The organism is Kaistella chaponensis, from assembly GCF_900156725.1.
In the GTDB taxonomy this organism is placed as follows: Bacteria; Bacteroidota; Bacteroidia; order Flavobacteriales; family Weeksellaceae; genus Kaistella; species Kaistella chaponensis.
Genome location: NZ_FTOI01000006.1, coordinates 57,672 through 115,342 on the forward strand (window position 1 = coordinate 57,672; position 57,671 = coordinate 115,342).

Annotated in this window: 42 protein-coding genes and 3 tRNA genes (2 of these 45 cut by a window edge); 18 read left to right on the plus strand and 27 right to left on the minus strand. The window is 35.5% G+C overall.

The features are described from left to right. On the plus strand, positions 1–831 hold the 3' portion of the coding sequence (locus BW932_RS07685) for a PDZ domain-containing protein (RefSeq protein ID WP_076386914.1). The gene continues 504 nt to the left of window position 1, outside the view; 831 of the gene's 1,335 nt are visible here — the last part of the coding sequence; its start codon lies beyond the left edge, outside the window; its stop codon occupies positions 829–831. Then, positions 800–1,348 carry a hypothetical protein gene (locus BW932_RS07690; protein ID WP_245820685.1) on the plus strand — a complete coding sequence of 183 codons (549 nt, stop codon included), beginning with the start codon at positions 800–802 and terminating at the stop codon, positions 1,346–1,348. The genes BW932_RS07685 and BW932_RS07690 overlap by 32 nt, the downstream gene beginning before the upstream one ends. Here the strand turns inward: BW932_RS07690 and BW932_RS07695 are convergent. The 4 genes from BW932_RS07695 to glgB form a co-directional block, all read right to left on the minus strand. Then, a complete protein-coding gene (locus tag BW932_RS07695; RefSeq protein ID WP_076386916.1) occupies positions 1,345–2,319 on the minus strand; it encodes a L,D-transpeptidase in 975 nt (324 codons plus the stop codon). The genes BW932_RS07690 and BW932_RS07695 overlap by 4 nt on opposite strands. Positions 2,320–2,572: 253 nt before the next feature. Continuing rightward, on the minus strand, positions 2,573–3,565 hold the full coding sequence (locus BW932_RS07700) for an EamA family transporter (protein WP_076386917.1): 993 nt from the start codon (positions 3,563–3,565) through the stop codon (positions 2,573–2,575). Between the two features lie 291 nt (positions 3,566–3,856). Then, a complete protein-coding gene (locus tag BW932_RS07705) occupies positions 3,857–5,263 on the minus strand; it encodes a glycogen synthase (protein ID WP_076386918.1) in 1,407 nt (468 codons plus the stop codon). Positions 5,264–5,329: 66 nt separating this feature from the next. Beyond that, complete coding sequence (glgB, locus tag BW932_RS07710; RefSeq protein WP_084566475.1) at positions 5,330–7,453, minus strand: 1,4-alpha-glucan branching protein GlgB; 2,124 nt, start codon at positions 7,451–7,453, stop codon at positions 5,330–5,332. A gap of 244 nt (positions 7,454–7,697) precedes the next feature. Here glgB and BW932_RS07715 point away from each other — a divergent pair, with 244 nt between their 5' ends. Then, the gene (locus BW932_RS07715; protein WP_076386919.1) at positions 7,698–8,834 is read left to right on the plus strand and encodes an alpha/beta hydrolase; all 1,137 of its coding nucleotides are present in this window, start codon (positions 7,698–7,700) and stop codon (positions 8,832–8,834) included. A gap of 249 nt (positions 8,835–9,083) precedes the next feature. Here BW932_RS07715 and BW932_RS07720 read toward each other — a convergent pair whose 3' ends face one another. Further along, positions 9,084–9,560: a hypothetical protein gene (locus BW932_RS07720; protein ID WP_076386920.1), complete on the minus strand. Its 477-nt coding sequence runs from the start codon at positions 9,558–9,560 to the stop codon at positions 9,084–9,086. A gap of 8 nt (positions 9,561–9,568) precedes the next feature. Then, a complete protein-coding gene (locus BW932_RS07725; protein WP_076386921.1) occupies positions 9,569–9,967 on the minus strand; it encodes a hypothetical protein in 399 nt (132 codons plus the stop codon). A 223-nt stretch (positions 9,968–10,190) separates the two neighbouring features. Between BW932_RS07725 and BW932_RS07730 the strand changes: the two genes are divergently transcribed. From BW932_RS07730 to BW932_RS07740, 3 genes are all read left to right on the plus strand, one after another. Continuing rightward, complete coding sequence (locus tag BW932_RS07730; RefSeq protein ID WP_076387020.1) at positions 10,191–12,332, plus strand: S46 family peptidase; 2,142 nt, start codon at positions 10,191–10,193, stop codon at positions 12,330–12,332. A 71-nt stretch (positions 12,333–12,403) separates the two neighbouring features. Next, positions 12,404–13,408: a polysaccharide deacetylase family protein gene (locus BW932_RS07735; protein WP_143745528.1), complete on the plus strand. Its 1,005-nt coding sequence runs from the start codon at positions 12,404–12,406 to the stop codon at positions 13,406–13,408. Then, entirely contained in the window at positions 13,405–14,481 is a 1,077-nt protein-coding gene (locus BW932_RS07740) for a GNAT family N-acetyltransferase (RefSeq protein WP_076386922.1), read from the plus strand. The genes BW932_RS07735 and BW932_RS07740 overlap by 4 nt, the downstream gene beginning before the upstream one ends. 174 nt (positions 14,482–14,655) lie before the next feature. Here BW932_RS07740 and BW932_RS07745 read toward each other — a convergent pair whose 3' ends face one another. The 4 genes from BW932_RS07745 to BW932_RS07760 form a co-directional block, all read right to left on the minus strand. After that, positions 14,656–16,095 (minus strand): hypothetical protein, encoded by a 1,440-nt coding sequence (locus BW932_RS07745; protein WP_076386923.1) that lies wholly within the window; start codon positions 16,093–16,095, stop codon positions 14,656–14,658. Positions 16,096–16,214: 119 nt separating this feature from the next. Next, positions 16,215–19,103 carry a M16 family metallopeptidase gene (locus tag BW932_RS07750; RefSeq protein WP_143745529.1) on the minus strand — a complete coding sequence of 963 codons (2,889 nt, stop codon included), beginning with the start codon at positions 19,101–19,103 and terminating at the stop codon, positions 16,215–16,217. Between the two features lie 43 nt (positions 19,104–19,146). Continuing rightward, positions 19,147–20,547 carry an aspartate ammonia-lyase gene (aspA, locus tag BW932_RS07755; protein WP_076386924.1) on the minus strand — a complete coding sequence of 467 codons (1,401 nt, stop codon included), beginning with the start codon at positions 20,545–20,547 and terminating at the stop codon, positions 19,147–19,149. Positions 20,548–20,707: 160 nt separating this feature from the next. Then, positions 20,708–21,724 carry an N-acetylmuramoyl-L-alanine amidase gene (locus tag BW932_RS07760; RefSeq protein ID WP_076386925.1) on the minus strand — a complete coding sequence of 339 codons (1,017 nt, stop codon included), beginning with the start codon at positions 21,722–21,724 and terminating at the stop codon, positions 20,708–20,710. A 133-nt stretch (positions 21,725–21,857) separates the two neighbouring features. Between BW932_RS07760 and BW932_RS07765 the strand changes: the two genes are divergently transcribed. From BW932_RS07765 to BW932_RS07780, 4 genes are all read left to right on the plus strand, one after another. Continuing rightward, positions 21,858–21,944: transfer RNA gene (locus tag BW932_RS07765), tRNA-Ser, on the plus strand. Between the two features lie 22 nt (positions 21,945–21,966). Further along, positions 21,967–22,041: transfer RNA gene (locus tag BW932_RS07770), tRNA-Pro, on the plus strand. An 80-nt stretch (positions 22,042–22,121) separates the two neighbouring features. Further along, positions 22,122–22,195, plus strand: a tRNA-Arg gene (locus BW932_RS07775). A 138-nt stretch (positions 22,196–22,333) separates the two neighbouring features. Further along, on the plus strand, positions 22,334–23,032 hold the full coding sequence (locus tag BW932_RS07780) for an ATP-binding cassette domain-containing protein (RefSeq protein ID WP_076386926.1): 699 nt from the start codon (positions 22,334–22,336) through the stop codon (positions 23,030–23,032). Positions 23,033–23,083: 51 nt separating this feature from the next. Here the strand turns inward: BW932_RS07780 and BW932_RS07785 are convergent, their stop codons facing one another. Beyond that, positions 23,084–23,470 carry an orotate phosphoribosyltransferase gene (locus BW932_RS07785; protein ID WP_076386927.1) on the minus strand — a complete coding sequence of 129 codons (387 nt, stop codon included), beginning with the start codon at positions 23,468–23,470 and terminating at the stop codon, positions 23,084–23,086. 33 nt (positions 23,471–23,503) lie between these two features. Between BW932_RS07785 and BW932_RS07790 the strand changes: the two genes are divergently transcribed. Further along, positions 23,504–24,109: an NUDIX hydrolase gene (locus tag BW932_RS07790; RefSeq protein ID WP_076386928.1), complete on the plus strand. Its 606-nt coding sequence runs from the start codon at positions 23,504–23,506 to the stop codon at positions 24,107–24,109. On the opposite strand, the gene BW932_RS07795 is transcribed toward BW932_RS07790, so the two are convergent. Both BW932_RS07795 and gldJ read right to left on the minus strand, forming a co-directional pair. After that, the gene (locus tag BW932_RS07795) at positions 24,106–25,380 is read right to left on the minus strand and encodes a UDP-N-acetylmuramoyl-tripeptide--D-alanyl-D-alanine ligase (RefSeq protein WP_076386929.1); all 1,275 of its coding nucleotides are present in this window, start codon (positions 25,378–25,380) and stop codon (positions 24,106–24,108) included. The two genes, BW932_RS07790 and BW932_RS07795, sit on opposite strands and share 4 nt — an antisense overlap. A 61-nt stretch (positions 25,381–25,441) precedes the next feature. After that, positions 25,442–27,049 carry a gliding motility lipoprotein GldJ gene (gene gldJ / locus BW932_RS07800; protein ID WP_076386930.1) on the minus strand — a complete coding sequence of 536 codons (1,608 nt, stop codon included), beginning with the start codon at positions 27,047–27,049 and terminating at the stop codon, positions 25,442–25,444. Positions 27,050–27,211: 162 nt separating this feature from the next. On the opposite strand from gldJ, the gene porU reads away from it, so the two are divergent. From porU to BW932_RS07820, 3 genes are all read left to right on the plus strand, one after another. Beyond that, a complete protein-coding gene (gene porU / locus BW932_RS07805) occupies positions 27,212–31,126 on the plus strand; it encodes a type IX secretion system sortase PorU (protein WP_076386931.1) in 3,915 nt (1,304 codons plus the stop codon). 26 nt (positions 31,127–31,152) lie between these two features. Further along, positions 31,153–32,277 carry a type IX secretion system outer membrane channel protein PorV gene (gene porV, locus BW932_RS07810; protein ID WP_076387023.1) on the plus strand — a complete coding sequence of 375 codons (1,125 nt, stop codon included), beginning with the start codon at positions 31,153–31,155 and terminating at the stop codon, positions 32,275–32,277. A 550-nt stretch (positions 32,278–32,827) separates the two neighbouring features. Next, positions 32,828–35,089, plus strand: coding sequence for an FUSC family protein (locus BW932_RS07820; protein ID WP_076386933.1), 2,262 nt, complete (start codon positions 32,828–32,830; stop codon positions 35,087–35,089). Here BW932_RS07820 and BW932_RS07825 read toward each other — a convergent pair. Then, a complete protein-coding gene (locus BW932_RS07825; protein WP_076386934.1) occupies positions 35,065–35,676 on the minus strand; it encodes a 4'-phosphopantetheinyl transferase family protein in 612 nt (203 codons plus the stop codon). The two genes, BW932_RS07820 and BW932_RS07825, sit on opposite strands and share 25 nt — an antisense overlap. 142 nt (positions 35,677–35,818) lie before the next feature. Here BW932_RS07825 and ahcY point away from each other — a divergent pair, with 142 nt between their 5' ends. Further along, entirely contained in the window at positions 35,819–37,132 is a 1,314-nt protein-coding gene (gene ahcY / locus BW932_RS07830; RefSeq protein ID WP_076386935.1) for an adenosylhomocysteinase, read from the plus strand. Between the two features lie 59 nt (positions 37,133–37,191). Here the strand turns inward: ahcY and BW932_RS07835 are convergent, their stop codons facing one another. Continuing rightward, the gene (locus BW932_RS07835) at positions 37,192–38,787 is read right to left on the minus strand and encodes a tetratricopeptide repeat protein (protein WP_159436423.1); all 1,596 of its coding nucleotides are present in this window, start codon (positions 38,785–38,787) and stop codon (positions 37,192–37,194) included. Positions 38,788–39,559: 772 nt separating this feature from the next. Between BW932_RS07835 and BW932_RS07840 the strand changes: the two genes are divergently transcribed. Beyond that, positions 39,560–40,006, plus strand: a complete 447-nt coding sequence (locus BW932_RS07840) for a hemerythrin domain-containing protein (RefSeq protein WP_076386937.1) — start codon at positions 39,560–39,562, stop codon at positions 40,004–40,006. Between the two features lie 53 nt (positions 40,007–40,059). Here BW932_RS07840 and BW932_RS07845 read toward each other — a convergent pair whose 3' ends face one another. Continuing rightward, positions 40,060–41,412 carry a DEAD/DEAH box helicase gene (locus BW932_RS07845; RefSeq protein ID WP_076386938.1) on the minus strand — a complete coding sequence of 451 codons (1,353 nt, stop codon included), beginning with the start codon at positions 41,410–41,412 and terminating at the stop codon, positions 40,060–40,062. A gap of 282 nt (positions 41,413–41,694) precedes the next feature. On the opposite strand from BW932_RS07845, the gene BW932_RS07850 reads away from it, so the two are divergent. After that, the gene (locus BW932_RS07850) at positions 41,695–43,845 is read left to right on the plus strand and encodes an outer membrane beta-barrel family protein (RefSeq protein ID WP_076386939.1); all 2,151 of its coding nucleotides are present in this window, start codon (positions 41,695–41,697) and stop codon (positions 43,843–43,845) included. A 61-nt stretch (positions 43,846–43,906) separates the two neighbouring features. Here the strand turns inward: BW932_RS07850 and guaA are convergent, their stop codons facing one another. The 5 genes from guaA to purM all read right to left on the minus strand — a co-directional run bounded on the left by guaA (position 43,907) and on the right by purM (position 50,378). After that, complete coding sequence (gene guaA / locus BW932_RS07855; RefSeq protein ID WP_076387024.1) at positions 43,907–45,436, minus strand: glutamine-hydrolyzing GMP synthase; 1,530 nt, start codon at positions 45,434–45,436, stop codon at positions 43,907–43,909. Between the two features lie 283 nt (positions 45,437–45,719). Continuing rightward, the gene (purD, locus tag BW932_RS07860; RefSeq protein ID WP_076386940.1) at positions 45,720–46,958 is read right to left on the minus strand and encodes a phosphoribosylamine--glycine ligase; all 1,239 of its coding nucleotides are present in this window, start codon (positions 46,956–46,958) and stop codon (positions 45,720–45,722) included. Positions 46,959–47,058: 100 nt separating this feature from the next. Next, complete coding sequence (gene purH, locus BW932_RS07865; RefSeq protein ID WP_076386941.1) at positions 47,059–48,576, minus strand: bifunctional phosphoribosylaminoimidazolecarboxamide formyltransferase/IMP cyclohydrolase; 1,518 nt, start codon at positions 48,574–48,576, stop codon at positions 47,059–47,061. A gap of 178 nt (positions 48,577–48,754) precedes the next feature. Next, positions 48,755–49,321 carry a phosphoribosylglycinamide formyltransferase gene (gene purN, locus BW932_RS07870; protein WP_076386942.1) on the minus strand — a complete coding sequence of 189 codons (567 nt, stop codon included), beginning with the start codon at positions 49,319–49,321 and terminating at the stop codon, positions 48,755–48,757. A 67-nt stretch (positions 49,322–49,388) separates the two neighbouring features. Next, positions 49,389–50,378, minus strand: coding sequence for a phosphoribosylformylglycinamidine cyclo-ligase (gene purM / locus BW932_RS07875; RefSeq protein WP_076386943.1), 990 nt, complete (start codon positions 50,376–50,378; stop codon positions 49,389–49,391). 320 nt (positions 50,379–50,698) lie between these two features. Between purM and BW932_RS07885 the strand changes: the two genes are divergently transcribed. Then, positions 50,699–51,610, plus strand: a complete 912-nt coding sequence (locus tag BW932_RS07885; protein ID WP_076386945.1) for a DUF808 family protein — start codon at positions 50,699–50,701, stop codon at positions 51,608–51,610. Between the two features lie 109 nt (positions 51,611–51,719). On the opposite strand, the gene BW932_RS07890 is transcribed toward BW932_RS07885, so the two are convergent. The 6 genes from BW932_RS07890 to BW932_RS07915 all read right to left on the minus strand — a co-directional run. Then, a complete protein-coding gene (locus BW932_RS07890) occupies positions 51,720–52,433 on the minus strand; it encodes a pirin family protein (protein WP_076386946.1) in 714 nt (237 codons plus the stop codon). A gap of 154 nt (positions 52,434–52,587) precedes the next feature. Then, complete coding sequence (locus BW932_RS07895; RefSeq protein ID WP_076386947.1) at positions 52,588–53,973, minus strand: MFS transporter; 1,386 nt, start codon at positions 53,971–53,973, stop codon at positions 52,588–52,590. A gap of 93 nt (positions 53,974–54,066) precedes the next feature. After that, positions 54,067–54,591: a nuclear transport factor 2 family protein gene (locus BW932_RS07900; protein WP_076387025.1), complete on the minus strand. Its 525-nt coding sequence runs from the start codon at positions 54,589–54,591 to the stop codon at positions 54,067–54,069. Positions 54,592–54,652: 61 nt separating this feature from the next. After that, on the minus strand, positions 54,653–56,512 hold the full coding sequence (locus BW932_RS07905) for a glycoside hydrolase family 13 protein (RefSeq protein WP_076386948.1): 1,860 nt from the start codon (positions 56,510–56,512) through the stop codon (positions 54,653–54,655). Between the two features lie 37 nt (positions 56,513–56,549). Continuing rightward, positions 56,550–57,155 (minus strand): hypothetical protein, encoded by a 606-nt coding sequence (locus BW932_RS07910; RefSeq protein ID WP_076386949.1) that lies wholly within the window; start codon positions 57,153–57,155, stop codon positions 56,550–56,552. Positions 57,156–57,214: 59 nt separating this feature from the next. Next, positions 57,215–57,671 carry the 3' end of a glycoside hydrolase family 97 protein gene (locus BW932_RS07915; RefSeq protein WP_076386950.1) on the minus strand. The gene runs 1,700 nt beyond the window's last position, so 457 of the gene's 2,157 nt are visible here — the last part of the coding sequence; its start codon lies off the right edge, out of view — the gene reads right to left on this strand; the stop codon is at positions 57,215–57,217.

Sequence of the window (57,671 nt, forward strand, 5' to 3'; positions counted from 1 at the left end):
AAAAGAAGCATTGAACTGCCTATTTCTATCGAAGGAAACAAACCTTATTTGATGACAGGAGTTGAAATGACGAAAACAAAAGTAGAATCTAAAATGCTTTTGGATCTTGGAAATAGCGATGCAATCTGGCTTTTCCCTAAATTAATTGATGATTTTGTGTACAACCGACCCAATATTGATGATTATTTAGGACAGGGATTTAATGGTGATATCTTCGGCAAAAGAAGTAGAATACACCGCCTCTATTTAGGGAATTTTGTGTTTGAAAAACCACTGACTGCAATGCCAGATGAATATTCGATTCAAAATTTACGAATCGTTCCGAATCGAAAAGGTTCTATCGGCAGTGATATTTTGCGAAGATTTTCGGTCATTTTTGATTATCCGAACCACAAAATTTATTTGCGTAAAAACATTAATTTCGATGATCCTTTTATATTCAACAAAAGCGGTTTGGATATTCAACATGATGGATTGACGTGGGAAAAAGATCTGGTTACTATAGAAACTGCCCGAAAAGATAAAAGCAATGAGGGCGAAGTTGGATATGAAGCCAAAGAAAGTTTCAAGTATAATTTTGTATTAAAACCCAAATATTCTGTTGCAGGTTGCCGCAAAGATTCGCCCTGTTTTATTGCCGGTATCAGAAAAGAGGATAAAATCATCAGAATCAATAGAAAGAAAGTGGGCGATTACACTTTGCAGAAAATTAATAATCTACTGAAGGAAGAAGACGGTACCAAAATCACTTTCGACATAGAGCGTAACAACCAAAAAATGTCCTTCGAAATCAAACTAAGTGACCCAATTCCTTACCAAGATGCAAATTGAAGAAACCATTTTAGACAGCATTCGTTCCCGACCACGATTTAAAATTTTCACCGATATTCCTCGGGAAGTCTATACCTTGCATTTAAAGAAATTTCTGGCAGAAAAGGAGATGAATTACTCGGGAACCATTCACAGCGAGGAAGCAATCATTCGTGTGAAAAGTGAGGGAAATTATTTCTGGAAACCGTGTTTAGCCTTGCGAACAGAGGTTGATCGTGAAGAAAATAAAACGATAATCAGGGGAATTTTCGGCCCAACTTCCGCAGTTTGGACTTTTTTCATGTTCTTGAACTTTATTTTCGGGATTTCATGGATGCTCCTTATCACGATTTGGTTTGTAGAAAAACAGATTAAAAGCAACGATTTTCCGTGGGCACTTTCCGCCTCGTTTGTCGTTTTGGCATTATTGGCAATGACTTTTATTGCCGCAAGATTCGGACAAATAAAAGCTAGAAAAGAAATGCAGAAACTTCGGGAATTTGCCGAAGAATCTATTAGAAGCTTTGAAAATACCTAAGCTGCAGGTTTTTCAACTGCGGGAATAGAAGCTTTCTCGGATCGAACTGCATCGGTATTTTCTTGTTCTTCTAAAATCTTCTCGAGATCAGGTTTGATGATTTCATTTAATTCATCCACCGAAATATCATTGGATTTTGGATCTTGAATTAAATTTTTCCAGGGCTTTTTTGCGCCCCATTTGTAATCCCCAAAAATAATCACGGGAGTTCCATGTGCTTTTACTGTTGCACCGCCTTTGTTCAAAACCCACTGATCTGCCCAGTTGTAAAGATATTTCGCATCTTCTAGCAATAGCCTTAAACAAGAGTGTGAAGCAGGATATCCTGGCAAATCATATTGATGCCATCCGATTCCTAAATTATTATGAATATTGAAATTAAAGGGTAATTTCCAATTTTTGTCAACCGTAGAAATTGCGAGTTCTTTCTTCCAGTTCGCAAAGGTTAATCCACGTTTCGTTTGGGCTTTTTTCGAACCCATACTTGTAGGACCCCATTTCACCAAATTTCCGTTTTCATACAATGCATAAGCTTGAATTGGATAGGAAAATAAAACAATTTTATGCACCTCTTTCAATATTTCTAAATGATTCGGAAAAGGCGAATAAGACATTAATGTTGCATCAATTTTATCGGGAATTGCAAGCGTATCGGCACGCCATTTATTTTTTAAATCTAAGCGGTTCAAAGCTAAAATTGAGTATTGCTCATCTTTAGAAAACTCTTCGTTGAAAGCTGCCATCGCCGAATCTTTCTTCTCTTTTGGAAAAATAAACGCAGCATATTTTACTACTGGTTTTTCAACTTCTACTTTTTTCAGGGTGTCTTTTTTGGCATTGGATATAGCATTATTTTGCGGTAAAGACTGACCAGCGATCACCTCATCTTTTTTACACTGTACTAAAAGTAAAATTGTAGCAAAAGCAAAAAAGAGATCAAAAAAAGGAGTTTTTTTCTTCGTAGAGAACATATTAATTTATTTCGTGTAGTGTTTGCAAGTATAGTACCACGTACAAATATAGTCAGGTGATTTCAATAAATCGCTTCGAAATGCAAATTTGGTGAACTGCAATAATTTTTAGAAGATCATTTTTTGCTCAGTTGCGAAATTTTTGGGCCTTACTAAAAAGTTTAAATGAATGCTTCATTAAAATAACAAATGAAAAACCTTTAATTTCATCGTTATAATAAGTTGCAGAAAGAGAGAAAATCCTTGTCTTTACTTACTTTTTCACGCTAATAAATTCAGGGACTAATTTGTTTTTTCTGGAGGGTAAATTCATGAGAACAATTGCGAAAAGAATTAAAATTATTCCTACCCATTGAATTACAATCACTTCTTCACCCAATAAGACAAAAGCCATGGTTACTGAAACTGGTAATTCCAGCGATGAAATAATGCTTCCTAATCCTAAACCTGTTTTTGGAAACCCCAAGTTAAACAATATGGGTGGAATGATGGTTCCGAACAAAGCAAGAACAAAACCGTAGGTATAGAAAATAGAAAAGTCGAACGGTTTAATGTGTTCTGTATTATCGGTAAAATTCAAATAAAGTGATTTCAAAAAGTCAAAATGCAACGGACCGATCTGTGCGAAAAAGAGAAATACAAAAACAATTATTGCTCCGCCAGAAAGCATAATTAAACTTTTTCTGAGCACCGGAATGTGAGTTGCCAAAGTATTCGAAGTAAACATCGTCGCTGTAAAAGATGCTGCAGCCATTAATCCCCAAAATACACCGTGCCAATCTAAAGTCACGTCTAAATTAATGAGGTTTGTTGCGAGAAATGTTCCTGCTAAAACAATACTAGTAGCAATGATCTTCTTCAAATTTGGAAATTTTCTCGAAATAAAGCTTTCTACAACTACGCTGAACCAAACCGATTGCATTAATAAAACGATGGCGATGGAAACGTTAATATACTGCACACTGAGATAATAAAATAAACTGGTACAACCTAAGGAAGTTCCTGCAAGCATCAATATTCTGACCTCTTTTGCAGTAGGTTTTGCCAGATTTTTCTTTGCTGTTTTGGTCTGAATTCCATTCAAAATTAATAAACCCAACAATCCCAAAACAAATTGTGCGGTGGTCACTTCTGAGGTAGTAAAACCATCGCGGTACGATAATTTAACAAAAGTTGCCAACATCCCAAAAATACTTGCGCCCATTGCAACAAATAAAACTCCTTTAAAAATACTCTTCTTCTCCATTCTTTTTTTCAGCCTGCAAACTTACGGTTTTTATACCTTCTAGAATTACAGGATCGCAGAAAAATGGATGTTTAGCTAATATTATTAGATTTCAGAAGAAAAATGATTTGAATTGTTCTTCTTCAAAAAAGAAGGTAAATGATAATTCCCAGAACTAAAACTCCAATTGTAGGAAGGTTCAGTTACTAGAATTTTATATTCTTCAAATTATGGAGCGTGGTGATGAACAATTGATCTTGATGGTTAAATCTTTTAAATAAAATTGATCAAAAAGCAATCACCGAAGTCACCTTATTTTCGATAAAGCTCTAAGTAGATGTGAGCAGATTTATCCCAAGAGAAATCGAAATCCATATTTGATTGTATCAAATTTTTCATCAAATCATGGTCATGATAAATATGCATTGCTCTATGCATCGCATTCACCGCATCTTCTGCAGTTGCATCTCCGAAATTTATTCCACTTCCACCTGTAGAAATATCTTCGACTGTATCTCGCAAACCACCGATATATCTTACAATAGGTACCGTTCCGTACCGCATTGCGTACATTTGGTTGAGTCCACAAGGTTCTACGCGAGACGGCATTAATAAGAAATCTGATGAAGCATAAATTTTGTGCGAAAGATATTCTTTATAACCCAAATCTAGCGCGAAATTAGAGTAGGTTCCACTTAATTCTTTGAGTTCATTTTCTATTTGTTTTTCACCTGAACCTAAAATCATTACATTCAGTCTACCTTGCGTTTGTTGAATGCTTTTCTCAACAATTTTCGGCAGCAAATCGGCGCCTTTTTCCCCAGCAAATCTTCCGATAAAACTAAATAGCGGAAGATCGGGATTCAAACCATATTCTTCACACAACGCTTTTTTATTTTTCCATTTCCCCTCGGAAGCGTCTTTTTTACTAAAATTAAAATCTAAAAAAGCATCGGTTGCAGGATCCCAAACTTCGGTATCAATTCCATTGATGATTCCATAAGCTTTGCCATTTTCTTGTTGAACAAGACTTTCTAACCCTCGGAAATTCTGAAAAAGTTCTTGCATATAACCGCCAGAAACCGCGTTGAAAGCGTGGCAACATTTGATCATCGTCGCCAATGGATTGATGTAGCCATTCCAATCGAGCAAACCATAATTTTCCCCATAAAACCACGGCATATAATTCGCCATATCCCAACGCATTTGTCCTTGATATTCGCCGTTATGAATCGTACCAATGGTTTTCACGCCTTTCAGAAAATTAAATTCTGGGCAATTTTCAATCATAAAAGGAACCAAACCGGTGTGATAATCGTGGCAATGCAAAATATCCGGACGAATTTTCATCGCAGAAAGCCAATGCAAAACGCCATGTTGAAAAGCCAGAAATTGTTGACTTTCGTCCCAATAACCGTACGGATTATCGCGATCTAAAAGTCCTGGAATTTTCACCAAATACAAATCAAAACCTAAAGTCTGACTTCTTTCTTTCATCACTTGAACCTGAAAAGTGTGCACACTTTGATGAATCCAACCATCAAAAACAATTTCGAAACTATGGTCATGAACGAAAGGTTTGTTGTACCACGGCATAATTACACTGGCTTCAATGCCTTCAATTTTATTCAGATATTTGGGTAAAGCTCCTACCACATCGGCTAAACCACCGACTTTTGCAACAGGATAACATTCCATGGAAAGGTTAAAAATCTTCATACGTTACTATTCTAGGTTTCAAAATCGATCCTCAAAAAGAGGGTTATTTTTAAAAATTCGTGCGTTTTATTTTTTCTTGGTACTCTTTTTTAAATCGGGTGCCGCTTCTGTAATCGCTTTTTTCAGGCGCGAAACTTTTGGTTTAGGATTTTCAACATTAATTTCTTTTGGAGAAGTTTTAGGTTGAACTTTCTTGTTTACCTCTGAAATTTCTTTGTTTTCAAGTTTCGGGGCAGATTTTGGTTTTGAAATTTTGGAAGCAGTACTTTTTTTCTTCGATTTCACAACTGCTTTCTGTTTCAAAACAACTCCCGAAAGAGCCGGTAAATTTAAAATAATCGCATTTGGACGGAACATCCACTCGTCGTCTTCTTCATCAACGATTTCAGCTTTTACGCCACTTCCACCATATTTTTCGTCGTCGGAATTGAGAATAACTTCCCAATTGGTTCCTTCATTGACTCCAATTTTATACTCGAAAACTCTGGGTGTTAAATTGAGCACAATCATCAAAACATCGTCTTCGCTGCTCCCTTTTCTCAAATAAATAAAGATCGAATTGTCACTGTCATTCGCTTCAACCCATTCAAATCCGGTTCTTTTAAATTGGTTTTCGTACAGTGAAGTTTGGGTTCTGTACAGCGTATTTAAATCTTTAACAAAATTCTGCAATCCTTTGTGGATCGGATATTCTAACAAATGCCAATCGAGAGAAACTTTAAAATTCCACTCATTGGTTTGTGCAAATTCATCGCCCATAAAAAGCAGTTTTGCTCCTGGATGCGTGAACATATACGTATACAAAGCGCGAAGATTGGCGAATTTCTGCCACTCATCTCCCGGCATTTTATAAATTAAACTCGATTTTCCGTGTACCACCTCATCATGGGAAAGAGGCATCATATAATTTTCATTATAAACGTACATGGAAGCAAAAGTGATTTTGTTGTGCAAGTATTTTCGACCGATAGGATCTTCTTTAAAATATTTCAACGTATCGTGCATCCAACCCATCATCCATTTCATTCCGAAACCGATTCCACCATCGTGAACGGGTTTTGTGAGCATGGGAAAGTCTGAACTTTCTTCTGCAATGGTCATAATATCTGGAAATTCTTTATAAACGGCGGTGTTGAATTCCTGTAAAAATAATTTTGCTTCTAAATTCACATTTCCGCCTTCAATATTCGGTTCCCATTCTCCTTCGTTTCTGGAATAATCTAAATGCAGCATCGAAGTTACGGCATCAACTCGCAATCCATCTGCATGATAACGATCGAGCCAAAACATGGCGTTAGAAATTAAAAAAGACTTCACTTCTGGTCTTCCATAATTAAAAATATAGGATTTCCAATCGGGATGAAAACCTTTTCGCGGATCTTCGTGTTCGTAAAGAAAAGTTCCATCAAAATAATGCAAACCATTTGCATCACCCGGAAAATGAGAAGGAACCCAATCGAGAATTACGCCGATATTATTTTGGTGAAGCTCATTAATCAAAAACATTAAATCCTGAGGTGAACCAAAACGAGAAGTTGCGGCAAAAAATCCGGTTACTTGATAACCCCAACTTGGATCATACGGATATTCCATGACCGGCATAAATTCTACGTGCGTAAAATTCATTTCTTTCAAATAAGGAACGAGTCTTTCGGCGATTTCGCGGTAATTAAAAAATCTTTCAGGATCATCAACACCTCTCATCCAAGACGCTAAATGCATTTCATATACAGAAATTGGCGCATCTAATGAATTGCTTTTCCAGCGTTCAGCCAGCCAATTTTCGTCGCTCCATTCGTACCAAGTTGTTGAAATTACGGAACTTGCCTGAACATTTTGTTCCCAACTGAGTGCAAAAGGATCGCCTTTTTCGAGAAGAATATCTTTGTTGGATCGAATTCCGTATTTGTAAATATCTCCCCACTTTAAGTGGGGAATAAAGCCTTCCCAAATTCCGGAACTGTCCCATCTTGGGAATAAATGGTGCGTTTCTGGGTTCCAATTATTAAAATCCCCGATGACGCTTACTTTTTTTGCAAAAGGCGCCCAAACTGCAAAATAAACTCCTTTTTCACCATTGACTTCCGCGTTGTGAGAACCAAATTTATCGTATAATTTATAGTGTTTTCCTTCTCGGAATAGATAGATATCGTGATCAGTAAATAAGGAATGTGGAAGTACTTTTTCCATGGTTTACAATTTAAAGGATTTAGGAAATTGAGCAATACTCGAAATCCCAAATATTACCCTTCAAATATATTTAAAATAAAGCTAAAAAAGGCGCAGAAAATCATTAATGATTTAATTATTGCTCCTCGAATCATAATTTAGAATCATTGAAGTAAAGAAAAAATGAAATTGCACTTCTTGAAACTGCGCTATTTGCAAATTAAAATTCCTACTTTTAAACCCTCAAAAAACAGCAAAACAAGAAATGAACTTTACGATAACATCAGATGAAGATGACGAAAGACCTGTCTATATCACCGGGAATTTTAACAAATGGAATCCAAGAGATTTAGCCTTTGAACTTAAACTTCTCGCTAAAAACACTTATTCTATTGATATCTCCGAGGAAGATCTTCCGGAAACAATCGAGTATAAATATACACGAGGCGGTTGGGAAAATGTAGAAATTGACCGTTTCGGAAACATCACACCCAATAGAAGAGCTCAGAATTCGGAAACCGAAACAAATGATCAAGTTGAAAGATGGCGTGTTAATTGGGGACCTTTCAAAAAAGAATTCTACCCGATTGTTGAGATCATTTCTGATAAATTTTTTATTCCACAACTCAATAAGACCAGAAAAATTTGGGCGCTTCTCCCCTACAATTATAATAAAACCGATAAAACCTATCCTGTCCTTTATCTTCAGGATGCGCAAAATCTTTTTAATGAAGGTTCGGCTTTTGGCAATTGGGAAATTGATCAAAAATTGTCGATTCTTGCAGAATATGGAAGAGGTGATGTGATCATTATTGCCATAGAAAATGGAAGTGAAGACCGAATTAAAGAATACGTTCTAGACCACAATTCGATTACCGAAAATGCAGAAGGAAAAAAATACCTCCGCTTTCTTGCAGACACTTTGAAGCCTTATGTAGATTCTGTTTACCGTACAAAACCCGAACGGGAATTTACAGGAATCGGCGGCAGTTCTTTAGGTGGTCTTATTAGTATTTATAGTGGTTTTCTGTATCCTGAAGTCTATTCGAAATTAATGATTTTCTCGCCTTCACTTTGGATCAATCCCGAAAATAATTTTCCCCAAATGAACTTTAAAAATCCTTATGATATTAAAGTGTACATGTATGGAGGAGAAATGGAAGGTTCACAAATGACAGAAAGAATTGGCCTTTTCGAAAAAACAATGGAAGGTTGGGAAGATTCTCATTCCCTGCAGTTTGAATTTAAAGTCAGCATCAATCCCGATGGAAAACACCAAGAATTCTTTTGGTCACAGGAATTTCCGAGAGCCGTAGAATGGTTGTTTTATGATACTCAAGAAGATCCGAAAGAATTGGCAGCGAAAGCGGAAATGATCCGAAATGAAACAAGTGAAATGTGATTCTCAGTAGAGAAAAGAGTAAAGAAAATAGATAAAAGAGAAAAGAGAATAGAGAAAAGATAAAAGACTAACAATCAGTCGTCTGAAATTCTAAAACATATTGTTTAATATTTGTTAGGACTCATCTAAAATGTAGGTCAAATATTTTTCTCGCAGATTGAGCAATTTTTTTTGAATATAAATCTGGGAGGAAAAAAGTGATAAAAACATTCGGCGACAGTAAATTGTCGCCGAATGCTTTTTAAAATTTTAAGCTTTGTCTTTTTCAGAATTTGCAATTTTCACCGCAATTTCATACACATTTCCGCGCATCAGAAATTTGATTCTTTCTCTCGTGGTAACGGTATTTACTTCTCCGTCTTTGATAATAATAATTCGATCTCCAGCTGCAATATTTTGATCAGATAGCCAATCTTCTGGTAAAACATCGTTTTCTTTTTGCTTCATATCTTCCAAAATAACTTCCGCCATTTCCTGAAATTTAGGATCATCAGAATACAAAACTTCATATTCCGGCGCTAATCCTACTCGAAAAGTTTTTCTTGAAGCCATTAAGTTTCCATCAGAATTTAATGCGGGATTATCTGCTCCATCGGTAAACCCCACTTCGAGCAACTCTCCGTTATTTTCTGTGGCGTAATTGACGGCATCTTGATATTCTTCAAAATTGGTGACAATCGTGTAATTTTCAAATTCATACATTTGAAGTCTGTCTGTGTTTTTCATAATTTTTCTTATTTATTATTGATTTGTTCCTTTAGTTCTTCGTCTTTTAATTGGGCCTCAATTTTTTCTACTTTTAAACTTTGGCGCAACAAAGCAAAAAGACTCATGTAAATATTTGCTATAAAAACCAACGCAAAAAGAGAAATCAGATAACCGCGCCAATCATCAAACAAAAGTTTATACTTTGTAATTACCAAGAATATCGCTGTGATGTAGTGACTAAAACAATATTCACAGGTAAAAAGATAAAAAAATTTCCGCTCCAACAACTTTTTACCTTTCTGTGATTTTTCAACACAATACATTCTCGGTTCTTTGAAGATTTCTTCATGAGTTACCGTCCACGCAATACATGCAATCGGAATTGCAAGCACGAAAAGCCAAGAAATTTGTTGCGTAATTTCCATCAATCCATTTATCTTAAAAACACTCAAAAACTGTACCTCAATAGAATAAATCTTGAAATGATAATAAACTCGCTTCAAGTTCTGCAGATTCTACACCTTTAAATAAGACTTTAGAAAAGAAAAAAACACAGTAGAAAACTCAATGAAAATAGTGGCAACCTTTAAAAATACAGCACTGAATCTGTTTGCAAAAATTTCCTTATTTTTAGGGCAAATTTTAAAAATGAAAAGAAAACATATTTTTCTCTCAGCAGTATTATTTCCGGCGGTAATGGCTTTTGCGCAACAGAATGGCGGAATGTGGATTCCGACGGAACTCAATGAAAAAGAAATGAAAGATTTAGGAATGAAAATTTCTGCAAAACAGATTTTCGATCTTTCAAAACCGAGTATTAAAGATGCTGTTGTTCAGTTTAATGGTGGTTGCACGGCGGAAATTATTTCGCCACAAGGTTTGCTTCTTACCAATCATCATTGTGGTTACGGACAAATTCAAAAACATTCGAGCGTTGAATATGACTATTTGAGTGATGGTTTTTGGGCAAAAGATATGAATGGCGAACTTCCAAATCCGGGTGTTACGGTTGATTTTATTGCAGATATTAAAGAAGTTACAGCGCAAGTTTTAGCTGGAACCCAAAATCTAGATTCTAAAGCTTCAGAGGACCTCATCAAAAAAAATATCGAAAGCGTAAAAGCTGGTTTTAAATTAGAATCTTGGCAAAAACTAATGATTAAACCGATGTATTATGGCAATAAATATTATGCGTATTTGATAGAAACTTACAAAGATATTCGTTTGGTTGGAGCACCGCCACAAAGTATCGGAAAATTCGGTTCAGATACAGACAATTGGGTTTGGCCAAGACACACCGGAGATTTTTCGATGTTTAGAATTTATGCAGACAAAGACAATAAACCTGCAGAATATTCGAAAGACAATATTCCCTATAAACCCAAATATTTCTTGCCTGTTTCCATTAAAGACAAGCAGGAAAATGATTTCACATTCGTATTCGGATTTCCGGGCAGAACCACAGAATATTTACCTGCAATTGCGGTAGAAAAAATAATGACGGAAACGGATCCAGCGATGATCGCAGTTCGTGAAGTGGCCTTGAAAACTTTAGATGAAAAAATGCGTTCCGACGATGCAACCAGAATTAAATATGCTTCAAAATACGCTTCTGTCGCCAATTACTGGAAAAAATGGATCGGAGAAGTTGAAGGTTTGAAAAAATCTGACGCGATGGGAAAAAAGAAAGCGTATGAGCAGACTTTGATCTCGAAAAATCCGCAGATCAAAACCACCATCGATGAATTGAATCGACTTTATACAGAGCAATCGACTTTTAGTTTAAATAAAGCCTTTTATTCAGAAACCGTTCGAAATGCAGAAACCCTTTCTCTCGCAAATAATTTCTACAATTATATGCAAGCAGCAGAATCTGGGAAAATGGATGCGAAAGCTTTAGAAAGTTTTAAATCTCGATTATCAGGTGTTTATAGAGATTATGATGGAGAACTGGATGCAAAAGTAACCGCGAAATTGCTCGCTTTATACACGAACAAATCTGATGCAAAATTTTTACCTGCAGGTTTCGATCAATATAAAAATGAAGCGCAAAATCTTTCTTCCATCGAAAATCTTTCGAAAAACTCTGTAATTACAGGTCGTGGTTCCATCAATGGTGCGACCACTTATTCTGATATTAACAAAGTTTTTGAAGATCAAAATGCTTTAATTCAAAATTTAAAGAATGATCCTTTGATGAAATTATTTATGAATTTTAGAGAATCGTATATGAAAACCACCGATTCTCAGTTCACAGATTATCAAAATAAGATCGATATTCTTCAGAAAAAGTACATGGCGCAACAAATGGAAACAGATAAAAACCGCACTTTTTTCCCCGATGCGAATTCCACACTACGCGTTACTTATGGAAAAATTAAAGGTTCTAATCCAAGAGATGCCGTGACTTATGGTTACCAAACGCATATCGCAGGAATTATGGAAAAATATATTCCCGGAGATTATGAATTTGATGTTCCCAAGAAGTTAGTTCAGCTTTATAATACGAAAGATTACAGTATTTATAAAGATAAAACGGGCGATGTTCCTGTAAATTTCACCGCAACAAATCACACAACCGGTGGGAATTCTGGAAGTCCAACCTTAGATGCATACGGAAATTTAATTGGCCTCAACTTCGACAGACAATGGGAAGGAACGATGAGTGACATCTATTTTGATTCGCGTTTTAGCCGAAATATAATGGTTGACACGAAGTATATTCTTTTCATTATCGACAAATATGCAGATGCAAAATGGTTGATCAATGAGATGAAAGTGGTGAAATAACCAATCTTCCCCAAAAATAAATAGTTCAAAATCCCGTGAAAATATTCATGGGATTTTTCTTAAATTTGAATATGTCTATCAAAGAAAAGATCATCAAGTTCGCAACGAAATTTCAGTCAGATGATATTGCAAAATCTTATCCTTTGGATTACTGTGTTCCCGTTTATCATGCGGTTTCTAATTATCATTTGCCTCATCTTAAACACATTATCAATTACAAAAGCGAGCAGGAATTTGAGCAAGATCTAGATCAATTATCGCAACATTTTCAGTTTGTGAATTGGGATGAATTTAAAGAGTTCATCAACGGAAATTTCAAACCTAAAAAGAAAATTGCCTTACTTACTTTTGATGATGGTTTGTCGGAATTTCATGATGTTGTAGTCCCAATCTTAGAACGAAAAGGCATTTATGCCATCAATTTTATCAATCCAAAATTCATCGGTAATACCGATTTAATGTACCGTTGCAAAGCGAGCATTCTAATGGAACGAGTGCTGAAAAGCGATGAAAGAGAGTTGCATGTTTTTCAAGATGTTTTACCTAATGATAACTTTAAAAAATTGCTGATTGGTAAACTGAACAAAATAAAATATGAAGAGCGGAACAAATTAGATTTATTAGAAAAAAGTTTCAAAGGAGGTTATCGCGATTATCTTATTGATTATCAACCTTACATGACTCTTGATCAACTGAAAAGCGTTACTGCAAAAGGTTTTGGTATTTCTAGTCACGGTTTTGACCATCCACTTTATCATGAGCTGACTTTGGAAGAGCAAATGAAAAATTCTATTCAATCTCATTATTTTTTAAAGAAGTTTCATTTCATCGAAGAAAGTTTCGCATTTCCTTTTACCGATTTCGGCGTAAAACGTGAATTTTTTGAGGAAATTTTCTCTATCAATGATCTATTTTGTAGTTTTGGTTCTGCCGGATTAAAAGTAGATAGTTTTGCAAAAAATATACAGCGAATCCCGATGGAAAAAGGGAAAGATGCGAATCAAATTTTGAAAGAAGAAATCGCCTATTTCAATTTAAAAAAAATAGTAAACAAAAATACCATTCAAAGGAAATGATTACTCTGAAATGCTTCAACAAGAAAGATTTAGAAGAATTGGTGCGTTCCGAGGAATACAAATCCTACGATTTTTTGCCCATTACTATGCATCGCGCTTTGTCTCAAATCAAAAATCCCCACGCTTCGGAACATGATATTTTGCTCACTTTAGCTTTTGAGGATCATCGACTTGCAGGATATCTCGGAACTTTTCCCGACGAATTACGGATCGGAAATCAGCCTTTGAAATACGCCTGGTTAAGTACTTTATTTGTGAATGAAAATTTTCGGGGAAAAAGAATTGCACAGCAGCTTTTGGAAAAAGTTTTTGAGCAATACGATGAAAAAATTGCCATTACCGAATTTACAAAAGAAGCTGAATCGCTGTACGCAAAAACGAAAAAATTTGATTATATCGCTCCAAAGATAGGTAAGCGATTTTATTTTCGAACCGATTTTGAGACCCTTGTTCCGCATAAAAAACCGCAGTTTTCTAGTCTAAAACCCGCGTTCAGAGTTACCGATTTTTTAGTGAATACTTCCCTTTCATTTCAGGCGAAATTTGCCCGGAAGAGAAATACAAATTACACCATTTCTACAAACATTGATGAGGAAAGCGAAAAATTTTTGGAGCAGTTTCCTCTACATCGGAATGCAGAAATCCTGCGCTGGATTATGCAAAATCCTTGGATTTTAGAAGGAAATGAGCCAGAAAAAGACTACCAATTCTCCTCCTTTTCCAAAGAATTCAAGTATTATTGGGTCAAGATTTTTGATGAAAATAAAAGGGTAAAAACAGTTGCGCTGTTGCAGACAAGAAATTTGCATCTAAAAATTCCGTATTTATTTGCTGTTGATCATCTCGATGATTTTACGCATTTCTTAGAACAATTTATTAATGAAAAGAACATTAAAACGCTCATTTCTTATCATGATAATTTGAACGAAAAATTGAGTTCAAAAGCATTTCCGAAACTTTATCAGAAACAAGCAGAAAGAAGATATCTTTTTCATAAAGAACTGGTGAAAGGTTTGCCAGAAGATTACGACCCCAATTTTCAAGATGGCGACGGAGATCCTGTTTTTACATAAAAAAAACCCTGGTCATGCTCCCAGAGTTTTCGTTGTTATGAAAAATACAAACTCTATCCACAAAAAACAGCATGTTTTGCATGGTAAAGGTGAGTAAATTTATTATTTGAAACAAGGGTTAAAACACCCTTTTTTTCTAAAAACCAGCAATTTAGAATCGATAAAATTTAGTTGCTAATCGCAGTTGCAGTTTGCTCTTCGGTGTCTTTTCATTTCGTTATCCCAGAACGGATAGATTTTCAAAGCGAGATAAAAATCACCTGAATGCAACTTTTTCTGATTAAAAAATAACGGCAAAACGTTCGAACTTCCCACAATTAAAGGTCCAATTCTAAAATATCCACCGAACTGAAAATTTTGGTACTCATACAAAGAAACCGATGCACCATAACCTACAACAGGTTTTTGAACGGTGTAGGAAGTTGAAAAAATATTGCTTCTTTTCAAAGAATTTTCGAAAACTGGAATCCGTTGAATCCAATCGGCATTGATATATTGCTGTTCACCAACATTTTTACTTGCATTCAAATGAATACTTGTTGGCAATCCCATCTGAAAATCATTGCCTTGAAAAGAGGCGTTTTCATTGCCATAAATTTCTTTGCTTAAAAGCTGAAAATATTGCGTTGGACTTTTAAATTTGGTGTTTTCTAGGTTAGGATTATTCACCACTTTTAAATTATTCCCTGCAAACAAATGCTTTTCACCTTCATAATTTACTTTTCCAAAGTCTAAAATATGTGCGCTCGCTTTAAAATAATAATCATCAGAATTTTCGATCGGATCAACTACTGCAATTCCAAAATCGATACCGAAACCTTTCCCTTTTTGCTTGTATTCGTAGCGTTTTGTATCAAAATTATAATTGGTTGCAAGATTGACTTCTATATTATAATTAGAGGCATAAATCGTTTTCGTGTCAATTCCATTGGTGATTTCCGAGGTTCGATGCAACTCGATGGGTGAAGTACTGTTTACCTGCAGTGCATCAAAACCGATTTCATATTTAAGATTCGCTCCTACAATCCATTGGTATTCTGAATAAGGAAAAATTTCTGTAGCTAGATTTAGACCAAGTTCGGCCCAGTTCATGAAGTTGATTTGCAGTGGTTTTAATGAATAAAACTCCGGTTCTACGAATCCTTGATTCCCATATTTTAGGTAATTGTCGATTTTAATTGCAGAGGTCTGTGTTCGCAATCTTGAAAATAAACCTACCGTAAAATATTTTTGTTTGATCGCAATTTTTTTACTGAAAGAAGGGCCTAAAATATCGGAACTAAAATGGTAATTGGCAAAATCTGTATTGTAAAAATCTACCACATTTGCAGTGTTTTCACCATTGATGTTTTTTATTTTGTTGCGGGATCTTGTGGGTGTATTTCGAAGTCCCAACAAGCTTAGCTGTGAGATATAAACATAATCATTCTGCAAAAAAACATCTTCTGCAACTACATTTATATCCCAAGGATTTGGGTTAAGAAAAGTGAGAGTGGGTGAAACTAATGCACCATTAATTCCGCTGTATTGATCATTGGTAAAAGGTAAATTTTCCTGACCCAATAAAATTGAAGAAATAGAAATTGCAAAAATTATGATATAATATTTTGACAAGAAAAACGTATTTATTTAATACGCAAAAATAATACAAAATAATTTCTCAAACGATATAAAATAAAAAAAAGATGAAGTCAAAATTCATCTTTTATTAAATATGGTTATTAATACTACTTTTAATATCCGAAGATTTCTGTTAAAGTTAACTCCTGAAAATCGCCCATTTTCTTTAGCGTTTCTACTTCAATATTCTCCTTCTTTCCGATGATTGCAGTATTGTACTTCAAAGGTTTCAATTCGGTATTATAAAAATCTGTCAAATCAGCCAAAGTTAGTTTTTCAATATTCGCATAAATATCTTTTCTAAGGTCGTAATCGATTCCTAATTTTTTTAAATTTAAATGATTAAAGAAAATATTGGTTCGGTTAACTCTTGCAGCTGCAATTTGCTTAAGCACTGCATTTTTAGCATTAAGAAATTGAGCCGGAACTTGCGGTAAATCGCCCATTAAATCATCCATCGCATCCACTGCCTGTGATAATTTATTCGCTTGAGTTCCTACATAAGTGGTGACATAATCCGGATGATTTAGCTCACTATTCGCAGCGTAGGAAACATTGGCAGAGTACGCCAAACTCTTACTTTCCCGAATTTCCTGAAAAACAATTGACGATAATCCGCGGCCAAAATATTCATTAAATACATTTATTTTCCCAAAGTTTTCTAGGTTCACATTGGTTCCTCTTGCAACTTTACTCATTTCAACCTGAACCATATCATAATTGGTAAAAAATACGTTCCCTTCCATTGCTGGTTCTGGATAATTTTTTTTCGGCGGGACAGGTACAATCTCTTCTTCTATAAAGGGTTGTACATATTCTTCGAAGCGCGTAAAATTGTTTCCATAAAAGAAAATTTCATAAGGCATAAAGAGCAAATCTTTGATTTTTTGCGTCATTTCTTCCGAATGAATTTCGTTCAGTCTGTCTTCAGTGATGATATCAGTAAATCGCGATTCTTTGCCGAATTTCGCATAACTCGAAAGTGCTGCCATAATTCTGCCTTTGTCTTTTTTTGCGACTTCTCTGCTTTCTAAAATAGTGTTGATATTTTGATGATAGATCTGTTGATCGGGTTTTGCGTTTTGCATCCAGTCTTTCAATAGTGCGATTCCTTTTGGTAAATTTTCTTCCAAACCGGTTAAGGAAATGATCAGTTGATCTGGAGTGGTGCGAAAATCATTAGAAATACCCCATTTAAAAAACTCTTCGTTGAGTTCTTTACCTGTAAATTCGGAGGTTCCTAAATATTGCAAAACCTGAGTAGCCAAACCGAGTTCTTTGTCATGATCGCTCCCGAAAGGAAAAATAAAGTAAACCTGTGCAACATCGTTGTATTTATTTGCTACAAAACTTGATTTTTTACCTTTAATTTTCTCTGTTTTGATGGCTTTCGAATAATCGATGAAATCAGGTGCGATGTCCGTAGATTTTTCTTTTATTATTTCCTTTAAAAACGATGACTGCGAGTCTTTATTTATTTTAATGGGAGTAATTGCTGGGTTTTCTACACGAACTAATTTTTCATTGCTTCCCTTTTCTTTTTTTACGACGACATAATTATCTTTGAAAAAATCATTCGCAAATTGTATTAAATCTTCTTTTGTAATTTTCTCGTATTCACTGATTTCGTTCAGTTCTTCCTCCCAACTTTGATCATTGATAAAAACCCCATAAAGTGTTGTCGCCAAACCATCTGCGGTTTCGAAAATTTTCATTCGCTGGATTTTCATATCGTTAATGACCGCTTGAATGAGCCATGCGGGAAAATCACCTTTTTTTACCAATTCGATTTGATCGAGCAACAATTGTTTTGCCTCTTCTAAAGTTTGCTCATTTTTCGGTACAACGACCATAGAAAAAGAACCATAATTTTTGAAAGGCGACGAGTAAGCCATCGCTCGCAAAGCTTTCTGGCTTTTATTGATATTAAGATCGATTAATCCTGATTCACCTGCATTAGATAAAATTTGGGCAATCATTTCAGCAAGTCTGGCTTCGTGCGTTCCGTAGGAATCGGTTCTCCAAGCTATTTGTAATCTCGGTGCAGAAGGACTTTTTACATCTCTTTCAACAATTTCAGTCATTGGTTTTTCCAAGACCTTCCTTTTTTCGGGAAGTTCGCGGTATTTAAAAATTCCGAAGTATTGATCGATTAATGTGATTGTTTTCTCGAAATCCAAATCTCCCACCAAAACTATCGCGTAATTATTGGGAACATAATATTCATCAAAATATTTGTGAATTGCGACCATTGAAGGATTTTTTAAATGCTCCGATTTCCCCAAAGTAGTTTGTTGCCCATTTGGATGGGTTGGAAAAAGCGCATCCATCAATTCATAGTTAACCAAACGAGCGTCATTATCCTGCGCACGGTTAAATTCTTCATAAACCGCTTCTAATTCGGTGTGAAATAATCTTAAAGTGAGTTCAGAAAATCTTTCTTTCTCAATTTTCAACCATTTTTCTAACTCGTTATTGGGAATATTATTTTTATACACGGTTTCATCCAGCCAAGTATGCGCATTTGTTCCCGAAGCTCCGAGTGACGAAATTGCTTTATCATATTCGTTTGCAATGGCAAATTTGCTGGCTTCCTGAGAGACTTCATCAATTTTCGAATACAGTACTTTTTTCTTCTCTGGATCTTGTTCCGCTTTATGTTCTTCGTAAAGGTTTGAGATTTGCTCTAAAAGCAGCTTTTCTTGCTCCCAATTCGAAGATCCTAATTTAGACGTTCCTTTGAACATCATGTGCTCTAGATAATGCGCCAAACCAGTATTATCAGAAGGATCATTATTGCTTCCCGTCTTTACAGGAATATAGGTTTGGATTTTCGGTGCATCGAAATTTTGGGCGAGATAAACTTTCAACCCATTTTTTAGGGTATAAATTCTAACCCCATTTTTGTCGTTGATTACCGCTTCGTAATTATATCCTGATTGATCTGTGATTTTTTTTGTTTGAAACATGGGTGCATCCGTCATTTTAATCGGTCCTGTCATTGGTTTACTTGAATATTTTTGTCATTTAAAATTCTACTATCAATTAAAACTGATGCGGTTTCAACATATTTTTCGGATCCAGAATTTCATCTAATTTCTCCTGAGAAAGAATTCCTTTCTCTAAAACTAAATTATAAACACTGTTTCCTGAAGCTAAAGCTTCTTTGGCTATTTCTGTAGAATTTTTGTACCCGATGTATGGATTTAAAGCAGTCACAATACCGATGCTGTGTTTAACCATATTGAGGCAAATTTCTTTGTTCGCGGTAATTCCTACAATACATTTTTCTCTTAAAGTATCTAATGCGTTGCCTAAAAAATTCATACTTTCCATAATCGCATGCGACAAAACGGGTTCCATCACATTGAGCTGTAATTGCCCTGCTTCGGCGGCGAAAGTCACGGTTAAATCGTTTCCAAAAACCTTATAACACACTTGATTCACGACTTCTGGAATGACAGGATTTACTTTTCCCGGCATAATTGAAGATCCAGGTTGCATCGGTGGAAGATTAATTTCAAAAAAGCCAGCTCTAGGACCGGAAGAAAGCAATCTTAAATCATTACAAATTTTAGAAAGTTTCACCGCAAGTCTCTTCATTGCAGAAGAATAAATAACGTACGAACCTGTATCTGGAGTTGCTTCAACCAAATTTGGTGCAGAGACAATCGGATAACCAGAAAATTGCGCTAGATTTTTTGCACACAACTTGGCGTAACCAACAGGAGCGTTTATTCCTGTTCCGATTGCAGTTGCGCCCATATTTATTTCTACAAAAAGATGAGCATTATTGTTGAGCTTTGAAATATCTTCTTCTAAAGTTGCTGCATAAGCTTCAAATTCCTGCCCCATCGTCATTGGAACGGCATCTTGAAGTTGCGTTCTTCCCATTTTGATAACATCATTAAACTCTATGCCTTTTTGGCGGAAAGCTGCGATGGTTTTCTTTAATTTCTCTACCAACTCTTTGTTCATTTGCAACAAAGCCATTTTTATCGCAGTAGGATACGCATCATTTGTTGATTGCGATAAATTAATATGATCGTTTGGCGAGCAGAATTGGTAATCGCCTTTATTTTTTCCTAATTTTTCTAAGACAATATTTGCAATAACTTCATTGGCATTCATATTTACAGATGTTCCTGCACCTCCCTGAATCATATCGATCGGGAATTCTTGGTGATATTTCCCTTCCATTAATTCATCGCAGCTTTGTGCAATTTTTTCATATAGACTTTGCTCCAATAAACCCAGTTCGTAATTTGTTTTAGCAGCCGCTTTTTTCACCATTGCTAAACCCTTAATAAAATGCGGATACGAAGAAAGATACTGCCCGGAAATTTTAAAATTCTCGATGGCTCTCTGTGTTTGAACCCCATAATACGCAGAAGCAGGAACCTGTAAAGTTCCTAAAAGATCACTTTCATTTCTGAAATTTTCCATAAAAATAATTTGTTGAAAAGTTAAGATTTTTTTGTGGGATTCTCAAAAGGGATTTCCATTTGCTGCTATAAAAAACGGACGAATGATGATCGTCCGTTTTCTGTTTTGGATGAAATCAGGTTTATTGATATCGAATCATTCCCTTTAAAAAAAAGAATATTTATTTGCTAGGATATTTTTGAATCAAAGCTTGGAGAATTGACCATGTTTCCGCATCCATTACACCATCATATTTTTCTGGTCGAAAATGATACTGAAAGGCTTCAATCGTTTTTTTTGTGGACTCATCGATCATTCCGGAAGGATCTAAACCATATCCTAATGTTTTTAAAGCAGTTTGGTATTTGAAAATACCTTGGGTGGAACTCATCTCTACCCCGAAAGTTTCAGGGATAATTTGGCTGAAGATATTCTGTTTAGTGGCTTCATCATACCACATTCCCAATTGATAATCGTTGTACAATTTTTTCCACGGAAATTTTGGTCCTGGATCCTGCTTTCTTGTGGGTGCAATATCAGAATGCCCTAAAATATTGGTCGCGGGAATGGAATATCTATTCGCAATATCTTTAACTAAAGCTGCAATCTTCAGAACCTGCGCATTATCGTATTCTGGGAAAATCCGCAATCCGCTGGAATCTGTTTTAAAACCATTGTTCACAATCTCTATACCTATTGAGGTATCATTTAGCATTTTATCAGTTCTCCATGCACTTATTCCTGCGTGGTACGCTCTTTTATTCTCATCAACCAACTGGAAAATTTCTTTGTCGCCCAAATTATTAACAAGATAATGCGCACTAACTGCTTGCTGAGTAAGAACACCAACTGATTTTTCATCACTCAAAGCGGTGTAGTGAAGGATAATATATTTGACTCTAAAATTTTGTGCCACCGCAGGAAAATAAGTTTTTACAACTTTGTATCCACTTGGATTCGCAGAAACGATAGAACCGTAACTTTTGGTATTATCATTTTTGGTTACATCTGCGATATTTTCTTTGTAAAAATCAACTTCACCTTCATGCAGAATTTTTGATTTTGCAAATGGAATTGGTAGATTCGACGGTGAAGTTTTAGGTAAAGTAGGTTTTGCGACTACTTTTTGAATATTTTTTTGAGTTCCACAGGAAACAATAAGAAAACTTAAAGAAATGATATATAATGGCTTACGCATAGCTGTAAAAATTTTGTTAAAAATAATGTCAAAAATACAAATAATTTTTAGGAATTTATTTTGGTTAATAAACAAAACTTTTCTATATTTGCACTCGCAATTACAGAACAGAAGCTCTTATAAATATTGCAATGGAGAGTTGCCTGAGTGGCCGAAAGGACTTGTTTGCTAAACAAGCGTATGGGAAACTGTACCAAGGGTTCGAATCCCTTACTCTCCGCAACTTTCACAAAAAAATTACTCGGGGCGTAGCGTAGTCCGGTCATCGCGCCTGGTTTGGGACCAGGAGGTCGCAGGTTCGAATCCTGCCGCCCCGACTTTTTAAAATTCCTTATGGAATTTATTTTTACTAAAAACTCCAATCCCTAAATAATGGAGTTTTTTTTTTCAGATTATTGGGTGCGTAGCTCAGCTGGATAGAGCATCTGCCTTCTAAGCAGACGGTCTCAGGTTCGAATCCTGACGCGCTCACTTAAACTTCACATTTTTTGTGAAGTTTTTTTTGTTTAAAAGAAAATGAGGTAACAGTAAATCTATTATTTCTATTTCATTTAAAACGCACCAAATTCATCATCAATTTCCTAAATTTGCAGCCATCAAAATAATTTCATGTCACTACAAATCATTAATCTTACCAAGAAATTCGGGGAACAAATCGCTTTAAATACGATTAATATTGAAATCAATAACAACGAAATTATTGGTTTACTCGGACCAAACGGCGCCGGAAAATCAACGTTGATGAAATCAATTATCGGTGCTTTAAAAATTGATCAAGGAGCGATCTTATTTGACGGGAAAGATATTCGTGAAAATGAAATTGCAGTAAAGAAGAAAATGGGTTTTCTACCAGAAAACAACCCTCTATACCGGGAAATGTATGTTAAAGAATATTTAAATTTCGTTGCCGAACTCCATCAGATTTCAAAAGAAAGAATTGATGAAGTTATCGATTTGGTGGGAATCACGCCAGAAAAATCAAAGAAAATTTCGCAGCTATCAAAAGGGTATCAACAAAGAGTTGGTCTTGCTCAAGCCATCTTGCACTCCCCTGATTTACTAATTTTAGATGAACCAACAAATGGTTTAGACCCGAATCAAATAATAGAAATTAGAAACGTGATTAAACAAATCGGCAAAGAAAAAACGGTGATCCTTTCTACCCACATCATGCAGGAAGTAGAAGCACTCTGTACCCGCGTAATTTTGATCCACGAAGGGAATATTATTCAAGATACCAATATTGAGGATTTCAAAGGCAAATATGGCAGTTTAGAAGAAGCTTTTGCAAGTTATACGCAACAATAAAAAGCCCCAAAACAAATTATTTTGAGGCTTTTTATACTAACAAAGTAGTATTTAAATTTTTTCGATATTGTCGGTAAGCGAATTTATAAAATTTTGCAACGGTTTTTCTACCATCATTTTTATAAAGGGATTAAATTTACCATCAAAAAGCAACTGTACTTCCGTCTGTTTTTCGCTGATCGCATTGAAGGCACCTTTCAAAGAAAACTCCAAGCTAGAACTTGCAGATTTCAAAATCACCTGATTTTCTGTAACTTCTTCTATCTTCAATGCAATTTCGGGCATTCCTTTTAAGCTAAATTTAAAACCATGATCACGAACTTCAAAGCTTTGCAAGGAATCTGGCATTAAGGTTTTATAATCTTCAGGATTTTTTAATAGATCCACCAATTCATTCACTGATTTATTTACAACAATCTTGCGTCCTTCTAAATTCATTTTTATATTTTTGTATTAATTAAAACGTTGCAAATGTATAAAGTTTTTGTGAATGAAAAAAAATTAACTTTAAGTAAGTATCCGGAAGACATCGAAAAGAATTTGCGCTTCGAAGGGTTTGCAACGTTAGAAATTGCTGTCGATCTTTTGGAAAACACGTCTTGTCCAGAAATGAATGTTTATGGTGAAAACATTGAAGAAATTTGGGAAGATTTCACGCACATGTTCAAGGTAATCGAAGCTGCAGGTGGTTTGGTGAAAAATAAAAACAACGAATTGTTATTTATCCGCCGAATGGGAAAATGGGATTTACCAAAAGGTAAAATTGAAAAAGGTGAATCTTTGGAACAAGCGGCATTGAGAGAGGTTGAAGAAGAAACCGGTTTAAAGGAACTCATTCTGGAAGAATTTCTCAATAATACCTTTCATATCTACACCGAACGAAACGGAGAAAAGATTCTGAAAACAACTTACTGGTTCAAAATGACTTACGTCGGAAACAGCCAACCTATTCCTCAAAAGGAAGAAGGAATTTCTGAAGTAAGCTGGAAAAATGAAGAAATGATCAACAACGAAGTTATACGCATGACTTTTGAAAACATCAGACTCATTTTGGATGATTACTGGAATTTAAATTAATGAATAAAATCTAAAATTTGCTCCAAAGCAATTCCACGAGATCCTTTCAACAAAATATTTTCAGACGAAATTGCATGGTCTTTTAAATAAGCAGAAAGCGCTGCGGAATTTTCAAATGATTTGCAAATTTGATTCACTTTTGCAAATTGATTTCCAACAGTGATGATTTCATCAAAATGTAGCGTTTGAGCTAAATTTAGGATCGCATGATGCTCCATTTCTGAATCTGATCCCAATTCTAACATATCTCCAATAATAATAGTTTTTGATCCTTCAAACGTGCTGAAATTTTTCAGGGATTCTGCCATAGAACTCGGATTTGCATTGTACGTATCAAGCACAAAAACCTTTCCATCTTTATTTAAAATCTGCGATCGCATGTTGGTAGGAATGTAAGATTCGATCGCTTTTTTGATGTCTTCAAAATCTATTTCAAAATGCAATCCCAAACTTGCAGCTGCGCAAAGATTGGTAAAATTATAATTCCCCGTAAGGTGTGATTGCGCGTGAATTCCTTTGAAGGACAATCCCACAAAATTATGGGCAGAAAATTCTTCAAACTGAAAATCAGAACTTTCTTTTCCAAAAGTAATTTTTGGAGTATAATGCTCCGTTTTTACTGCTTGTATGGGATCATTTTCATTTACTAAAATGACTTGTTTATTTTCTATTAAATACTGGTACATTTCAGATTTACCCTTAATTACACCTTCAACGCCACCAAAACCTTCCAAATGTGCTTTTCCGAAATTAGTAATATATCCCAGATTTGGTTGCGCGATTTTGCACAGCATTTCAATTTCTTTCTGATGATTTGCACCCATTTCTATCACTGCAATTTCATGCTCTGGTTTTATAGAAAGTAAAGTGAGAGGAACACCGATGTGATTATTGAGGTTTCCAAAAGTATACTGCACTTTATATTTTTGTGATAATATCGCGTGCATGATTTCTTTGGTCGTCGTTTTCCCGTTGCTTCCGGTTAAAGCTACAATTGGAATATTGAGATGTTTTCTGTGTAAAACTGCCAAGTCCTGTAAAAATTCTAAAGTTGAAGGAACATAAAAGATATTGCGATCTTCATTTTCAAAACTTTTTCGTTCTACAATAACGGCTAAAGCTCCCTGATCAATAGCAGTTTCCGCTAAAGTTGCAGCATTGAAGTTCTCTCCTGAAAAAGCAAAGAAGATATCATTTGGTTCAATTTTTCTATTATCGATGGTTACTTTTCCGGCTTGTTGAAAAATAGGGTAAAAAGTGGCTGCATTCATTTGTCAAAAATAAAAAATCCTTCTGCAATTACAGAAGGATTTTAAAATATTTTATATAAAATTATCTTTTGGTTCTACCTTTTCCGGCAGATTTAGCATCTTGAGATACCCGGAAACCTACCCATCCGTAAGATTTACCTTCCTCTCGGAATCTTCTTTGACCTGGATCTAACCAATAAGAACCATCTAACCAAGAACCCCCTTTAATTACACGAACCTCGTTGGAAATTCTGGTTGTTCTAGAGATTTTATCTTTTTGTAATACGAGTCTTCCTTTGTTATCAACAATAAATCGTTTTTGCTTAGAATTATACATGTTGTAACCTGCGGTTGTACTGTCTTCTTCTTTTCCATAACCAGCATCTAGAGAAGACTGAAAATCACCGTCTCTGAAGTTTCTGTTATCGGCTACTGTTTCTCTTTCATATTGTCCTGGCAAACCTTTGTACACTAATCTTCCATCAGCAAGTGTATCATATTTAGCTCCTTCAATTTTTTTAAATGTTCCGTCGGCGTTTTTTAAAACTTCTTTCGATACATTTCCTCTGTAGTAATTGAAATCACTTCCCTCTTCATCAATAATTGGTCGATAAACATCGGCAGTCCATTCTGCAACGTTACCAAACATTCCAAATATTCCTAAATTGTTCGAAGGATATTGTTTCACATCGGAAGTTGTTGGTGAACCATCATTTTTCCAACCTGCAACTCCAGAATAATCTCCTCGACCTTGTTTAAAGTTTTCAAGATACATTCCGCGGTTTTTTCCTTTTTTACCTTTGAGTATTTCTATCTCCGGTTTTTTGTTGGTGTATAGGTTATATTCTCTTTCCTTTTGCAATCCAAGTGCTGCGAATTCCCACTCTACTTCCGTTGGAAGTCTGAATTTCTCTACAACGCTCGCTGTAGCATTACGGTTTGCGGAAAGAATTCTTTGGTTAGAGGTTTTAATTCCGGATTTCTGCTGCAATCTTTGAGTATTGATATACGCTTCCATTTCTGGATCATTTGCCTTAAATTTATCTAAATTAAAGGAATTGGCACCTTGATTATTGGCATCGTTGGTATAAAAATCTTTGGAAATAATACCTTGTTCCATTAATGCTTTCTCGTTTGCACGGTCGGTCAACCAATCACAGTATCTTGAAGCCTGTAACCAAGAAACACCTACAACAGGATAATAATCGTACTCTGGTCTGCGGAAATAAGTTTCTGCAAAATCATTTCTCGACAATTTGTTATTCCAAACCAAAGTATCTGGAAGAGCACCTTTGTAGATTTCTTTAAAACTTGGGTCCGAAGGTGGAAATACAAATTTCAACCAAGTTACATATTCTCTGTACTCGTAATTGGTAATTTCGGTTTCTCCGATAAAAAACGCACTTACCTGCATTCTTTTAGGAGTATTATTCCAATCATGCATGACGTCATCTTTCACCACACCCATGGTAAAGGTTCCTCCCTCTACATAAACCATTCCTGGCCATCCTTTCTGTTTTTGTTGTTTTCCGGTAAAAAACCAACCTTTTTGATCATTTGGTTTCCAACCGGTTTTACTGGTAAAACGTTTTGTACCACCACCTTTTTTACCGCCACCGCTTCCGCCGCAACTCATAAGTAAAATAGTAGAACTTAGCATTATTAATGAAAACAACTTTAGTTTGCTCATAGTCTATATAGAATTTATCAAAGTACAAAGAAAAAAGAAATAATCTAATAAATCAAATTATAATATTGATTTTTTTGGAAAACGTTAACAATTTAATTTTATTGTACCATATTATTATTTATTATTTTTCGTTTAATTTGTATCTGAGAAACTTTATACCCCATGAAAAGAATTTTAACGCTAACCTTAACCAGTTTATTCTTCTCCATAATTGCTGCACAAACCATCAATATTCAATGGAATGGAAGCAAAGCAATCGATTATGGAAGCAGTAAAACAATTGTTCCGTTTTTTACCAACGAAGGTTTTGCTTTCGAAGAAGGTACAATTTTTTTCCGGTCAAACGAGAAATTGTCGGGCGGTAATCAAAAAATAGGGAATTTAGTATGGGAAAAAATAACTCCAAAAGAAATTTTTGAAATAAGTACTTCGAGTATTCCGACAGAAGAAAATTCAGAAATCGCGTCCTATACCAATCCTTATACGCAGGAAAAAACAGTCAACATTCGAGTTTCTACTTTAAAATTAGAAAAAAACAATCTCTACCGACTGGTTTCTTTTAGCATCTTAAATGGAGGACCGACCAATACTGCTTTGTCGATAAGTGGGAAAATTGGATCTAATGAAAACCCCTTAAAATCAGGCAATTTCTATAAAATTAAAGTAGATAAATCGGGAGTTTTCAAAATCACCGCGAAATTTTTGCGGGATAATGGAATCAATCCTTCCAATATTAATCCGAAAAATTTTAGAATTTACGGAAATGGTGGTTTAATGTTGCCTGAAAACAATTTAGACACGCGATTTTCTGCTTTACAGGAAGATGCAATACAGATAATTGGGGAAAATGACGGCGTTTGGAACGAAGATGATTACGCGCTTTTTTATGCACAAGGTCCTCACGGTTACAATATTTATAAATCGGCCGGAAATTCTAATGGAAACGGTAACCGCAGGATCGAAACAAGAACGGAGAAGTCTAAAAATTTCATCAATATATATGATGACTTTGCTTATTACTTCATCAATTTTGATCTGGGACCGGGAAAAAGAATTCAGGAAATGGATGAAGCGGTCAATGCGAACATCATCAATCGATATGACGATTACCAATTTATCAACGAAGAAAAATTCAACCTGATGAAAATCGGGAGAGTTTGGACTGGAGATTTTTTTACCGGAAGTAAAGCCGTGTCTTTTACTACGAAAACTCCCATTCAACCAACTGATGTCATCAAATTCAGGACAAGAGTTATTGGTTATCAATCCAGCGGAAATAGCATTACGATGGATATTAACAGCATAAATCCTCTGATCTCTTCGATCGCTCCGGATGAAAAGAAGGAATACATTCCGTTGAGATATCCCAATTCAGATTTTGCAACGATTACCAATTTGCAGGGAAATACCATTACCTTCAATTATCAACCCAATACAGGAAGCAACCCGAATGGAAAGTTTTATTTCGATTACGCCGAAGTTCAGTACAAAGAAGATTTGAAATTTAATAATTCCCAGATGAATTTCAGGAGTTACGAAATTGATGAAGGAAGCGGTACAACTTATACTTTTAGTGTTGCAGATGCAGCGGCAGTGGAACAAATATGGCAAGTTTCCGATGTTACCAATGTCATTAAAAAAGTTAATAAATCGGGAAGCACGTCGAATTTTGCTTTTGGTTACAATGCGAACAGCGGCCTTTTCGTCAACGAATTTGTAGCTTTTAAAAGCAGTGATGCATTTGCACCTTCTTTTGTAGGAAAAGTGGAAAACCAAGATCTCTCTGGATTACAAAACATTGATTATTTGATGATTACCGTTCCGCAAATGATGGGTCACGCACAACGGCTTGCCAATTTCTACCAAAATAAATATAATGTTGCCGTAGTTGATATTAATAAAATTTATAATGAATTCAGCAGTGGTAGTAAAGATATTACCGCAATTCGAGATTTTGCAACGAAGCTCAATACTCCGAAGGGAAAATTAAAATACATGTTTATTCTCGGAGACACTTCCTATGATTATAAGGGAAAAAATAGTCCAGGTTCAGATATTATTCCTTCTTATGAAAGTGAAGAAAGCGGAAATTATGCCGATTCTTTTGTGACCGATGATTACTATACAATGACTTCACCACAAGATGCTAGTTCTACCGCTTTATCATCTACCCTTCCCGATTTGCCGGTTGGAAGATTACCCGCAGCAAATCTATCTGAAGCCAAAATATTAATTGATAAAGCGCTTGCTTATAACAACGCACTTCCGGGGCAATCCACACCTTTTGGGGAGTGGCGTATGAAACTTGATTTTGTTGTAGATGATGATGCTGATAATTTGGTTCCTTTCCATAATACCATGAATTCTTCATTGGCCAGTAATTTTGAAATTGGTTCTTTAAGAAAAGAATACAATGTCCGTAAACTCTACCTAGATGCATTTGCTGCTCAAACTTCTGCGGGTGGACAAAAATATCCCCAAATTAACCAAGCGATTTCAAATGATGTGGGCAACAGTTTGTATCTCTTTTATTTCGGACATGGCGGAATCAACGGTTGGTCACAAGAGCGCGTATTAACAACCGATGAAATTCAGAATTTTAATAATTTTAATAATGTATATACTCGTTTTCCCTTAATTTCGACCATCACGTGTGAATTTACTTTATGGGACGATCCGACCACCTTTTCGGCAGGAGAACAGGTCATCAAATCAAAAGAAGGTGGTGCTGCAATGATGCTGACTTCGAGCCGTGCAATCGGCGTGGGTTATGGGGAACAATTTACCCAAATATTTACCAAACGTGCATTTGAATTGGTTAATGATGATTTCGTCAATTTTGGAGATGCATTTTTGAAAGCAAAAATAGAAAAAGGTGCATTTACAGACCATTTGAAAGTCAATTTGTTGGGTGATCCGGCTACAAAATTAAGCCGTCCAAAAAGATTACTCAATATTGACCAGATTGACTCTCCTGTTCCCGGACAATTGCGTGCTTTGGATTTTGTAACTGTAAATGGACACGTAAATAAACCTGATGGCACCGTTGATACTTCTTTCAATGGTAGAGTTGCAATAAACATTTTTGATAAGAGACTGAATAAAAAAACATTGAATAACGACAATGAGCCAAAGATGACTCCAGTTCTTAATTTTACTGAAGAAAACGGTCCTATTGTAAAATCTTCTGGACTCGCCGTAAATGGTGTTTTCAAGGTGGAGTTTTATGTACCAAAAGACATTAATTACGAAATTGGAAACGGAAGAATATTGGCGTATGCTGACAACAAAGTATTCGATGTATTTAACAATCAAATTCAGCAAGTGGGTGGAATTAATCCAGATGGTATCAATGACACCACTCCACCAAAAGTAAAATTATACATGAACAACACGAATTTTGCAGATGGAGGAATTACCGACCAAAACCCTATGCTTCTTGTGTGTGTAAATGATGATAAAGGAATTAATTCTACAGGCTCCGGAATCGGACACGACATAACTGTAATTTTGGATGGTAAAATAGTCGATACGGTCGTTTTGAATGATTTCTATTTTTCTGGGGATGGAAATGGGTGTAGTGATCCTTCATTAAAAGATTATCAAAAAGGAAATGTAAGTTATCCTTTTCGTAAATTAGCACCGGGACCTCACCAATTAACATTTAAAGTTTGGGATATTAACAATAATTCTACAACTGAAACGTTAAACTTTGTAGTTAAAGATGAAACGAATCAAAATTTAGTAGTTAATAAATTATTAAATTGGCCAAATCCTTTTACCAATAAAACGTACGTTCAATTTGAACATAATTGCGATGACATTTTAGATGTAAATGTACAGATCTATACCATCACCGGAAAATTGGTAAAAACAATAAGCACCACTGCATCTGCAGAACCGTTTTTCCAAGGTTTTAGAACACCTAGAACTGCAATTGAATGGGATGGGAACGATGATTTTGGTGATGCAGTAGGAAAAGGAACTTATATTTTTAAAATATTTGCAAAAAGTCAGAACCAAGACAAATGCAAGGGAACTGCAACTGCAGTAGAAAAAATGGTTCTATTAAAATAAAAAAAATAACGACAAAAATTTACTTTATGACATTGACTAAAAAACTATTTTTAGGATTAGGGTTAGGATTGAGTGCAGTGGCGTATTCGCAGATTCAGCCAGTTCTCACCGGCGCACCTTTTCTCCGAATTTCTCCGGATGCAAGAGCAGGAGGATTGGGTGATCAAGGAGTTGCAACAACAACTGATGCTTTCTCTCAGTTTTGGAATGCCGCGAAATATCCTTTCAGCAAAACCACTTCTGCAATCGGAATCAATTATACCCCATATATGGGAAAGTTGACCAATGATGTATTTTTACTTTATGGTGCATATCACCAGTTTTTAGGAGAAGAAGAGAGATCTACAATTTCCGCAAGTATTTATTATTTCAATATGGGTGCTGTTGATCTTACCGATTACGTAGGAAATGAGGTTGTTCAATTAGGAACTGCAAAACCCAATGAATTTTCTATTGATGTTGCCTATGGTTTAAAATTAACCGACACCTATTCCATGGCGGTTACAGGTCGATTTATCCGTTCAGATTTGTCTGGTGGATTTAACTCCGATAATACTTTGAAACCAGCCAATTCATTCGCAGTCGATGTTTCAGGATATTTTATGTCTCCTAAACATGCAAGTATTAATGAATATGAGGGTCGCGCAAGAGGTGGTTTTGCCATCCAAAATTTGGGACCACGTTTAGATTATACCGGCAATGACGAATCAAGATCTTACCTTCCCACAATGGCGAGATTAGGAGCAGGCTACGATTTATTTATCGATGATTTAAACCGCGTAGGATTAAATTTCGAAGCATCAAAAATTTTGGTTCCAGGACCAGACAACGCTGGAAATGTTCCAAATGTAGGCGTACTTGATGGGATCGGAAAATCATTCAGTAATCAAAAAAGTTTAATGTACAGCGGAGCTGTAGAATATGAATACGATAATGCATTTGCCATTAGAGGCGGATATTTTCATGAAAGTGAAGAGCAGGGAGCAAGACAATATGCAACCGTTGGTGTTGGTCTAAAATACCAGTCTTTTGGTTTAGACATGTCCTATTTAATTAACACCTCTAAAGTAAATTCTGCTTTAGATAATACTTTGAGATTCGGCTTAACCTGGAATATTGGTGAAGAATCTTCTAATGCACAAGATTATTAATCATTTGTCATAAAAAATTGAAAGTCTCAAGAAATTGAGACTTTTTTTATACAATAAACTTTAGAGCCTGTTTATACAGTTTCGACCATCAACTTAATGCTTTCGACCTCTACTTTAATGATTACAACCTTTGATTTAATAGTTTCGACTATCAATATAATGGTTACAACATTTGAGTTAATTGTTCCGACTATCAATTTAATGCTTTCGACCATCAATTTAATGCTTTTGACTATCAATTTAATCGCTACAACCTTTGATTGAATAGTTCCAACCATTGATTTAATACTTTAGACCACCAATTTCATAGTTACATCATTTGATTGAATGGTTTCGATTATCAAGTTAATGCCTTTAATTTATAATTGAATACCTGCAACTACTTGGTGAATTCTAATTTTAAAATAATACAGAATCTTAACTTTTAATAGTTTTAGTATTCTCTACAAAAGAATATTTTTGCATTACACTTTTTTGAAAAAAAACTATTGTAGCTTTTGTGGTTTAAAAAATTGTCATGTACTAAACAATAAACTCTTAAATTTACACCATGAATTACGCCACAGAATTTAAAAAATTTGCAACCAGCCAATACATCTTTTCGGCAGTGCGAATTACATTGGCAATTGTAGTTCCGAGTGTCATTTTCGCGTATTTTGGAATACTCAAAGAATTCTTCCTCTTCCCTCTCGCAACTAGTTTTGTGGGATTAACAGATCAACCAGGACCATTTGTGCGCCGAAGAAACTCACTCATCCTCGCCATTGTTTGCTTCTTTTTCGTGGCTCTTATTGCAAGTATTATCAAAGATTATCCGCCATTAATTTATGTGGAAATTGTGGTTTTTGGATTGTTCTTTTCAATCATAGGTGTTTACGGACAAAGATTTGCCGCAGTTGGTTCTTTATCACTCGTCGTTTTAGCCATCTTTATTGATGGTCATTTAACAGGAACCGATATCATAAAAAGTTCCCTCATATTTCTAGCAGGATCTATCTGTTATTTGCTTATTTTTCTGGTCGTTTCCACCATTCAGCCGTACAAGTTAGCCGGACAAATGATTGGCGAAAATTATTTGTTGCTCGCAGATTATCTTAAAATTAAATCGAAATTTTACCTCGATAAACCAGAATTCCCTACGCTATATTCGGAAGTGATTGCCGAGCAAATCAAAATTAAAAATCTTCAGGAAGAAACTCGGGAAACGGTTTTCAAGACACGTAAAATCGTTAATGAATCTACCACAACAAGCAGATTATTAATGTTGATGTTTCTCAATTCCATCGACCTGCATGAGAAATTAATGACTTCCGACAGTGATTACAAAAAAATTCAAGAGAGTTTTGGCGACACCGGTTTTCTGAAAATAATCAGTGAATATCTGGAAAAACTTTCCGCGGAGCTGAGCAATATTGGCATTGCATTGCAAAGCGGTACCAAAGCAAAACCAATATTAAACATCGAAGAAGAACTTCACGCCGTATTTCAAGATTATTTCGACCTTCGAAATCAGAAAATGAACTCCGATAATTTGGAGAATTTTATGATTATGCGCCTAATTTTGGTTAGAATTACAGACATTTCAGAAGAAATTAAAACCATTTATAAAGTTTTCAGTCAAGATCAAAAATTGGCAAAAAGTCTCTCCACCGGATTAGATTTAGAGAAATTTTTACCCAACACTCAAAAATTAAATGTAAAAGTTCTCTGGAACAACTTTTCGCTGAAGTCATCGCACTTCCGACATTCGGTTCGAATTGTTTTGGCGTTATTAATCGGATATTTATTTTCTAAATTAGAATTTCTTGGCATCGGTCACTCTTACTGGATTTTAATTACGATTGTTGCGATCATGCGACCTGCATATTCTACGACGAAACACCGAAATCTTTTACGATTGTATGGAACTTTTGCCGGAGCCATCGTTGCATATCTGCTTTTATTAGGGATTTCAAACGGTACGATACTTTTTGCGCTTCTAATGTTGAACATGATTTTATGTTTCAGTTTTTTAAAAGCGAATTATTTTTGGGCCGTATTTTTTATGACCATTTATATCTTCTTAAGTTTCAACTTTCTGAATCCGGGAAATGTAAACATGATTTTCAAAGACCGAATTTTCGATACAGCTATTGGCGGATTGGTTGCATTTGGCGTTTCATACTTTATTTTACCCGTTTGGGAACATACACAGAATTTAGATTTGATGAAAAAAGCTGCGAAAAGCAATTTAAGATATTTCAATGCGGTTATGGATTTCTTTAGTGCTGAAAAGATCATCATCGAAGAGTATAAACTGAAAAGAAAAGATGCAATCATTGATCTTGCGAATCTTTCAGACAATTTTCAGCGCATGATCTCTGATCCTAAAAATCAACAAAAAAAACTCGAAAACATCCACCAATTTGTGAACACCTCACATCTGATCACTGCTTATATTGCTTCATTCTCCCAATATTCAAAATCTGCAAAAAAATATCCGGAAATCGACTTTGAAAGTTGGAACCGGAAAATTTCTGCCGAATTATTGCGAACAAGTTTGATTTTGGAGCAAAAAAAATTCCATGAAAACATTAGAGAAGAAAGTGCACTACAACCGGCAGATTCTGTACAAAAATTAATGGAAATTCGAAAAAAAGAAATCACAGAAAGCGAAATTTCCAACCTGCGCGATCCGAATAGAATTACGCATTTAACAGAGTTGAAAAACTTACAGGAAATTTTGGAACTGATCTATGATGTTGCGAAAGAACAAAGAAAAGGCGCAGAAAAACTGGAACCCGAAACTCAATCAACAATGGTGAAACAGTAATTCTCAAAGAATTCTACGCGCGCATTAAACAAATCAGAAACCTTCTCATCATGAACTCTGCATTGAATATTGAAAGGAAAATCCAAATGAAATGGTTTTACTTCATAATGTTTTTTCAGCGACCAATAATTGGAATGATGAATTTTGTAAAGACTCTCTTTCAAAGACCAGATCACCGTTAAATACGCGACTTCTTTTTCCTTTTCTATAAAATGCGCCTCATCTTCATTTAAAAATTTATGTTGAATTCTTTTAATTTTAGGGTTAAAAGGTTCAATATCGATCCCAATTTTACTTTTAGAAATCGCCAAAGCTACATACGGAAAAGAATGCGTCACCGAAATTTCAAAATCTTGCGGAAACAAAAAAGGTTCTCGATCGCGGTATAAAATTTTGTGATCAGGTAAAACAGATTTCAGAATTTTGCGAACCAAAAGAAGTTCTTTCAATTTGGTTGGATGGTAATCTTTGATCTTTTCATAATTCTCTGCTTCTACAAGAAACTGAGAATTCAATTCTTCCTTCTCATCGTATTTCCAAAGAAGAATCGTTGCTTTATTATCTGAAAAATCTCTATAAAGTGGCATCAAAAAAATTATAGGGTAAAAGTAAGCAATTTCAAAAAAAACTCATGCAACTTCATAGCTTTAAGTAATAATAAGTATTTCTAAATCTCTTTTGAGAGAAAGAAAGGTATTTCGTACATTTGCAAAAAGTTTATTTAAACACATGGAAATTACAACACAATACGTTCCTTACAAAGTGAAGGACATGTCATTAGCAGAATTTGGAAGAAAAGAAATTAATCTAGCTGAAGCAGAAATGCCTGGTTTGATGGCGATTCGTGAAGAATACGGTCCATCTCAACCATTGAAAGGAGCAAGAATTGCGGGTTGTCTTCACATGACGATTCAAACTGCAGTTTTAATTGAGACTTTGGTTGCACTTGGCGCAGATGTTACTTGGTCTTCTTGTAACATTTTCTCTACACAAGACCACGCAGCAGCAGCAATTGCAGCAGCAGGAATCCCAGTTTATGCTTGGAAAGGAATGACTGAAGAAGAATTTGAATGGTGTATCGAACAAACCGTATTTTTCGGTGAAGACAGAAAACCATTAAATTTAATTTTAGATGATGGTGGTGATTTGACCAACTTGGTTTTCGATAAATATCCAGAATTAACAGCTGGAATCAAAGGACTTTCTGAAGAAACTACAACAGGAGTTCACAGATTGTACGAAAGAATGGCAAACGGAACTTTGGTAATGCCTGCAATCAACGTAAATGATTCAGTTACAAAATCAAAATTCGATAACAAATACGGTTGTAGAGAATCTGCAGTAGATGCAGTGAGAAGAGCAACAGATTTAATGTTGGCTGGAAAAAGAGTCGTAGTTTGTGGTTACGGTGATGTAGGTAAAGGAACTGCAGCTTCTTTCAAAGGAGCCGGATCTATCGTTACTGTTACAGAAATCGATCCAATTTGTGCATTACAAGCTGCAATGGACGGATTTGAAGTTAAAAAATTAAGCACTGTAGTTGAAAATGCAGATATCGTAATTACAACTACCGGAAATTATAATATCGTTAAAGGTGAAGACTTCAAAAAAATGAAAGATAAAACCGTTGTTTGTAACATCGGTCACTTCGATAATGAGTTGGATATGGCTTGGTTAAACGAAAATTATGGTAGCACCAAATATGAAGTAAAACCACAAGTTGATGTTTACAATATCGATGGTAAAGAAATCATCATTTTAGCAGAAGGTCGTTTGGTAAATTTAGGTTGTGCAACAGGACACCCAAGTTTTGTAATGAGTAACTCATTTGCCAACCAAACTTTAGCTCAAATTGAACTTTGGACAAATGCAGCAGCTTACGGAAATGAAGTGTATATGTTGCCAAAACATTTAGATGAAAAAGTAGCATTTTTGCACCTTAAAAAATTAGGAGTTGAATTAGAAACTTTATCAGAAGATCAAGCAAAATACATTGGTGTTCCAGTTGAAGGTCCTTTCAAACCAGAATATTACAGATATTAATCGAATATTATTTCGGATCAATAAATGCAAAACGCTCTGAAAATTTCAGAGCGTTTTTTTTAGTTTTCTACAGCAATCAATTGAAACAAAAGATCATACTTGTCGCCCAGTTTTCTCTTCAATCTTTGCTTGGATTTCTTTACTGCCTCGACAGTAATTCCTAGCAATCCAGAAATATCAGCGTTCGAAAATCCTAATTTTTGAAGCAAAATGATCCGCAAATTCGAAGCAGTGATTTCGGGAAAATTCTCCATCAAATTATCGTAAAAATCGGAATGTTCCCGCTGGAATTCGCTTTTAAAATTGCGCCAGTTTTCCTCCGTCATCAAATGAGATTGCAGCAAAGCATCAAGTTTTCGATGTTCTTTCTCGCCCGATGGTAATTCGGTGTTTTTTATCTTTTCAATTTCAAGATGTAGTTTTTGGATCTGAGTATTTTTTCGTTTTAAAAAATCAATTTGTGAATCTAAAGTTCTATGAGCATCGGCAAGTTTTTGTTCGTTGCGCACATTGGTTTTTTCGTATTCTTTTATTCGACTATCATTTTGACCTTGCCGTAATTTCTCCCTTTTTTTCGCATAAAAAACAACAGTTATCACCAGTAAAATTAATAAGACTGAGGTGACAAAAACTAAATTTTTAATAAAAGATTCTTTTACAAGTTGTTGTTTGGCGGAAGCAATATTTTGCTGATAATTTCTTTTTTGCAGCATCCAATTCGCCTGATTGAGTGGCAAAACTCCATCGGTTTTGCTCAACGAATCTTCTAAAATCCCAATACGTCTTCGGACTCCAAGTTCATCACCGCCATTATTTTGCTTATAGATGATTTGTAATTTCAGTTTTAAAATTTCAAGTTCATTCGTCTTAAAGTAAGGTTTCGATTTTGCGATGAAATCGGCTTTTTTTAACGCTTCATCGGCTTCCAAAACCTGGTTATTCGCAATAAATAATCTTGCCAGAACCGTGTACGCAAACATGGTGTTTTGCTCAGCTTGAAAGCGCTCAGAAATTTGAATATCCTTCTGCAGCAATTCAATTGCACGTGGGTAATCTTGATTTTTTTCATAGATCAGTCCTAAATTACCGATCGCTTTTGCATACCGAACACTATCTCCTACAGATTTCGCTACTTCAGAAGCTTTATCAAAATTTTTTCGGGCATTGACTAAATCTCCCAACTGCAAATAGTAATATCCCAAATTATCACTGATCATCGCATATTCAGACGTATCGTGATTGGTGTATTTAATGGCCTTTTTCAAATAGTTGACCGCTTCCTTTTTATTGCCAATCGTTCCCAAATAAAAACCAATTTTAGTAAAAGATTTCCCAGGAAATATAAGTTTTGCTGGATCACTTTGATCAATTTTTTCAATAGCGGTGGCAAAAAAAGGAAAAGCTTTCGTCATGTGCCTGTAATTGTAAAAATATTCGGCATAACAAAGTGTAGCCCAAATTTCGAGTGCTTTATCATCTAATTTTTGACCATATTGAATAGATTTGGAAAAATGATGATTGCTTTTATCATTAATTCGGTCGTAAGCTTTCGCATGTGCATTTGCAAGCAAGAGATGATACAAGACTTTATCGGAATCTGAATTGCGCTTCTGAAGAGGTTTTATAATGCTTTTAATCGCAACAGTATCTTTCACCAAAAAATTTCTTGGTGATAAGATTCGCTCCCAATTGGAAATATTATTCTTAGCTGTATTCAACTGAAACTGCTGTGCCTGAAAAGAAAAAGCAGAAAGTAAAAAAAATACCCTATATAAATATTTTATTCGCATTAACCTTTAAAACAAAATTATGCATGAAGATATAAAAAAAATTGATAATTGTGAATAATACCATCATATATAATTATGTTTACAGCAAAAACAAAGCGAATGGTCTGATTTCTTCATGAATAAAAATCCTAGAACTGAAAATAAATAAATGAAATGATTACTTTAATATTTGCTGATTTTCAAAAAATACAACTTAGAAAACGCCGTATTAAAAATGGTTTTAGAATTTGTCCACCTTTTGTCCACCCTATGAAACTGATTTATTTGACCATTTCAATTACTTTTGATTTGAAAAAAAATAGAAAACGGAACTTAAATCAAAATGCGAAGTTTCGTTGAGTTCTAAAAACACAAATGAATAACTCCTTTAACTAAAAAAGTTCAAGGAGTTTCTTTTTTAAAATTTTAAAGAACAGAACCACGCTCAAATTCGTAAATTTACAAGGACGAACGAAAATTACATTATCAGTTATAAAAACCCATTGTGGTTTTCAGACAAGGTGAAATCGCCAAACGAGAAAAAAAATTTTTGATTGAACCGAAAGACACTGCTTTTCATAGGAAATCAAATAATTCACGTAAAACCGTTCGAATGAATAGAAAACACCAAAAATTCAATCCCATTTAATAGAAAATTATGAAAAGACATGATGCTTTAGTACAACTCAGCCGCGACCATCACTTTGGGTTATTGCTTTGTTGGAAATTAAAAGAAGGCTTGAAAAAAGAAATTGCCGTGGAAAGGATGGAAAAATACATTCGCCTGTTTTACAGCACCAATTTAAAAGACCATTTTGCGGAAGAAGAAGAATCTATATTTAAAATTTTGGGCAATGATCATCCCTTAATTTCAGAGGCGGTAACACAACATCAAATCTTTCGAAAAATGGTACAAAATGGCTTTAAAAAACCTGAGGAAATAGAAACTTTTCGGGCATTGCTCGAGCTTCATATTCGAACAGAAGAAAGGGTAATTTTCCCTGAAATAGAAAAGCAGGCGACAGATGAACAATTGGAAGCTATTTTAAACCTGAATCATCCCGAATTGAAAGAACCAGAATACGACGATTTGTTTTGGAAATAGAAATTACCACGATCATTTAACTAAATAATCCGGAAGGAAATTCCGGATTATTTTTATTTTTTTCTTTTGGCTTTGGATTTTGCTTTTTCCTGCGCGCGATTGGCTCCAATTTTTTTCGGAAGTTTTCTCGCATGTGGACCGCCCCAGTTTTCTTTTTTGTTCTTGTCCTTTTTTTCGTGAAAAGCACCGCCACCTTCTTCCAGCTTAATCACATTAGCGTTTTTCATTACAACCTCATCTTTTTCAGAAGCAATTTTCACTCTGTTAATCTTAACTTCCGCTGGGAATTCTTTGATCAGTAATGACCGATCCATCAAAAGTTCAATATCAAACAATTGCGCTTCTTCAGTTCTGGTCACAAATGAAACAGCGATTCCGTTTTTATCGGCTCTTCCTGTTCTACCAATTCGGTGGATGTATTGTTCCGGAACTTCAGGGATTTCGAAATTGATAACGTGAGTAATATCTGAAATATCCAAACCTCTCGCCATAATATCGGTTGTTATCAATCCGCGAACTTTTTGATTCTCGAAACTTCGCATGGCATTCAATCGATAATTCTGCGATTTATTGGAGTGAATGACATCAAACTGATCAGGGAAAAGTTCTTCAATTTTGGTGTACAGTAAATCGGCGTGTCGCTTATTATTACAGAAAATTAATACTTTCGAAAAATCTAAATCCGTTTTCAGTAAATTTTCAAGTAAATTAATTTTGGTGTTAAAGTTTTCAACTTTGTACGCAAACTGTTCTATTTTTTCTAAGGGAGTTCCCGATTTTGCGAGAGAAATTTCCAACGGGCCGGAAAAATATTCATATAATAAAGAATCAACTGCTTCAGTCATGGTCGCAGAGAAAAGAATATTCTGTCTTTTCTCCTTCATCATTTGAAAAATATGCGTCAATTGTGCTTTGAAACCTAAATTCAGCATTTCATCAAACTCGTCGATGATTAATTTATTTACTTCTTTCAGAGAAATGGCATTGTCAATCGCTAAATCCATTACTCTTCCAGGAGTTCCGACTAAGATATCGCAACCTTCATTAAAAAGTAATTTCTGAGTTTTAATGTTTTTTCCACCGTAGATTCCGATTACTCTTGCGGTAATATTTTGTGTTAAATTCTCTACAATTCCTGCAACCTGCACCACCAGTTCTCGTGTTGGAACAAGAATTAAAACGGTAGGATTTCCTGATTTGTTGTATTTCCAATTTTTTAATACAGGTAACAAATACGCCAGAGTTTTACCCGTTCCGGTTTGAGCAATTCCCATCACGTCGCGACCTGAGAGAATCGGTCCTAAACTTTTTTCCTGAATAGGAGTTGGTTCAAACAAATTTGAATCTGCTAAAACATCGAGAATTTTTACTGGTAAATTAAAATCTGCAAAAGTGGTTTTTTCCATTTTGCAAAGATAGTTTTTTTGATAGGATTTTAATATGATGTCTTTTCGATGAATGAGAAATAAGTTTTTCAGCCTCTCACATTGCTTTTTACTGCTTACGAAAGGTCAAACAGAACTCTTCTTAACAGATTCAAAACCATCAAAAAAGTTCCTCGCAAAAATCCTGAAATACAAATTTATTTTCAATGAAAACAATTTGAACAGTAACTTTTAGGTCACAAAGCATACTTATAAAAACAGAAACGGTGTTTTGCGCCGTCTTACTAAAATATAAATTATAGCATGAAAATAGTATCTTTTACGGTCGCGCTTTTTTGTTCCGGTTTTTTTACCGCACAAGCGAAACAAGACAACATTAAGCAAAAAAACATTGAAGAAGTAGTAGTAATCGGCAAAAAACCTACGGTAGAAAGTAAAGCAGACAGAACTGTTTTCAATGTTGCGAACAGCTCTATCCTTGCGGGAAACACTACTTGGGACGTGCTTCGAATGACGCCATTGGTAAGTATCGATAGTAATGATGTGGTAAAAGCTGAAGGCGAAAGTGTAACGGTTTATATTAATGATCGAAAATCGATTTTTACCGGCAAAGAATTAAAGGAATATTTACAAACGATTCCCGCCGAAAATCTTCTGAAAATTGAGGTCATTACAAGTCCTTCCGCGAAATATGAAACCACCGGTGAAGTGATTAATATCGTACTGAAAAAGCTTACGAATGAGGGAATAAAAGGTAGTGCAACATTCAACAATTCACAGAACGCTAAAAATTCACAATATTCTAATCTCAATATTAATTATCATAAAAGAAGTTTTACACAGTCATTGACAGGAAGTTATAACGACAACTCCCGGATTTCTAAAAACGAAAGTGAAAATTTGCTTTACGCTTCAAATGCCGTAACCAAAATTGATACAGAAAGTACTGAATTAGGAAAAATGCCTTCCTTTTCTTCGGCTTCAGAATTAGAACTTGACGAAAAAAACACCATTGGTTTAATTTTAGAATTTGCCCAAAACAACAGGAATACTTTTTCTAACACAATAGCGAACAACTCCATCAATAATAGTATACAATATTCGTATTTGCAGGATCAAAATCTAAGTGGGTACAATCGCAACCTTGGAAATAATATTTTTTACAAATATTATGATAAAGAAAAAAATAAAATTTTAGATATCAACGCCGGATTCAATTACGATTCCACTGCAGATACGAATGATCATATTCTCTATTTTAGCAACAATCCAATTCCCACAGGAAACCGAATTATTGCCAATAATGAAAACAGAGAATATTACCTGAAAGCTGACTATTCGCAAAACCTCGGGAAATCGAATATCGCTTTTGAAGGTGGCGGAAAAATGGATTTTCGAAACAATGCAATTCCCTACCAATATTCTAATCTAACCGATAACGAATTTATTTTTGACGGAAACAGAAGCAACGATTTTCATTACACCGAAAATCTCAACGCGCTATATGTGAATTTTTCAAAAACTTTTTTCAAAAAATTAGAAACGAGAATTGGATTAAGATATGAATCTATTCATTTTAAAATCAGACAAACTGTCGGTAACGTTGAAAAAACAGATTCTTATGGAACTTTTCTTCCTAGTTTATTGTTAAAATATTCCTTCTCTGAAAATTACACTGTAAGCGCAACATACAATCACAATTTGTGGCGACCGTGGTATTCGGAGTTTAATCCTTTTTTATTACCCAATGATGATGGTAATTTTTACCGCGGAAATTTGGATCTTCAACCGAATCCAAGCGATCGAGTTGGGTTGAAACTGGGACTCTTTAAAAAATATTTTATTTCTGCCAATTATTCATTTACGGATCAGGATTATTGGGATAGTTATATCATTGAAAACGGAAACACAATTTCAATGCCTGCGAATTTTAATGGAAAATCGGAGCGATATTCCTTAAATTTCAATACGAATCAATCTTTTTTAAAAAATAAACTGAGCGTAAACTTGAATTTTGGTCTTAATTACAGCGATAACAGTAATTTTAATCAAAGAAATAATCTGGAGATCGAAAATTACATTACCAATTTCAATGGTTCATCTAATATTTCCTACACCAATCTATTCAACAAAGACATCAATTTCAATGCGTGGATTGGTGTTTTTTCCGAAAACAATGGAAATACCTTCAATAACAAACCGAATGTTTTCCATAATATGTCGGTCACCAAAATTTTTAAAGAGCTCGGTTTAGAAACCACTTTAAGATTGGTAAATCCATTTGCCAAACTAAAATTTGACAATACGACTTATGCGCCGATCGGAACTTTTAGAACCAAGTCGGAACTCGATTATCATGGGTTTTCTTTTTCCATAGTGAAACGTTTCGGTAATCAAAAAGTAAAAGAAAATACGAAAACCGAAGTTGAAAAAGAGAGCGGTGGCGGAAAATAATCAAAAAAAAAGGAAGTAGAATTGAGCTACTTCCTTTTTTTATACTTTTCATTTATAATGATTACTCCCACTCGATCGTTGCAGGTGGTTTGCTCGAAATATCATAAGCAACCCGATTGATTCCGCGAACTTCGTTGATGATTCTGCTGGAAACAGTATCTAAAAACTCGTACGGAAGTCGGCTCCAAGTTGCCGTCATAAAATCAGTTGTATTTGCAGAACGAACTACGGCGGTATATTCGTAGGTTCTTTCGTCGCCCATTACTCCGACAGATTTCACAGGAAGCAAAACGACGAACGCTTGCGAAACTTTTTCGTACAAATCATTTTTGTATAATTCTTCGATGAAAATATCATCGGCTTCTTGTAAAATTCTCACTTTATCTTCATCAACCGCGCCGAGAATTCTGATTCCTAAACCTGGACCAGGAAAAGGATGTCGGTTGACTAAGTGAGCCGGAATTCCCAACTCCACTCCTACTTTTCTAACCTCATCTTTGAACAATTCTCGCAAAGGTTCCAACAATTCAAAATCCATTTCTTCGGGAAGTCCACCTACATTGTGATGAGATTTTATAACCGCAGAAGGTCCTTTTACAGATTGACTTTCTATCACATCTGGATAAATGGTTCCTTGTGCTAAAAATTTCGCGCCCTCAATTTTGTGAGATTCTTCATCGAAAACTGCGACAAATTCATTCCCAATAATTTTTCTTTTTTCTTCAGGATCTGAAATATCTTTTAATTTGGATAAAAATCTTTCGGAAGCATCGATCATTTTAATTTTCAAATTAAAATGTTCGCCGTAATTCTCCATCACTTTATTACCTTCATCTTTTCTCAGAAGTCCTGTATCTACAAAGATACACTGCAACTGATCGCCGATTGCTCTGTGAATTAAAACTGCCGCAACGGAAGAATCTACACCGCCCGAAAGTCCTAAAATCACTTTTTGTTGTCCCACTTTTGCTTTGATATCTGCAATGGTTTCATCAATATAATTGGTGAGTTTCCAGCTTTTTGGAGCATCGCAGATTTTGAATATAAAATTTTCAAGCATTTTTGCGCCTTCTTCGGTGTGGGAAACTTCCGGATGAAATTGAACGCAATAAATATGCTTGGATTCATTGGAAATCGCAGAAATAACATCGGTCATTCCATTGATATTAAATCCTTCGGGAAGGCTTTCTACTTCATCGAAATGGCTCATCCAAACAGTGGAATTGCGACTAACGCCAGAAAGCAAATCATTGGATTTTTGAATTTCAAGTTGTGCTTTTCCGTATTCTCCTTTGATTCCTTTTTTTACGGTTCCTCCCAATAAATGAGTGATGAGTTGCATCCCGTAACAAATTCCTAAAATGGGAATGTTTTTTTCGAGCAAAGATTTTTCTACAAGATGCGCATTTTCTGCGTTCACAGAACTTGGTCCACCAGAAAGTATGATTCCCGATGGATTTTTTGCCACAATTTCTTCTACAGGTGTGTTGAAAGGAATTACTTCTGAATATACGCCATGTTCTCGTATTCTTCTGGCGATTAATTGATTGTATTGAGAACCAAAGTCGAGGATGATGATGCCTTTTTGCATTGTATTATGATTAATGAGTGATGGATGATAAGTGAAGAGATTGGGTGGCAAATATTTCTTTTGTTTTCTTGGCTCTTTCTGTATTGTTCTCGGCTGTCTTTTTGAAAAAAAAATGGGTTTTAGACCAAAATTTCTAGCCCTGATCGCAGCGGCATCCTTTTTTGCCATGAGATTGCTTTGTTCTTTGCAATGATTTTCTGGCAAAAAAGATACAGCGGAGAGCAGGATTAAGCTTCAAAAAAAAATTAAAAAAAAAGACGTAAAAATCACGCCCTTTTTATTTTTAGAATTTACCGATGTCTTCTCTGTAAAACGCGTAATCGAATTGAATTTTCAATGCATCGTCATACACTTTTTTTCGAGCATTTTCGAATGTATCGCCTGTTGCTACGACGCTTAAAACGCGACCGCCGGATGTTACAATTGCATCTCCGGAATTGCTTGCACCTGCAAAAAGAATCTGGCTGTCTTTTACTTTATCTAGATTTTTGATCTCAAATCCGGTTTCAATTTGCCGCGGATAACCGCCGGAACACATTACGAGACAAACTGCTTTTTCGTCTTTAAATTTCAGGTCTATTTCTTTTCCTTCTAAGCAATCCAAAATAACGTCGAGCAGATTATTTTCCATCAAAGGCAAAATCACCTGAGTTTCGGGATCGCCCAATCTCATGTTGTACTCGAGAAGGTAAGTTCCGTCGTTGGTTACCATTAAACCAAAGAAAATAAATCCTTTGAAATGAATTCCGGCACGCTCTAATCCTGCTAAAGTTGGAGCTAAAATATTTTCTTCGAAATCATTGTAATGAGCTGTTGTAAATTCTGGACTTGGAGCTACACTTCCCATTCCACCGGTGTTTGGACCTTTGTCGCCATTTCCGACTTTTTTATAATCTTTTACGGGAATGCACGGGAAAAGTTTTTTACCGTTGGCAAAAGCGATGATGGAAGCTTCAAAACCTCGTAAATATTCTTCGATGACCAACTGAATTCCGGCGTCGCCATAAATTCTTTCGATCATAAATCGGTGAATGGTTAATTCAGCTTCGGCTAAATCCGTCGCAATGACTACTCCTTTTCCACCAGCAAGACCACTTGCTTTGATAACGAGGGGAAATTTCTGAGTTTTTACATAATCCATCGCATCCTGATAAGCATCGAAAACTACGGCTTTTGCGGTTTTGATGTTATTGGTCTGCATGAATTTTTTGGAGAAAGCCTTGCTTCCTTCCAATTCTGCAGTTCTTTTTCGAGGACCGAAAATTTTCAGTCCGTGTTCTTTAAAATCATCCACGATTCCTTCTACCAAAGGAGCTTCTGGACCAACAATGGTAAGATCTATTCTTTCTTTGAGGGCAAAATTCCGTAAAGCGACTACACTTTTCTCATATACATTTTGACCAAGTTTGGCGGTGGTTGCATTTCCATTTGCGAAATACATTTTCGAAATTCTACTGTCGCCCTGCAATTTCATTGCGATTGCAGATTCTCTTGCGCCGTTACCTACGATTAATATTTTCATTTTTAGTTTGCTTGTTTAGTGTTTTACAAAATTACTAATTTGTAAATGGATTTCAAATTTAGTTTACAGAAAGTTTCCTAATTTATTGTTGAATGGCAAATCAATGCAGGAAATGGCGTATTCCGGTGAACATCATGGGAATTCCGTGTTCGTTTGCAGCTTCGATGCTTTCTTCATCGCGCATACTTCCACCAGGTTGAATGATTGCTTTGATGCCTTCTTTTGCGCAAAAATCGACCACATCTCGAAACGGGAAAAACGCATCTGAAGCCAAAACCAAATCCCCGGAAAATTTCTCTTTCGCTCTTTCTACGGCGTGTTCTGTTGCCCAAATTCGGTTCACCTGTCCGCCACCAATTCCTAAAGCTTGGTACCCATTTGAAACAACAATCGCATTCGATTTCACATATTTTACAACGCGCTGTGCAAATAAAAGTGCTTTTTCCTGTTCTTGAAAAGGCTTGAAAACAGTCACCGTTTCTATTTTTTCTGAAAAGATATTGTCATTATCCTGAACCAAAATTCCACCATCTACTTTAACCCAAGTCTGTTGATCAGAAACAGGATTTTTGATTTTAATGATTCTTAGATTTTTCTTTTTTCTTAAAATTTCTAAGGCTTCATCCTCAAAATCTGGAGCCATCACGATTTCCAAAAAGGTTTTATTCAATTCTTCCGCAGTTCCTGCATCTACTTTAAAATTCATTCCAATAATTCCGCCAAAGATGGAAACAGGATCACATTCGAAGGTTTTTTTATAGGTTTCTACGGCGGTTGTTCCTACGGCAACTCCGCATGGTGTAGAATGTTTTACAGCGCAACACGCCATTTCTTCTTTGAATTCCTGAACAACTTTCCAACATAGATCCATATCCCGAAGATTGTTGAAGGACAATTCTTTTCCGCCCAAAATTTCGAAATCTTTCATTGCACCGTTATCTGTCGTGGAAACATAATAAGCTGCAGTTTGATGCGGGTTTTCACCATATCGGAGGTCAGAAACTTTCTTGTAAGAAGCATTCAAATAGTGTGGATATTCTTCATCTAAAAGCATTTTTGAAATCGCAGCATCATACGCTGAAGTTAGGTTAAAGACTTTTCCTGCCAATTTCTTTCTGGTTTCTAAAGTCGTTTCCCCTGTTTCTGTAATTTCCTGTTGAACTTTTGCATAATCTTCAACATCGGTAATGACGGTCACCGAATTGTAATTTTTTGCACCAGAACGCAACATGGATGGTCCACCAATATCGATAAATTCTACTTTTTCATCTAGAGAAATATCGGAGTTTGCATTTTCGAAAAAGGGATATAAATTAACAATCACCATATCGATCAAACCTATTTCGTGATTCTGCACGGTTTTCATGTGTTCCTCATTCGTACGAACGGCGAGTAAACCACCGTGAACTTTTGGATGCAAAGTTTTCACGCGACCATCTAACATTTCTGGGAAATCGGTGATTTCATCGATTTGAATTGGATTTAAACCGGCTTCTTTTAAATGTTTAAAAGTTCCACCAGTGGAAATCAATTCATAATTTTTTTCTTCTAAAAATTTTGCAAAATCGGTGAGTCCAGATTTATCGGAAACGGAGATGAGTGCTCTTTTTTTTGACATTTTTCTTTCTTTTTACTTTTTATTAGATTCCGTTCTTTCACCAACGGATTTTTTTATGTTGTCAAAGGGATTCACCCTTTGCTGTTGATAACTTTCAAAGGGCTTCACCCTTTGCTGTTGATAACTTTCAAAGGGCTTCACCCTTTGCTGTTGATAGCGCCACTTCGTGGCTTGGTTATTATCCTTTATTTAGAACCAAGTTGATCGCTTTTGGAAAAATTTCAAATTCTACTTCGTGAATTTTTTGGGCTAAAGTTTCTACCGTTTCATTTTCTGCTACTGGAAATGATTTTTGAAGGATGATTTCGCCTTCATCTATTCCGGATGTCACGTAATGAACTGTTGCACCACTTTCTTTTTCCTGAGCTTCCAAAACTGCTTTGTGAACGTGATTTCCCCACATTCCTTTTCCGCCAAATTTGGGAAGTAAAGCGGGATGAATATTAATAATTTGGCCTTCAAATGATTCGCAAAAATCTTTAGATAATATGGATAGAAATCCTGCAAGTACAATTAAATCTGAATTTTCGGGCAGAATATTTTTTAAATCTGAAGAAAAAGATTTTCCTCTAGGAATTAATTGAGCAGAAATGCCATGTTTTTTGGCACGTTCTAAACCGAAACATTCACGATCAGCGATTACTAAAGAAATCTGCGCATTTTGAATGGCTCCACTTTCAATACAGTCGATAATTCTTTGCAAATTGGTTCCTCCCCCAGAAACTAAAACAACGATATTTTTCATAATAATGTAACAATATATCAATTTAACAGTGTAACAATGATTAGTACATTGCTATATTGCTCAATTTTTACATTAAAATTATTTTCTCCGGACCTTCCGTAATTTCCCCGATTTCGTAGGCATCTTCTACAAGATTCAGAACTTTTTCTGCATGTTTTTCATCAACGACTACGACCATTCCCACTCCCATATTGAAGGTTCCGTACATTTCCATTCGATCAATATTTCCGCGTTTTTCCAGTTCGAGCATTACGGTTGGAATTTTGATTTTGGAAGTTTCAATGGTTGCACAAAGATTTTCAGGAATGATTCGTGGAATATTTTCGATAATTCCGCCACCTGTAATATGCGCAATTCCACAAAGTTCCACTTCTTCTAAGATTTTGTGAATCGGTTGATAATACAATCTTGTTGGAATAAGTAGTGTTTCGTTTAGTGGTTTTCCTTCAAAATCTTCATTGAAATCTGGAAAAATTTTTCTTACCAATGAAAAACCATTGGAGTGAAATCCGGAACTTGGTAGGGCGATAATTTTACATCCTTTTTTAATATTTGAACCATCAATTATTTGGTCTTTTTCGACAATTCCGACGCAAAAACCTGCAACATCATAATCACCTGGATTGTACATTCCGGGCATTTCTGCGGTTTCACCACCAATCAATGCACAGTTGTTGTCTTTGCAGGCTTTCACCATTCCCATCACAATTTCTGCAGCGATATCTGCATCTAATTTTCCACACGCTAAATAATCGAGGAAAAACAGAGGTTTCGCTCCGTGACAAATAATATCATTTGCACACATTGCAAAGCAGTCTACCCCAATAGAATCGTATTTTTTGGAATCCAAAGCGACTTTCAGCTTGGTTCCTACTCCATCAGTACCGGAAACCAAAACAGGATTTTTGTATCCCGCGATTTCGTAAAAAGCTCCGAAACTTCCGAGGTTATTTAGCACATTTGAATTGTGGGTTTCGGCAACAGCGGATTTTATTTTATCGACTGTTTTGTAACCTTCTTCCTTATCAACTCCAGCTGATTTATAGGTATTGCTCATTATTGTATAAAAATTAAAATCTGAATTGTTTGTATTTGCATATTTTAAAGCCTCACAAATAAAAAATAAAAAAGCCGACAATCATTCTGATAGTCGGCTTTTTCTTTATTTTACAGCGAAAATTACACTTCCATATTTTTGGAATTTTCCTTTGGGTGAATTAAATTTTCGCATTTTCACTTTAAAAAATTTTGTTCTGCGAAAATAAGATTTTTAAATGAATTTCCAAAAGTGTTTTTTCAAAAATTGATTTTTACTGCAATTCGATGGCTACAATTTCGAGTAAAAGCATATTTTTGTGCAACTTAAAAATTTACAATATGGCTTCAGGATTTTTTGCAATTTTAGATGATATTGCTGCTTTGATGGATGATGTAGCGGTGACTGCGAAATTAGCGACTCAAAAAACCGCGGGGATTTTGGGGGATGACCTTGCAGTAAATGCGGAAAAGGCAACCGGTTTTCTGGAATCGCGGGAGATTCCTGTCTTGATGAAGATTATGAAAGGCTCATTCATCAATAAACTCATCATCGTTCCCGTAGTTTTTCTACTGCAGTGGCTTTATGAGCCGGCCATCACTATCATTTTGATATTCGGGGGATTTTATTTGGCTTACGAAGGTGTAGAAAAAATCATCGAATTTATATTTCACCGAAGTAAAAAAGGGCATGAAGTGATCGAAGAATCAGTTATAACTGATGAGGATGGTGAAGAACTAGAAAAATCCAAGATCAAATCAGCAGTCACAACAGACTTTATTTTATCGCTGGAAATTGTAATTATAGCACTGGCTTCAGCAAAAGTAGGTTATGAAGATTTAAAATCACAATTCAGTCCTTTACTTGTAGAAATTGTGACCGTTTCTATTGTTGCGATCATTGCTACGATTGGAGTTTACGGAATTGTCGCCTTAATCGTGCGAATGGATGATGCAGGTTATAAAATTATTAAAAAATCAAAAAAAGAAACCGGTTTTTTAGTGTCGGTTGGTAATTTTCTGGTGAATGCTTTACCTTGGGTAATAAAGGGTTTAGCAGTGGTAGGAACTGTTGCTTTAATATTGGTTGCAGGCGGAATTTTTGTTCATAATATCGAGTGGATTCATCACCATTTTCTTCCAAACATTAATTCATCCGTTAGAGAGGCATTAGCTGGAATTATTGGAGGCCTGATTGCAATTCCTATTTTTACGCTCGGAAGCAAGGCATTATCACTCGTCAAAAAAAAATAACATTTAAAGATATAAAAAAGCCAGTAGAAGATCTATTCCACTGGCTTTTCTTATTTTCTCAACTGAAATTCTTACCGTTTTTCAATTTTGAATTAAATGATCCGCTTTACTAAAATTCCATCGGAACTTCCATTAACAGGATTTCTGAATCTGAGGTAGCTTCTAAAGTAAACCGGTTGGTTTCCCAAGTTCCCAATCCGTCTCTGGTTCCTAAATTTTGGTCGCCTACTTTTGCGGAACTTTTCAAAACAAAGATATAGACGCCGTTTTTAGGATCGTGCAACTGATATTCTTTAGAATTTCCGTTGTCGAATTTTGCTAAATTAAACCAGGCATTTTGATGAATCCAAACACCTTCATCCTCGGGATTTGGAGAAAGGATTTGTTGAAAATCATTTAATTTTTCGCCCTCTTTAATGCTGATTTGATCATAACGCGGTTCCACATTCATTTGATTGGGGATGATCCAAATCTGCAAAAATTTTACGATTTCATCTTTATTTTTGTTGTATTCGCTGTGCTTCACGCCGGTTCCTGCACTCATTACCTGGATTTCGCCTTTCTTGATTAAGGCAGTTGTTCCCATGGAATCTTTGTGTTCCAAAACTCCTTCGAGGGGAATTGAAATAATTTCCATATCACGATGTGGATGCGTTCCGAAACCCATTCCGGAAGCTACCTGATCATCATTCAAAACCCTTAAAACCCCAAAATTCATTCTTTCTGGATTTTGGTAATTGGCGAAACTGAATGTGTGATGGGATTTCAACCAACCGTGATCGGCGAAACCTCTGGAATCTGCTTGGTGATAAACTGTTTTCATATTTATTCAATTTAATTATTATCGATTTTCTCTTACAAAAGTACCACCTTAAAGATGCAAAAATATTGATTTAGGGTAAGAACTGACTGCCTTGAAATTCGATCAAAAAAAAATCCGCCAAAAAAGCGGATCTCAATTTTAAAATAACGTGCTGCTAAAAGTGCACCTGTTGAATTTCATTTTCTAATTCTTTAGGCGTATCACTTTCTTCATTTTTAATGAGAAACATGGTTACTGCTGCAGCAATCAACATACAAACTCCGCCTACTACGACGTAATCCATCGCCATGTTTCCAAAAAGATTTTTCACAACTGGTCCGCCAAAAATACCATTGATGATTTGTGGCATTACAATAAAGAAATTAAAAATCCCCATATAAACACCCATTTTTCTTAGAGGAATGGCATCAATCAACATTGCATACGGCATTGCCAAAATACTTGCCCACGCAAAACCTAAACCTATCATGGAAATCCATAACATTCCGGTGTCTTTGATAAAAAACATTGAAATCAATCCCAAACCTCCGCAAAACAAGGCTAAAGCATGGGTTTGCTTTTTACCAATTTTCTTAGCGATAGGCGTTAAAAGGAAGGCAAAAGGAATCGCAAACAAATTGTAAAGTCCGAATAAATGCCCGGTTAAATCACCGGCTTTGTTGAATTCTAAAGATTTGGTATCATCTGGTGAAAGTCCGAATTGATGGGTCGCTAAAGCACTTGTTGTAAAAACCCACATCGTAAATAAGGCAAACCAAGAAAAGAATTGAACGATTCCCAATTTCTTCATTAAGGCAGGAATATTGGCAAAATCCTTGAACATATCGGTAAATTTGGAAGGCTCTTCGCCGCCTTCTTTTTCGCCAGCAAATTCTGCAAATTCTTTCGGTGAATATTCTCGGGTAGTAAAAATGGTGTACAAAATTGAAATCATTAAGACCGCTGCTCCTACATAAAATGCGTATATAACGTTATCTGCAACGAAACCTTCCGGAGCAACATTAGAAACCCCTAACTTCGTAAGCCAATTTGGCATTTCAGATCCAATCACGGCACCGACACCAATTAAAATAGTTTGAATAGAAAAACCTAAAGTTCCCTGATGTTTAGGCAACATGTCTCCGACCAAAGCGCGGAAAGGTTCCATCGCAATATTAACGGAAAAATCCATCATTGCTAAGAAAATCACGGCCAATAATAATACATTTGCCGCAATCAAGTGCGTAACGGAAGCAGCGTTGGGTAAAAGGACCAAACCTATGGCGCACAAAACGGCACCGATTAGAAAATAAGGTTTTCTTCGTCCAAGTGGACTCCACGTGTTATCTCCCATGTGACCGATGATTGGCTGTACAATTAATCCCGTAATTGGCGCAACGAGCCAGAACCAAGAAAGTTCGTGAACATCTGCACCTAAATTGGCGAGGATCCTACTTGCATTTCCGTTTTGTAACCCAAAAGCCATTTGAATTCCGAGAAAACCCATACTCATGTTGATAATTTGAGCGATGGAAAGATTTGGTTTTATTTTTTGAGACATATGTTTAGTGTTGGATGGTTGATGCTTGATGCTTGATGCTTGATGCTTGATGCTTGATGGTTGATGGTTGATGGTTGATGGTTGAAAATTAAATTAATTTTTCTTTAAATTGGAAATCATTGGATCTTCGATGGGTGATTTTATTTTGATGACCTCATCATTAACATCGTTTGGAATGGTTTGCGATAAAACATATTGTTTAATTTTCCATTGGTTTCCTGTTTTTTCGAGAACTCCACTTCCTCTACAAAGTTTCATTTGGGTATCGAGTAATTCATCGAACCAGGCGTATTTTCCATCAGAACTGAAGGAAATATTTCTTTTTAACGAAGTAAAACTCCAAGCTTTTCCTTTATCAAAAAAAGGTTTAGACCAATCCATGAACTCCTTTTTGTTCCAGACTTCCGTAGCATCCGTTCCGATAAAGCTGGATTCTGTGGCGAAAAGATCGAAATAGTTTTTATAGTCTGCATTCGCTGCAAAAGCGTTGAGATCATCTAAAACTTTGGAAACATTTTTTTTCTGCACATTTTCATAAAACCCTTTCTTTTGAGAGAACAATGAATTTGAAAGAAGCAGAAAACACGTAATTACTGTGAAAGCGATATTTTTATTCATAATCATTAAAGTTATAGATGCGTCGAGAAACTCAGCATGGCAATTGAAATCTAAACCGATTTTATTTTTGAAGTTCTAAAATTAGGGAAGATTTTCCGGAAACAGTCATTTTATTTTCACTTGAAATGGAGAATTCTTTTCCGGAAATAACGTCTTTTCCTTTGGTAATTCCCTGTATGGATTCAGAGAAACGACTTAAATCAAGAGATTGGTCTTTTTCATTGTTATTAATGATGACCATTACGTTTTCCTTTTCATTAAATCTGAAGTACACATACACTTTTTCCTTCGGCATGTAATGTTTGGTTTTCCCGGAGTGAATCACATTTTTCCCTTTTCGCCAGTTCAGTAGTTTTTGGGTAAAATCATGAAATCCTTTCTGTTCTGCAGTCTGTGTTTTTGGATCAAAAGCGTTTTGAGAATCACCTTTCCAACCGCCAGGAAAATCCTTGCGAATATCTGCATCACCGCCTTTATTTTTATCGCCACGCATTCCGATCTCGGAACCGTAATAGATTTGGGGAATTCCGCGAACGGTCGCCATTAAAGTTAAAGCCATTTTGTAATACCGAAGATCTCCTTTAAAAATCTCATTAAACCTTTCTGTATCGTGGTTTTCAAAGAAGACGAGAATAGTATTAATGTTTGGATACAAAAAATCATTACCGAAAGAATTGTAAATTTTGATCATTCCTTTGTCCCAACTTTCTTCTTCTTTCAACGCATTTGGTAATTCGGTATACAGCGTAAAATCCATCACTGATGGAAGGTAAGAGTTGTAATTGTCAATGGCTGCAATCTTTGAATCTTTTTGCCAATAGGAAATATGCGCCGGATTATACATCCACGCTTCGCCGACAATATTAAATTTTGGGTATTCGTCGGTAATTGCTTTTGCCCATTTTGCCATGGCAATTTTATCGTTGTATGGATACGTATCTACTCGCAAACCTCCAAGTTCAGCGTATTCGATCCACCAAATTGCATTTTGCGTGAGATATTTCAAAACCAAAGGATCGCTTTGATTCAAATCCGGCATTGTGGTATCGAACCAACCGTTTAAAGCTTCCTGTTTATCGATCTCTGCAACATTGGTATCGAACTGGGAAGTTGTTCTGTAATTCGATCTTTTGAACCCATATTTTCCTTCGCCATCTTTGAATTGATGAATCCAGTCTTTGGTCGGTAAATCCTGAATCATCCAATGCGAAATTCCCCAATGATTGGTCACATAATCCTGAATCAGCATCATTCCCCGTTTTTGAAGGTTGCGGGAAAGCTCCAGATATTCTTCATTGGTTCCATAGCGTCCATCGATTTTGTACAAATCGGTTTGCGCGTAACCGTGATAAGAAGTTTTCTTTTCGTTGTCCTCATTTGCGGGAGTCAGCCAAAGTGCTGTTGCGCCCAAATTTTGCAAATAATCCAAATTGTTGATGATGCCACGCAAATCGCCGCCGTGTCTTCCGCTGGGTAAAGTCCGATCTGATTTTTCAGTTAAATTAGGTTGAGAATCGTTGGAAATATCGCCGTTTGCAAAACGATCGGGCATGATCAAATACATGACATCTTTGGAAGAAAAAGATTCCCGTTCTGCAGATTTTGGAATTCTATTCTTCAGTTCGTAGGTGTAAGAATCGAGGGTTTTATTTCCGTTTTTGAGATTGATTTTAAAAGATGAATTTTTAACCTCCTCAGTATTTACGGTGATGAAAACATAGTTTGGATTTTCAGTTTTCGTAAGGTTTTTGATCTGAATTTGATCGGAAAGTTCCACCTGATATTTGGAAATATCTTTTCCGTAAACGAGGATCTGAAGTTCAGGATTTTTCATTTTGTGCCACCAGAAAGCGGGTTCTACTTTTTGGATCTGGGCAAAGGAAAACACAGAAATGAGTAAAAATAAAAGAGTTTTTTTCATTTTTTTATTTTAGGGAAACCTTATAGGTTTTAAAAACCTATAAGGTTTGAATTATTTTATGAAATTGAATTAAATCTTGCGTATTTTCGAAAAAGCCCAGCATAAAATTCTTGCTTACTTTCGTAGATTTATTTGCATTCAAATACGCATTAAATGACGAATATTTCCATTCTTCCGAACTTTTAACGAATTGATGCTGCAAAGGAATTTGATGAATGTCTTTGAAAATATTTTTTAATTGACCTTCCTCATCTATTCTTTCTCTTTTAATATAATCAATAAACAAGGCACCTTTTCTCTGAAACATTTTGTTATATGCTTTTGAATAAGAATTGAGCAAATTGCTTATCGGTTGCATTAAAAATTTATGTTCCTGCTCCGCCGACATTTCGTTTTCGGGTAAATCGAAATGTTTAAAAATTTCATTTTTGGATCGAAAGCAAATCAATAAACTAAGCCGTTGAGGAACTAAACAATAAGCATATATTTCTAAATACGGAAGCAAGTATTTTGAAAGTTGCCTCAAAAAATAATCATAATTACCTTCTTTCCGAAAAATTAATTCATTTCCACTGACCCTTGTAAACAAATGATAAGTCTGCTCAAATTCAAAGTTTTCATAAAGAGAAGTTTTTGTTTCCATTTTCGAAATTTTACTTAAAACCTTATAGGTTTTAAAAACCTATAAGGTTTCCTACATTTCTACTTTACAGGCTTCACAGAAATCGCGTAACCACCGCTTCTCACTAATTTCATAGGAAGTTTGGATGTGCTGGTTACAGTTTTCTTATAGATTTTATATGATTGCGGATTTTTCACATAATCGGCATCGTCGCCATCTGCATAAACCGTGGCTTCATATTTTTTTCCTTTTGGCAGGAAAGAGAAATCTACGGTGTAATTTCTGGCGTTTTCATCGGTGATTCCGCCAACAAACCATTCGTCTTTTCCTTTGGTTTTTCTAGCAGTATGAATGTAATCTCCCGGTTCTGCTGATAAAATCTTGGTATCATCCCAATCTACCGCAACATCTTTGATGAATTGAAAAGCATCCATGTGTTTCGCGTAATTTTCGGGTAAATCTGCCGCCATTTGAAGCGGAGAATACATCACAACATACAGCGCTAACTGTTTCACCAAAGTGGTTTTCACAAAACGG

Excerpts from the sequence above, each read along its gene's own strand:
- BW932_RS07695 (WP_076386916.1), bottom strand. The coding sequence starts at position 2,319 with ATGTTCTCTACGAAGAAAAAAACTCCTTTTTTTGATCTCTTTTTTGCT.
- BW932_RS07700 (WP_076386917.1), bottom strand. The coding sequence starts at position 3,565 with ATGGAGAAGAAGAGTATTTTTAAAGGAGTTTTATTTGTTGCAATGGGC.
- BW932_RS07705 (WP_076386918.1), bottom strand. The coding sequence starts at position 5,263 with ATGAAGATTTTTAACCTTTCCATGGAATGTTATCCTGTTGCAAAAGTC.
- glgB (WP_084566475.1), bottom strand. The coding sequence starts at position 7,453 with ATGGAAAAAGTACTTCCACATTCCTTATTTACTGATCACGATATCTAT.
- BW932_RS07715 (WP_076386919.1), top strand. The coding sequence starts at position 7,698 with ATGAACTTTACGATAACATCAGATGAAGATGACGAAAGACCTGTCTAT.
- BW932_RS07720 (WP_076386920.1), bottom strand. The coding sequence starts at position 9,560 with ATGAAAAACACAGACAGACTTCAAATGTATGAATTTGAAAATTACACG.
- BW932_RS07725 (WP_076386921.1), bottom strand. The coding sequence starts at position 9,967 with ATGGAAATTACGCAACAAATTTCTTGGCTTTTCGTGCTTGCAATTCCG.
- BW932_RS07730 (WP_076387020.1), top strand. The coding sequence starts at position 10,191 with ATGAAAAGAAAACATATTTTTCTCTCAGCAGTATTATTTCCGGCGGTA.
- BW932_RS07735 (WP_143745528.1), top strand. The coding sequence starts at position 12,404 with ATGTCTATCAAAGAAAAGATCATCAAGTTCGCAACGAAATTTCAGTCA.
- BW932_RS07740 (WP_076386922.1), top strand. The coding sequence starts at position 13,405 with ATGATTACTCTGAAATGCTTCAACAAGAAAGATTTAGAAGAATTGGTG.
- BW932_RS07750 (WP_143745529.1), bottom strand. The coding sequence starts at position 19,103 with ATGACAGGACCGATTAAAATGACGGATGCACCCATGTTTCAAACAAAA.
- aspA (WP_076386924.1), bottom strand. The coding sequence starts at position 20,547 with ATGGAAAATTTCAGAAATGAAAGTGATCTTTTAGGAACTTTACAGGTT.
- BW932_RS07760 (WP_076386925.1), bottom strand. The coding sequence starts at position 21,724 with ATGCGTAAGCCATTATATATCATTTCTTTAAGTTTTCTTATTGTTTCC.
- BW932_RS07780 (WP_076386926.1), top strand. The coding sequence starts at position 22,334 with ATGTCACTACAAATCATTAATCTTACCAAGAAATTCGGGGAACAAATC.
- BW932_RS07785 (WP_076386927.1), bottom strand. The coding sequence starts at position 23,470 with ATGAATTTAGAAGGACGCAAGATTGTTGTAAATAAATCAGTGAATGAA.
- BW932_RS07790 (WP_076386928.1), top strand. The coding sequence starts at position 23,504 with ATGTATAAAGTTTTTGTGAATGAAAAAAAATTAACTTTAAGTAAGTAT.
- BW932_RS07795 (WP_076386929.1), bottom strand. The coding sequence starts at position 25,380 with ATGAATGCAGCCACTTTTTACCCTATTTTTCAACAAGCCGGAAAAGTA.
- gldJ (WP_076386930.1), bottom strand. The coding sequence starts at position 27,049 with ATGAGCAAACTAAAGTTGTTTTCATTAATAATGCTAAGTTCTACTATT.
- porU (WP_076386931.1), top strand. The coding sequence starts at position 27,212 with ATGAAAAGAATTTTAACGCTAACCTTAACCAGTTTATTCTTCTCCATA.
- porV (WP_076387023.1), top strand. The coding sequence starts at position 31,153 with ATGACATTGACTAAAAAACTATTTTTAGGATTAGGGTTAGGATTGAGT.
- BW932_RS07820 (WP_076386933.1), top strand. The coding sequence starts at position 32,828 with ATGAATTACGCCACAGAATTTAAAAAATTTGCAACCAGCCAATACATC.
- BW932_RS07825 (WP_076386934.1), bottom strand. The coding sequence starts at position 35,676 with ATGCCACTTTATAGAGATTTTTCAGATAATAAAGCAACGATTCTTCTT.
- ahcY (WP_076386935.1), top strand. The coding sequence starts at position 35,819 with ATGGAAATTACAACACAATACGTTCCTTACAAAGTGAAGGACATGTCA.
- BW932_RS07840 (WP_076386937.1), top strand. The coding sequence starts at position 39,560 with ATGAAAAGACATGATGCTTTAGTACAACTCAGCCGCGACCATCACTTT.
- BW932_RS07845 (WP_076386938.1), bottom strand. The coding sequence starts at position 41,412 with ATGGAAAAAACCACTTTTGCAGATTTTAATTTACCAGTAAAAATTCTC.
- BW932_RS07850 (WP_076386939.1), top strand. The coding sequence starts at position 41,695 with ATGAAAATAGTATCTTTTACGGTCGCGCTTTTTTGTTCCGGTTTTTTT.
- guaA (WP_076387024.1), bottom strand. The coding sequence starts at position 45,436 with ATGCAAAAAGGCATCATCATCCTCGACTTTGGTTCTCAATACAATCAA.
- purD (WP_076386940.1), bottom strand. The coding sequence starts at position 46,958 with ATGAAAATATTAATCGTAGGTAACGGCGCAAGAGAATCTGCAATCGCA.
- purH (WP_076386941.1), bottom strand. The coding sequence starts at position 48,576 with ATGTCAAAAAAAAGAGCACTCATCTCCGTTTCCGATAAATCTGGACTC.
- purN (WP_076386942.1), bottom strand. The coding sequence starts at position 49,321 with ATGAAAAATATCGTTGTTTTAGTTTCTGGGGGAGGAACCAATTTGCAA.
- purM (WP_076386943.1), bottom strand. The coding sequence starts at position 50,378 with ATGAGCAATACCTATAAATCAGCTGGAGTTGATAAGGAAGAAGGTTAC.
- BW932_RS07885 (WP_076386945.1), top strand. The coding sequence starts at position 50,699 with ATGGCTTCAGGATTTTTTGCAATTTTAGATGATATTGCTGCTTTGATG.
- BW932_RS07890 (WP_076386946.1), bottom strand. The coding sequence starts at position 52,433 with ATGAAAACAGTTTATCACCAAGCAGATTCCAGAGGTTTCGCCGATCAC.
- BW932_RS07895 (WP_076386947.1), bottom strand. The coding sequence starts at position 53,973 with ATGTCTCAAAAAATAAAACCAAATCTTTCCATCGCTCAAATTATCAAC.
- BW932_RS07900 (WP_076387025.1), bottom strand. The coding sequence starts at position 54,591 with ATGAATAAAAATATCGCTTTCACAGTAATTACGTGTTTTCTGCTTCTT.
- BW932_RS07905 (WP_076386948.1), bottom strand. The coding sequence starts at position 56,512 with ATGAAAAAAACTCTTTTATTTTTACTCATTTCTGTGTTTTCCTTTGCC.
- BW932_RS07910 (WP_076386949.1), bottom strand. The coding sequence starts at position 57,155 with ATGGAAACAAAAACTTCTCTTTATGAAAACTTTGAATTTGAGCAGACT.